Source organism: Paucibacter sp. Y2R2-4 (assembly GCF_025717535.1).
In the GTDB taxonomy this organism is placed as follows: domain Bacteria; phylum Pseudomonadota; class Gammaproteobacteria; order Burkholderiales; family Burkholderiaceae_C; genus Paucibacter_A.
In genome coordinates this window covers 223178-278425 of record NZ_JAJIRO010000003.1, presented here as the reverse complement: position 1 = coordinate 278425, position 55248 = coordinate 223178, and the positions used below count along the sequence as shown (strand labels likewise).

Here is a 55248-nt window from a genome sequence, read left to right as displayed (position 1 = left end):
AACCTATTCCAACCAGACCCGCGAGGCCTGCGAATCCGCTCGCTTGGGCTTGGCCTTATCGCCTCTGGACCCCTGGCAGTATTTCTTGGAAGCGGCCTTGGCCCATGCGCTGCTGGCTCACAGGCAATACGACGCAGCCCTTTTGCATGCTCAGCAGTCCTTTCGGCTGTGCGCCAGCCACGCCCCCACCCTGCTTTACCTGGCGGTGGCTCAGGTTCGTTTAGGTCAGCAAGCCCAAGCCGAGGCCTCGATGCAAAGCCTGCGCCAGTTGTGGCCCGAAACGACTGTTGGATCGTTCCGATCGCGCTACTGGGGCCGAGAAGCCCCGCACGCAGAAGACTTTGCCCAAGCCTTGGCCCAAGCGGGTATGCCGCTGCTTTGAAACCTTGTCCATTCAGGGGAAACAAAACATGAACACCTTGAGCATCTTCGATCTTTTGGGCGGCGTCGGTCCAAAGGGCGGGGTCGGCCCGTATGGCGGAGTTGGCCCCCGTGGCGGGGTCGGTCCCTTTGGGGGTGTCGGCCCCAGAAGCTATTCCACTGCCGGCGACAACGATCTGGGCAGCGCCTGCCTGGTTCGCACCCAGGGCTATCTGACCCAAGGCCTGGTCGATCCAGACCCGCCTGCGCCCTGCCCCGGTTTTGATGCCGCACCATGGCTGCACTACGGCGCCGCGCCTCGGGCACAGTCGCTGCTGATGGAGGCGCTGAGTGGCTTGCGGGTGCGGCCAGACATCAGCGGCAGTGGCGACAAAGAAACGGTGCTTCTTGAACAACTGGGCGAAGGCACGCAAGGCCTGGCTTGGCGGCCCCTGGTCAGCATCAGCCGGCCGCCGCTGCCCTACTTCATTGCACAAGCGCGCTTGGTCGATGATCTCTTGCCCTTGCGCGAGGTGCGCATTCAAGAAATCCATGCCCAGGCCAACGACGCCTTGAGCTTTCTGCTCAGTGCAGCCCAACTGCCCTGGCATCGCATGCCGCGCACCTTGGAGTTGATCGAATCGGCTTTGGCCCTGCAAATGGCGGTGCAAATGCGCTTCAAGCAGATCTTGGCCTGTCCGCGCCCGCATCAGATCCGGCCCAGCTTGCTGCCAATGATTGAAGTGCCCACCCATGGCAGCTTGCCCAGCGGCCACGCCGGTGAGTCGCATTTGGTGGCGGCCCTGTTAATCCACCTGATGCAGCGCGCCCAAATGCCCAAGCTGAATGCCCAAATGCTGGTTCGGATGGCGCTGCGCATTGCCGAGAACCGTGTGGTGGCCGGCGTTCACTATCCGGTCGACAGCTTGGCCGGCCGCTTGCTGGGCGAAGGCGTCGCGCGCTTTTTGCTGGCCAGCGTCGGCGAGGTCGCGGGGCCGCCAAAGCTGCTGCAGTTTGGCGGCGGTGCGTTTGAAGTCCCCGCCTCGGCCCAGCCCGACGAGGCCTTGGCCCCCTGGCTCAGCCCCGAATGCCAAGAAACCGCGGCGGCGAACGGTGCGCCCCCGCTGCCCGTGCTGAGCGATCACGCCAGGCTCTGGGACCTGGTGTGCAAAGAATGGTCCATCAGTAGCAGCCTCAACAGCAGCACCGGTGCCTGATGAGCTTCACCGCATTGCCACCGAGCGCCGCGGGGCCTGGCAAGCCCGAAACCAGCGCCAGCAACCCCGCCGCCCAGGCAAGACCTGACCCCAAACTCGCACCCTTGGCTTGGAAGAAGCGCGGCGCTTGCACGCCCGGCGACCCCTATCTCGACTGGGCGCTGGCCACCGAATGGCAGGGCTTTCCCAAGCTTTTGGCGGCCGACACACCCGACGCATCCACGCCCGAGGACGCCTCCTGGGTGCCCCTGATCGCGCCAACAGGCAAGGCCCTGGATGCTCTGCTGAGGCGCGAGCAGGGCAATCTACGACTCAATCCCGCAGCGCCCCCCGATACCGAGTGGCTCACACTCTGGGCGCGCCGCAGCAGCGTGGAACGGGTGCGTCAGGCGCTGCCTCACTGCGAGCTCTCTCAACCATTGCCGGTCAACTTTGCTCAAGCTCGCCCGCCGAGCCCGAGTCATGCAAGCAGCGGCACGCCAGGCCAGCCCATCCCCCTGATCTTGGGCACCATCGATCGGGGCGGCGCCTTTTTGAATCAGGTGTTTCGCGCGCCCGGCCGCAAGGGGGCATGTCGCATCTTGTCCTACTGGGATCAAGAGTCGCTGCCGCCCCGCACGAGCGGCACCCCCTGGTGCGTGGCACCTGCTGGTTATGGCCGAGAGCTCAGCCAGGCGGCATTGCAAGCCCTGCAAAAGCGCTGCAAACGAGACCCTGGCCTGGAAGCCAAGCTCTATCAGCAGCTGGACATGCCTGCGCTGCTGCGCGCGGCGGCCAGCAATCAGCCCGACCACGCCACCCATGTGCTCGACACCTTGGCCGGCCTGCCCGCCACGCGCCGCAACCCTGCCAACGCCAAGCCGGACGAGCTCGATGCCGCCGCCCGCGCCCCGCTGGTCGTGGTTTCGGTGCCCGAAAGCCTGGTGGGTCAGACCACTGGCGCCGCCTGCGTCGCGCAGATTCTGGATGCGCTGCACCACATCCTCAGCGAGGCCGAGGCCTTGGCACCGCAAGCCGCGGTCGTGGTCAACATCAGCCTGGGCGCCCTGGCCGGCCCGCACGATGGCAGCTCGGCCCTTGAGCAAGCGATTGACGACTTGATGCGCAGGCGGCCGCGCCTCTTGGTCGTATTCGCTGCCGGCAACAATGGTGGCGACCTCTTGAACGACCCCACCAGCGGCACCAATGCCGCCGGTGCGCTGGCGCCAAGCCGCAGCGCTCGCCTCACCTGGCGCTTGCAACCGGGCGACCCGACCGACAGCTTCTTGGAACTTTGGTGCTCAAGCCAGCCAAGCGCCGGCAAAAAGCAGGCCCAAACGCAGGCCGACTTGCAGCTGCGCGTCTTGGAGCCGATTCGCTCGCCCTGGCTCCAGATGGGCCAGCAGCTGGAGCTGCGCCAGGGCAAGCGCCTGCTCGGGCGCTTTCATCTGCAAGTCTTGGACGGCCGGCATGGTCGCGCCCAGCTGTCTTTCGCGCCGGTTCGCGGCGAGCGTGGCGGTGTGCCCGCGGGCCGCTGGCTGATCGAGATGCGCAATGCCGGCACCCAGCCCTTGAACATCGAGGCCCGCATCCAAGGGGACTTGCCGCGCTGGACCGACCCCGCGCCGGTGCAGTCGGTGTTGGTGGAGGCGCAAGGCCTGCACCTGGGAATGGCCGGCAGCCTCAATGGCCTGGCCACCGGCAAGCTGCCCTTGATGGTGGGCGCAGCCCACACCGAAGACGACCGCGACTCGCTCTACACCGCCAGGCTCAAAGCGTCAGACGACCCCCATCGACTGGTACGTGCCGTGGCCGACGAAGGGCCCATGGCCTATGGCCTGATTGCGGCCGGCGTTCTCTCAGGCACCGAGTCCCGCATGGGCGGCACCAGTGTGGCCGCACCCGTCGCCGCACGGCACTGGGCCAATCGTCTGGCTTGCGGCGGTCTACCTCCAGCCCCGGAGGATTGGTTGGACTATTTGAATGCTGGCGAGGACGGCCACAGCAGCGCTGCGAAGAGCCAGCAGAAGCGCAGCGTTGTTGCCACGGCGCTACGCCCCAGCCCTTTTCGCGGAAGCACACAAGCCTAGGCCTCGCGTTTCTTCACTTTGAGCGCCGGCGCGCGGCCCGCCGCTCTGGGATGTCCGTGAGGCGGCTTAGGTCCTTTCTGATGACCCGTTCAAGCAGCGTCTTTCTTGGTGACTGTCAACGGGTCGGAGAGTCGGCCAAAGTCTTCGCTGTGGGAGACATTGAGATTGAGTGTGCAGTGAATGGCCGCCCACATCAAAAATTGGCCCAAACGAGCGTCAAGCGTTGATACTGGCGGCACGCCCGGCGTCTCAGCCATGCACAGCGAATCTTGCCAAAGGGAAATCTGGATCAGTCAACCGTTCTTGGTGCGACATACTTGCTTTGAGGCGGTTGAGTCTCCTATCCGTTGAGAGTTTGGGCGTGGAACCATGGCCATGGATCTCTTGAAAGGTCTGGGATATGAAGCGTTTGAAGATGCTCGCTGCTGTCACTGCTGTTGGGGTGACGATCTCGATTTTGGCGGCTTGTGGTGGGGCCGGTGATGCGGTCCAGGATGAAGAGCAAATCGTTGGGAGCTTCGGACCCAATTTGCCATTCGGCATTCGGAATGAGCTTGACGCGCTGGTTCTGGTGAAGGTTGCGGATGTGGATTCGCGTGAGTGGTTGACCGGTGATCAGATCGGCAGACCGGACTCAAGTCCCCCCAAAGGCTTTCAAGACATTCTGCTGTTCTCCAATGGAGATCACAGGCACGCGTATTTTTGGCCAAAGGCGAAAAGCCATGCGCCATTCCGACTTGATTTCATCACCGATAGAACGCGTGGCGCTGCACCGTCTACCTCCATCTCGTTTGATACCGTTTTCAACTGCTTTTCTGTTCTCACCCTTTCGCGCGCACCCTGCAGTTTGCTTGTGAAGCAGGATTGGCAAGGTTGGGCCTGGGGTTCTGCGGATCGCAGCAGTATTTCCGCCCAGATTCCGGAAGTGTGCAACACGACCTCACCCGTATTTACCTACACCGCGAGCAATGGCCAGCTGCGTCAGGCGCGTGGGCGATTGGAGTGTTATTCGGTGTCAGGCGGGACCCTCGGTCACGCGATTGTTTTGGAGGATGTGAAGTGATGCTTGCACTCGGAAATTGTGGCCGCTTCAATGCGCTCCAACACTCAAAGCTTGCACGCACCAAACCAAAACACATCGCACAGGGTGCCATCGCTGTCGCATTCTTGGCATCGGGCTTGGCCCATGCGAATGGGTCGGTCGTCAACACGGAAACAGGTGCAGTCCGTGGCGCCGAGCGCCATGGCGCTTTTGAATACCGAGGCATCCCGTATGCAGCCCCACCGGTCGGAACGCTGCGCTGGGCCTTGCCCCAGGCTCCGGCGGCGTGGACCGGCGTGCGCGATGGCGCCGCTTTCGGCCCGGCCTGTCCGCAACAAGCGCGCTTCAATCTGACAGAAGGCAGCACGCAGGAGGATTGCCTGAGCCTCAACGTCAGCGTGCCGCGACAAATCAAACCGGGCCAGAAGTTACCGGTTCTCTTCTGGATTCACGGCGGTGCATTTGTGGGCGGCTCTTCCAATCTGTACCGCCTGGACAAGTTGGCTGCGCAGGGCAATGTGGTGGTCGTGTCGGTGAACTACCGTCTCGGTGCCTTTAGCTTCATGCCCCACGCGGCGCTGGAAGACGGGGCGCACCACAACGGCAATTACGGTCTGGAAGACCAGCGCATGGCCATGGCCTGGGTGCAGCGCAATATCGCGGCCTTTGGCGGCGACCCCCGCAAAGTCACGATAGCCGGCGAGTCGGCCGGTGCAGGCTCGGTATGCATGCACCTGGCCAGCGGCGACAAGGTCAAGGGCCTGTTCCAGCAGGCCATCGTGCAAAGTGCCGGCTGCCTTCAGCCGATGAAAACCGTGACAGAAGCCCAGGTCGTGGGACAGAGCTTGGCGGCAGCACTGGGCTGCAAAGGCTCGGACAGCGAAATCGCCCAATGCCTTCGCGCGCAGCCTGTGGAAGCTATTCTGGAAAAGCAAGGCGAATACGCCCAGCAGCACCCGGAAGACTTCATCCCTTTTGCGCCCGTGACCGGAACGCCCGAACAACCTAACGCCACCCTGCCCCGGAGCGTGCGACAAGCCATCGAGCAACAGCAGTTTCTGCAAATTCCTTTGATGCTGGGCGGCACTCGGCACGAGGTAGGTTTGTATGTGGGCTATTTCTGGCAGGCGGCAAAGGCTGGCAAGGGCATGGCACTCGACGCGGCCCACTTTCCCGCCTGGTTGAAGCACTTTTACGGTGCTGAAAAGGTGGAAACCATCCAGAAGCAGTACACCCCCAGCCGAGGTTGGACCCAGGAGGGTGAGCTAGCGCAAACCCTGGCGCGACTGCTCTCCGACTACACCCCGGGCATCGGCATCAACAACTGCCTGTACCTGCACACGGCCGATGCACTGCGGCGCTATTTCGCAGCAAGTGGCAAGAAGCTTCCCCTCTACCAGTTTGAATTCGCCGACGAAAGCGCACCGGTGCTGGGCGTGGGCATCTCACAGCCCTACCCTGACTTTGTGATGGGCTCGGTGCATTCGACCGAACTCAACTACTTGTTCCCCAAGCTGTCGAATACACAAAAAATCGATGCGCCTGAGCTGTCGCCGCAGTCCGCGAAACTGGCCGACCAAATGGTGGCGCAATGGGCGCAGTTCGTGCGTACAGGCAACCCTAACCGGGCCGGCCTGCCGGCATGGCCTGCCTACGCTGGCCCCTCCAGCGTGATGCTGCTGGTCCCTGGCGCCTCTGGCGCTTATGACGCGGACAAACAGCACCAATGCAGCGCCTTCTGGCAGCGACACTTTCAGCTGCCCTGAGGCAAAAGACCATGGCTGTACACCGCCGAAACACCGACAAGCTCTGGCCCGACTTTCTGGACTACTTCAGGCAGGACTTCCGCCGCGAGTTGCAGGGCTGGTGGCGCATCGTCCAATACTTTGGCATCTACATCCCCGTGGGCTTGGCGCTGCTGGTGGCTATCGTGATCCATGTGGACCCGCTACCGCCCGCCAAAGCCTATTTGGCAACCGGACAGCCTGGATCGTCCTACCACCTGCTGGCGGAGAAGTTTGCGGCCTATTTCAAGCTGCATGGTGTCGAGTTAGAGCTTATCGAGACAGCCGGCTTGAGCCAGGGACTGAAGGACCTGAACGATGACGATTCGCGGGTCAATGCCAGTTTCCTGACCGCAGGGGCTGCGGAGCTGGGTCAATACCCCAAGATGGTTTCCCTGGGGAGCTTGAAGTACTCCCCCGTGTGGCTGGTCTACCGGGGCAAGGCACCTGATGCCGCGAACCCCCTGGGAGATCTGCTCAAGCGCCGCATGGCGGTGGGCATGGATGGCACCAACACCCGTATGTTCCTGAACCGCATGCTGGCGCTGCACGGGCAAACACTCACACCCGGGCCCCAGACCTATGAGATCAGCCATGAGGAGGCTGCAACACGCTTTGAGAAAGGCGAACTTGATGCGGTCCTCATCGTGGACGGCATTGACTCTCCCAATGTGCAGCGCCTGCTCCGGGTGCAGGACCGCCAAATTGTCGAATTCGCACTCGCACCCGCCTACCTGAAGAAAATGCCTGCACTCGAGATGGTCACCATCCCCCGAGGCGCCATTGACCTGAAGGATGTCTTCCCACCCAAGGACTTGAGCTTGCTTGCATCCACGGTCACGCTGGTTGTGGAGGCCGATACCCATCCGGCCTTGCAATGGCTGTTCCTGCGGGCCGCTGAGAGCATTAGCCAGGATCGCACCGAGTTCTTCTCCAAGCCGAACCATTTCCCGGAATACGTTGACCGCAACGTCGCGCTCAGCCCGGTTGGCGCGCGCTACTTTGACGGCGGGCTGCCCACCGTATTCAAGTACCTGCCGAATACCTGGGCCACCCTTTTTGACAGCACCTGGGGCATCGTGCTGGCCGTTCTGGTGGTGGGTTGGCCCTTGTTCCTGCAAATACTGTCGCTGCGGCAGTACCCGTCCAACAAGCTGCTGTATGACTACTGGCAGGACCTGCGCGACCTGGAGCATGAGTTGGACAAGATCGAAACGCCGGCAGATGCCCAAGTCATCATTGAGCAACTCGACGAGATGCTCGCGCAGGTGCTCGAAACCTGGGTGGAGGACGACCTCATTCACCGCTACTTTGGCCTGCGTCGCATGATCCAGGAGATCCGCAACCTCGCCCTCCAGCGCCAAGCGGCCGTCCTGCCCAAGCTGGAACCTGCCACGTGAGCTCCGCACTCGCAGGGAATAGCGACCAACGGCCGATCTACATTCGCAGCGACATCCACAAGGACCGCCGCTTATGCAAGGACAGGCTCTACATCATCAGCGGCCAGGTCCATGTCAAAGCAGGCGTCACCCTGGACGTGGAGGACGGCGCGCGTTTGGGTATCCTCAATGGAAGGGTTCCCGGGCGCAGGCTGGAACGCGCCGCCCTGGTATTTGATGCCGGCTCGCAGCTGATGTCCCGTCGATGGACCTTGTTCGGCTGCGGAAGGGACGGACGTGCTGAAACCCACCCAGACAATGGTGGCGTTTGGTTCTTCGGTACGCACCTCGGCGCCAGCAAAGACGGCATGCGACTGCTGACGAAGCCAGGCTCAGTGCCTTCATCTTTCCACGCCCGAGCGCTCAGTGCACGCTATCTGGGCCGCATGGACGCTCGCCCCAGCACCCGGCAGTTCCATCACGACACGCGCAAGAGGCTCGATGACCTGGATGCCGTGTCACTGATGGGCGTGGGCCTGACGGAATGGCACATCGAGGCGCTACATATCCTCGGGGCTGGAGACGACGCCCTGGATCTGCATAACTCCGAAATTCAACTGCGCAAACTCGTGATTCGCAACCCGGCCGAAGACGCCTTGAACATCAGCAGCAGCCGTATCGACATCACCGAAGCCTTGCGTGTTCGCATGACGCGCCGGGGAGAAAGAGACGGCGTGGATGCGGACCGCGACGTGTTCGACCTGGAGGTAGACGAGGGCCCCTCGCGGGTGGTCTTGCACCGGGGCGCGCGGGTGGACATCTGCGGCGTCTTCGGCGACGAGTTGCAACTGGACTCGGCCGACTTGCCTGCCCAAAGCGACGCAGGCCGAGACCTTTACCTGTTCAAAGGCCGCAATCGCCGCAAAACCACGGTCATTGAATCACTGACCGAAGACTGAAAAGCGCCGCATCCATTCCTGCTCCATGGTTCGAGGCATGTCTTTGCTAGCGACCTTGGCCACCGGCGTGCGCGTGCAAGTTTTGGGGAGGCAGCAAGCGCCAACATGGGCAGTTGAACTTCAAAGCCAAACCGAGCCTCAATGCCAAGCACAATGCAGGGTCTAGAGGAGCCAAGCATGACCCTGACCGAGCTACGCTATATCGTCGCCGCGGCCCGCGAAAGACATTTCGGCCGCGCGGCGGAAGCCTGCCATGTCTCGCAGCCCACCTTGAGCGTGGCGATCAAGAAGCTGGAAGAAGAACTGGACCTGAAGATCTTCGAGCGCGGCGCCAATGAAATCAGCGTCACCGCCCTGGGCGAAGACATCGTGCGCCAGGCGCAGTCGGTGATCGAGCAGGCCAGCGCCATCAAAGAAATCGCCAAACGCGGCAAAGATCCGCTGGCCGGCCCGCTGCGGCTGGGCATCATCTACACCATCGGCCCCTATTTGCTGCCGGCCCTGGTCAAGGGCGTGATCGAGCAGTACGCGCAAATGCCTTTGCTGCTGCAGGAGAACTTCACCGTCAAGCTGCTGGAGATGCTGCGCACCGGCGAGCTGGACTGCGCCATCATGGCCGAGCCCTTCCCTGACAGCGGCCTCGCCGTGGCGCCGCTGTACGACGAAGACTTCATGATCGCCGTGCCTGCCAATCACCCCTTTGCCAGCCGCAGCGAGGTCAGCGCCGAGGAGCTGAAGCAAGAGACGATGTTGCTGCTCGGTGCAGGGCATTGCTTCCGCGACCAGGTGCTGGAGGTCTGCCCCGAGTTCGCCCGCTTCAGCAGCAATGCCGAGGGCATCAGCAAGAGCTTTGAGGGCTCTTCGCTGGAGACCATCAAGCACATGGTCGCCTCCGGCATTGGCGTCACCGTGGTGCCGAGCTTGAGCGTTCCCAAGGAGGAGCAAGCCCATCTGCGCTTCATTCCCTTCAAGGGGACGGCGCCCAGCCGCCGGGTGGTCTTGGCCTGGCGCAAGACCTTCACCCGCTACGAGGCCATTGCAGCGCTGCGCAATGCGGTCTATGACTGCCCACTGGCCGGGGTGAAGCGGCTGTCATGAAGCAGGACTCGCCGGCCCTGTACGAGTTGAACGCCGAGGTCGAGGCCCTGGCGAAGGAAGCGACAAGTCTGGCGGGGCCCGAGGGTCTGATTGCCCAGGTTCATTGGGCTTGGCATCTGCGCGAACGTGACTCCAGCCGCGCCTTGCTGGTGGCCGAGCACGCCGAGCGAGAACTGGAGCAAATCTCGGCGCAGCAGCTCAGCGCCGAACACAGGCAATCGCTGCGCTGGCGTTTGCAGCTGTCGGCGATCGATGTGCGCCGGCTGCGCAATGAGTCAGCCCAAGACGGAGCCTTGGCGGAACAGATTTATCAGGCGGCTCGCGAGGCCGGAGATTGCGGCAATGCCATCGATGCCTGCTGGGTGCTGGCCCAAGTGGCCACCAGCTTGGGAGACACGCAAAAATGCAGCGACTGGCTGACCATCGGCGCGCAGCAGGCCCATAGCTGTGGAGACAGCGAGCGCCAAAGCTTGCTGGAGTGCAGCCAAGCCCGCTATGCCGGTGTGATCGATCGTTATGCCGCCGAGGCCCAGTGGGGCGATCATTTTGAAAGCAAGAGAACCCACTCGCCGCCGCGGGTGGCGCCCATGCTCGATCTGTACGGCGCTTACCGCGCCATGCGCGCCAGCCGCCTGAGTGAGGCCATCCAGCGCTTTTCGGCCGTCATCGATCCCTTGATAGAACTTGGCTGCATTCGCGAGGCGATCGCCGCTCAAGCCAATCTGGGCAGCGTCTTCAATGACCTGAATGACCCCGAAGCAGCGCTGGAATGGATGGAGAAAGCGTTGACCCTGGCGCGCAAACAGGCCTGGTCTTTCAGCATCGGCACCTGCCAGATGCAGCTGGGGGAGACGCTGCGCAAGCTGGGTCGATTGGACTTGGCACAAGAGCAATTGAATGAGTCCTTGCAGTGCTTTGCCCGCTGGCCCGCCACTCGCAACCATTGCGTCAGCCTGAACTACTTGGGCTGGCTGGCACTCGACCAAAACCAGCCTCAGCGCGCTGCCGACTACTTTGACAAGATTCAAGCCGCGGGCGGCTTTGCCGACCTTCAGCTGAGCGCTTTGCGTGGGCAAGGCCACGCACTCTTGCAACTCGGCGACTTGGACGCAGCCGAAAAGAGTGCCCAAGAAGCGCTGCTGCTGGCCCAGCAACGGGGCGCGGCTGACTTGGTCGTCCAGCTCGGCCTGCTGCTGGCGCACATTGCGCAGCGTCGGCCTGTCCCTGCAGCCGATTTGGCCTTGCAGTACCTGGAGCAAGCCCGCGAGCAAGCTGCCGCGATCACCGGCTACAAAGGCAGCAGCGAGCTGCTTCACGCGCTCGCTCAGGCCTACGCCGATTCGGGGCGCTATGCCCAAGCCTATGAGGCCAGCCAAGAAGCGGCTCAGTCACGGGCACAGTCGCTCAGCGCCGAGGCGGCCAATCGCCTGGCGTCCATCCAGCTGCGCAATCTGAACGACAGCGCCCGCGCACAAACCGAACATTTGCATGCACTGGCCGAGGCCGAGCGCCAAAAAGCGCTGCTGATGCAACGCAATAGCGACACCTTAGAGCTGCTGGGCCGCATCGGCCAGGAACTGACTCGACAGCTGGACTTGACGTCGATCTTCTCGGCCTTGGTTCGGCATATTCCTTCGCTGCTGGACGCGCGCGCTTTCGAGGTCTATTTGCTGGACGAAACCGGATCGGCACTGGATTCCATCTTCGGCCTGGAAGATGGGCAAGCCTTGCCGCACGACCGCATCGAGCTGAGCGACCCCGACTCCAACGCGGCACGCTGCGCGCTTGAACGCACTGAGCTGTCCATCCAACTGGCGCATGATGGCAGCGACCCCAGCCAAGTGCCCGGCACCATGCGCACGCTCAGCGCCTTGTTTGCACCGCTGTTGATCGGCGAGCGCTTGCTGGGCGTGGTGACGGTGCAGTCGCCGCTGGCCCATGCTTACGGCGAACATGAGCGGATGATCTTCCGCACGCTGAATGCCTATTTGGCGATTGCGCTGGACAACGCCAATGCCTACAAGCGCTTGCAGCAAGCGCAAGCCCAGCTGATCGCGCAGGAGAAACTGGCGGCGCTGGGCGCCTTGGTCGCCGGCATTGCGCATGAGTTGAATACACCGCTGGGCAACAGCCTCTTGATGGCCAGCACGCTGGAGCAACGCACCAGCGAGGTGGAGCAGGCGGCCGCCGCCAAGTCCTTGCGGCGCAGCGAGTTAGAAGGCTATCTGACCGAGGCCAAATCGATGGCTCGGCTCATCATGCAAGGCCTGGAGACCGCCGCGCGTCTGATCACCAGCTTCAAGCAAGTGGCGGTGGACCAAACCGCCGAACAAAGGCGTGGCTTCGAATTGGCCGGCATGTGCGAACAGTTGCTGGCCACGCTGCGCGCCGCCATCCGCAAGCACGGGCATCACATCGAGTTGGACGTCCCCGCCGGGATCGTGATGAACAGTTTTCCCGGGCCCCTGGGCCAGGTCATCAGCAATCTGGTCAACAACGCCATGCTGCACGGCTTTGGAGAACGCAAAGACGGGCATATGCGCTTGAGTGCAAGGCTCTTGAACGAAGGCCGCGTGGAGTTGCGCTTTCAAGACGACGGCGTGGGCATCAGCGCCAGCCATGCCTCGCGCATCTTCGAGCCCTTTTTCACCACCAAGTTTGGCCAGGGCGGCAGCGGCTTGGGTCTGTCCATCAGCCACAACATCGTCAACTCGCTGCTGGGTGGCAGCCTGAATCTGGACCCCAGGCCGGGCCCAGGCTGCTGTTTTGTCATGCTGCTGCCACTGCAGGCGCCGCCCGCCAAAAGCGCGGCGCCGGAGCAAGAATCGGGTGGGCAGACGCGGGCCGAGCCTTAACAATTTGCGCATCGTCATTCGAAGCGGCGGCTCCTCGGCCGCGCCACCATGCAAACCTTTCAAATCCACGCCTTGCCCGCCGCGACTTTTGCGCCCCTCTTCGAACTGGACGATGAGGCTTTGCAGCGCCAATGCATACGGCGCCGCATCATCGACGCCCCACATGAAGCCCCTTGCCGGGTGAGCCTGCAAGACGCCGAGGTCGGCGAAGAAGTCTTGCTGCTGCCCTTTGCCCATCACGAGCACGCCACGCCCTACCGCAGCAGCGGCCCCATCTTTGTGCGACGCGCCGCCCAGCAAGCCTGTCCAAGCCCGTCAGAAGTGCCGGATTCGCTGCGCCGCCGTTTGCTGGCCCTGCGCGCTTATGACGCTGCGGGCTGGATGCTGGCTTGCGATGTCACGCCCGGCGATGCGCTGGAAGCGCTGTTGATACCGATGCTGCAGCAGCCCGGCTGCGCTTTCGTCAACCTCCACTACGCCCGCGCCGGCTGCTACGCCGCTCGCGCCGAACTACGGCCGGCTCCCCTTCCCTTGCAAGCTTGACGGCCATGAACAGCAAAAACGCGCGCTACCAATTGATTCGGCAGGCGATTGAACGCTTGAGCGCCGCCGAGGCGCCGGTGGGCCTGCAAGAGTTGGCCGACGCGGCAGGGCAAAGCCCGTTTCACTTTCAGCGCAGCTTTGTCAGCCTGGCCGGCGTCACGCCCAAGGAGTTCAGCCAGGCCCTGGCCTTGCAGCGCGCCAAGCAAAGCCTGGCGCAGGCCGATTCGGTGATGGAGGCGGCCCTGTCGGCCGGCTTGTCGGGCCCTTCGCGTCTGCATGACTTGTTTGTCGGGCAAGAAGGTTTGAGCCCTGGCGAGTTCAAGAATGGCGCGGCCGGCCAGACGCTGCGCTGGAGCAGTGCCGACACTTTGCTAGGCCCGATTTGGTTGGCCGCCAGCGAACGCGGCGTGGTCTCGCTGCTGTTCAGCCAAGGCGCCAGCGACCAAGAAATGCTGGCCAAGGCGACCGCCGAATGGCCGCTCGCACAGTGGCAAGAGGCGAGGCAAGACCTGGCCCCCATCTTGGACGAGGTACAGCGCCGCATCAGCGGCCTAGGGCCGAGTCGGCCGATCGGCCTGGCCTTGTCCGGCACCTCTTTGCGGCTGAAGGTCTGGCAGGCGCTGATGCGCATCCCCGAGGGTCAGGTCTTGAGTTACGGCCAATTGGCACGGCAGGTGGATGCACCTCGGGCGGTGCGGGCGGTGGCGAGTTGCGTGGCGGCCAACCCGATTGCCTACCTGATCCCCTGCCACCGGGTGATTCGCGCCAATGCCGATTTCGGCGAATACCGCTGGGGGCCGCGCACCAAGCGCGCTCTGCTGGGCCTGGAGTTGGCGCGCGGCGACAAACCTGAAGTTAGCGCCGGCTTCTCCGCAGCTTAAATTGCAGCCTTGTTCCGGCGCCGCCAAGCGCGACGCAAAGCGAAGGCGCTGAGCGCCAGTCCGCTGGAGACCAAGAGCAGAGCCGCCGCCGAGGCGGCGCGCAGCAGGCTGTTGTTGAAGTCTTCGCCGCCGCGGTAGTCCATCAGGTGCAGACGCCAGAAAAAGTCATACAGCACCCAGGCTTCGTTGCGCACGGTCAGAAACTCGCCGCTGCGACCGTCGAAGTAAAGCCGAGTCTTGAAACGGTCGTCGAACTGCGCTTGCCAGACGTCCGTCTTGTCGCCCAGTTCGCGCACCAGGCCCAAACGCGTGGGCACTTGCTCGATGCGGCTGACTCCGCTCAATGCCCCCTCGCCCTTGTAAAGCGTGCGGGCAAAGGCCTCGATGGCGCCAGCCTCGACCGGCGGCAGGGCCTTGCCATCGGCGCCCAGCAGCCACTCGCCTTGGGCAAAGCGCAGTTTCAAGGCCGGGCCATGAGCGGTGGCCACGCTTTGCATGCCCAGCAAATCGCCTTGGTCGCTGGGCATGGGTGGCAAGGCCTGCGCCCAATGCGCCGACCAGACCTGACGCGGCTTGTTCAAAACATCGCCGCCCTTGACCCAGGCTTGAAATGGCATCCAGGCGAACAAGAGGCCGCCGACGATCCAGGCCAGCACCTGCAGCGCCACCACATAGCCCAGCCAGCGATGCCAGCGAAACAAAAAAGGGCTCCAACGCATCGCTTTTGACATAGGGATCAGTTCACCGAGCGGCTTGCAAAAGCGAAGATTGTGCTTCTTGCTCGAGTGGTGCAAGTTTTTGCCTATCTCGGCAGTAAAACTATTCAATTGGAATCGTTAATAGAAAAAACCTAAAGTCCTTCCATCCCATCCAGCCCACCTCAATAGGAGAGCGCGAATCATGTCCAACGAAGCCAAGTGCCCCTTCCATCAAGCCGCCAACAACAGCGGCAGCACCAGCAACCGCGACTGGTGGCCGAACCAGCTCAACCTCAAGGTCTTGCATCAGCATTCCCAACTGTCTGACCCGATGGACCCGGATTTCGACTACGCCAAGGCTTTCAAGAGCCTGGACTACGCGGCGCTCAAGGCCGATCTGCGCGCCCTGATGACCGACTCGCAAGACTGGTGGCCGGCCGACTTCGGCCACTACGGCCCGCTCTTTGTGCGCATGGCCTGGCACAGCGCCGGCACCTACCGCACCGGCGATGGCCGTGGCGGCGCCGGCACCGGCCAGCAGCGTTTTGCGCCGCTGAACAGCTGGCCCGATAACGGCAATCTGGACAAAGCCCGTCGTCTGCTCTGGCCCATCAAGCAGAAGTACGGCCGCGCCATCTCCTGGGCCGATTTGATGATCCTGGCCGGCAATGTCGCGCTGGAAGACATGGGCTTCAAGACCTTTGGCTTTGCCGGCGGCCGCGCCGACGTCTGGGAGCCCGAGGAAGACGTGGACTGGGGCGCCGAGAAGAAATGGCTGGACGACCAACGCTACAGCAAGGAACCCGGCACCCGCGAGTTGGAGAACCCGCTGGCCGCCGTGCAAATGGGCCTGATCTATGTGAACCCGGAAGGCCCGAACGGCAACCCCGACCCGATCGCCGCCGCCCGCGACATCCGCGAGACCTTTGCCCGCATGGCCATGGACGACGAAGAAACCGTCGCCCTGATTGCCGGCGGCCACAGCTTTGGCAAGACCCACGGTGCGGGCGACGCCAAGCATGTGGGCGTAGAACCCGAAGGCGCCAGCATTGAAGAGCAAGGCCTGGGCTGGACCAGCAGCTTCCGCAGCGGCAAGGGCGCCGACGCCATCACCAGCGGCCTGGAAGTCACCTGGACCAGCACGCCCACGCAATGGAGCAATAACTTCTTCGAGAACCTGTTTGGCTACGAGTGGGAGTTGAGCAAGAGCCCGGCCGGTGCCCACCAGTGGGTGGCCAAGAACGCGCAGGCCACCATCCCCGACGCTTTTGACGCCACCAAGCGCCAGCTGCCAACCATGTTGACCACCGACTTGTCGCTGCGCATGGACCCGGCCTATGAGGCAATTTCACGCCGCTTCTTGGCCCACCCGGAGCAGTTCGCCGACGCTTTTGCACGCGCCTGGTTCAAGCTGACGCATCGCGATATGGGCCCGCGCGCCCGCTATCTTGGCCCCGAGGTGCCGGCCGAAGACTTGCTGTGGCAAGACCCCTTGCCGGCCGCCAGCGGCGCGCCCCTTGATGCGCAAGACATCGCGGCCTTGAAGGCACAAATCCAAGCCAGTGGCTTGACGGTGTCTCAGCTGGTGTCCACCGCCTGGGCCTCGGCCTCGACCTTCCGCGGCTCGGACAAGCGCGGCGGCGCCAACGGTGCACGCATCCGGCTGGCCCCACAAAAAGACTGGGCAGTGAATCGCCCGGCCCAGCTGGCCGAGGTCTTGCAAAAGCTGGAGCAGATCCAAGCCAGCTTCAAGGCGCAGCAGCCGGCCAAGGCGCTGTCGCTGGCGGACTTGATCGTCTTGGCGGGTGGCGTGGGCGTGGAGATGGCGGCGCACAAGGCCGGCCACCGCATCGACGTGCCCTTCAGCCCGGGCCGCACCGATGCCTCGCAAGCGCAGACCGATGTGGACTCTTTCGCCGTGCTGGAGCCGATTGCCGATGGCTTCCGCAACTATCTGAACCAATCTAAGGGCCGCTACACCGTGGCCACCGAGGCCTTGCTGGTCGACAAAGCCCAGCTGCTGACGCTGAGCGCGCCGGAGATGACGGTGTTGGTGGGCGGCCTGCGGGTCTTGGACATCAATGCCGATGGCTCCCAGCACGGTGTCTGGACCGAGCGGCCGCAGACCCTGAGCGCGGACTTCTTCGTCAAGCTGCTGGACATGGGCACAGCCTGGAAGGCCGTGGACCGCGAACAAGAGCTGTTCGAAGGCCGCGACCGCAAGACCGGCGCCCTGCGCGGCACGGCCACGCGGGCCGACCTGGTGTTCGGCTCCAACTCGCAGCTGCGCGCCATTGCCGAGGTCTACGGCAGCGCCGACAGTGAGGCCAAGTTCGTGGCCGACTTCGTCGCCGCCTGGACCAAGGTGATGAATCTGGACCGCTTCGATCTCGCCTGAGTTGGAAGCTGGCCTGGGCCGGTGGCTGGACCACCGCGCTCAGGCCTAGGGCCTGCTAACACTACGTTTGCCCGTGCGAACGGGGCCGGCAGGGCTCAGGTCTAGGCGGACGACGCAGCCCAGGCTGGGCTGCCTGGGCAAGGAGATCAACGACGAGATGGGCCCTGCCAGCCCCGTTCCCTCGGGGTTGCCACCAGAAAAGCCGTGCACGTCGTTGCAAAGCCTCGCCGGGAGAGGAACCCCGGCTTCGGTTTGCGCCTAGTTCACGGCTTTTCTGGTGGCAACGCATCGGGCAAACGTAGCGTTAACAGGCCCTAATTGATCAGCCTGAAGAAAGACCTCGCACCATGCAAACAACGCAAACCCACAGCCTCCACAAGCCCCGCTGGCAGCTGGCCCTTGGCCTCTTGATCACCGGGTCCGGCAGCGCCTTGCTGGCCCAAGACCTGAGCCAATGGATGCACCACAACGTGTTCTGAGGGCTTCTTCAGCCTCGCTCACTGGCGGCTTCCAAACGACAGCGGGCCATCAACAGCTCCAACTCGGCCAAGACCTGCTCGCTGGCCGGCCAGGGCAGCTCGCCGTCCTTGGCCAGATCGTCCCAGACGCGCAAGCGCTGGGCCTCGCGCGCGGCCGACAGCGCCGCAAACTGCGCGCATTCCGCCTCCGTCATCGGGCCGCCTTGCAAAGCCAGGCTGCGCACCGAATCTGCTGACAAGCTCTCGGCATAGCCGGGCTTCTGGCGGACCAGATAACGCTTGGCCTGCACATGCAGGCGCACCGGCTCGGCCACCGCCGGGCCAAACAAGGGCAGCAAAACACGGGCGGCCAGATCCTCGTGGGCATCGTCGATGCCACGCTCGGTCGGCGAGCCTTCCAAGTCGGTCATCAAATGGCCGACATCATGCAGCCAAGCCGCCAACTGCAGGGCCTCGGAAGCCCCGGCCTGACGCGCCAAACGCGCGCATTGCCAGGCATGTTGAAGCTGCGTCACCGGCTCGCCGTCGTAGGCCAGCGCGCCGCGGCGCTCGAAAAGTTGCAAAAGAAATTGGAGGGTCATCATGGCGGCATCGTTCCAGCTCGCCATTGTGCAAGCGGCTGGTGTCGGGCGCATGTCGGTCGGTCTATAGTGTTCGCACTCTCTCTGCCCGCAGCTCTGCGTCCACTTTTTCAGGAGTCCTCATGGCCAAGAAGACCAGCAAATCCACTGCCGCCCACAGCAGCATCAATATCGGCATCAGCGACAAAGACCGCGCCGCCACGGCCGAGGGCCTGTCCAAGCTGCTGGCCGACACCTACACGCTCTATCTGACCACCCACAACTTCCACTGGAACGTGACCGGGCCGATGTTCAACACCTTGCACCAGATGTTCATGGTGCAGTACACCGAGCTGTGGAATGCGGTGGACCCGATCGCCGAGCGCATCCGCTCACTGGGCCATGTGGCCCCGGGCTCCTATGCCCAGTTCGCCAAACTCAGCTCCCTGAAAGACGCGCCCGCCACACCGCCCAAGGCGCTGGAGATGGTGCGCATCTTGGTGGAAGGCCACGAAGGCGTGGCCCGCACCGCCCGCGCCCTGTTCCCGATTGCCGACCAGGCCTCGGACGAACCCACCGCCGACCTGCTGACCCAACGCCTGACGGTTCACGAGCAGACCGCTTGGATGCTCAGGAGTCTGCTGGAGGAGTGAGCGGACCCTTGTCGCCACCTTGGGGGAGCGTCAAAGGTCTGTCTTTCAAATCGGCTACCCTAGAGCCCTTTTGTTTTCATTCGAACTCAGCGCCGCGCATGAACGTCTTTCCCAAGCTATTGCTGAGCCTGCCCTTGCTGTGGGTGGGCAGCGTTAGCGCAGATCCGGCCAACAGCCTGAGTTGGCACGACGCCGTCCATCGCCTGCAGCAAGGGTCTGATCAACTGGCCGGCGCACGCGCCCAAGTGGCGCAGCGCCAGGCCCAGGCCGAGGGCATCGCCCAGGCGGGCGGGCCCATCGTCAGCGTCTACGGCGCGGCCTACAGCTACAAAGCCAGCCTTGATCTTGACCTGGACCCGCTCAAGCAAGGCATCGGCAACGCCATCAATCTGCTACCTCCCGGCATTGCCGGCATGCTGCCGCCCTTGCCGCCGCTGCCTTCTAACTACACGATTGAGCGGCGCAATAGCAGCCACACGGCCTTGGTGAATGCGGTCTGGCCGATTTACCTGGGTGGCGCCACCGATGCCTTGCGCAGCATGGCCGCAGCCCAAGGCGCCGAAGCGCAAGCCGATTTGCAGCACAGCGAAGAAGAAGCGCTCGCCGTGCTGGCTCAGCGTTACTTCCAAACCCAGATGGCGCGCCGCGCCGCCGCCTTGCGCGAGGCCGCTGCCGCTGGCGTGGCCGAGCATGATGCTGCGGTGGACAAGATGCTGAAGGCCGGTGTGGCCTCGCAGCTGGAGCGCCTGCAAGCCCGCGCCGCGCTGCAAGACGCGCAGTACCAAGCCCGCAAGGCACGCAGCGACGCCGAATTGATTGCCGTCGCGCTGGGACGAACCCTCAAGCTCGACGGCACCCCGGCGCCCAGCACGCCCCTGGCCGTCAGCTCACAGCCGCTGCCGCCGCTGCAAGACTTCATCGGCAGCGCGCTGACCCTGCACCCTGGCCTGGCCAAGGTGGCCGCCAAGAAGGCCCAGGCCGAGCAACTCAAGGCCGGCTCCAAGGCGCTCAACAAACCGCAGGTCTTCGCCTTCGGCCAACGCTCCCTCACCCACAACGGCGACTGGCTCGCCGGTATTGGGGTCAGAGTCAATTTATGGGACTCGCTGGACCATGCCGCGCTGGAGCGCTCGCACCATAGCCTGATCACCCAGGCCGAAGCTGCAGACGCCCAGGCCCGCAATGACATCGCCCTCTTGGTGGAGCGCCAATGGCGCAGCGCCGAGCAAGCGCGCAGCCAATACCTGAGCCTGGCGGCGCAAGACGAGTTGGGCCAGGAACTGCTGCGCCTGCGCCAAGTGGGGCTCAAGCAAGGCACCAGCACCGCGCTGGACCTGATCGACGCCGAGCTGAACCTGGCCAAGCTGCGCACCGAGCGCGCCCAGGTCGCCTATGAACATGTGATGGCCTTGGTCGGCCTGCTGCAGGCCTGCGGCCAGATCGAAAGCCTGGGCGACTATCTGGCGCGCGCCGATTTGCGCCTGGAATGAACCGCGCCTCTGCACAAAAACAAAGAAGAAGCTCTTGTCATGAAACTCCCAAAACTGCTCGTTCCCGCGCTGGCCCTGACGGTGCTTGGCGCTGCGGTTTACGTCATGTGGAAGCACCAGCCGCCGGCGCCCGAACAGCTGCAAGGCATGATGGAAGCTCGCGAAACCGATATCGCGCCCAAGCTGACCGGCCGCATTGCCGAGCTGCTGGTGCAAGAAGGCCAGCGCATTGAAAAAGGCGCCCTGATCCTGCGCATCGACAGCCCTGAGGTGGCCGCCAAGTTGGCGCAGGCCAGCAATGCCGAAGCCGCCGCCTCGGCCGTGGCCTTGAAGGCGCGCAATGGCGCCCGGCCTGAAGAGATCCGCATGGCGCAAGCCAATTACGAGCGCGCCAAGGTCGGCGCCGATTTGGCACGCAAGAGTTTTGAGCGCGTCGATGGCCTCTTCAAAGAAGGCCTGGTCGCCGCGCAAAAGCGCGATGAGGCCGAAGCCAATTGGCGCGCCTCGCAAGGCTTGGCCGATGCCGCCAGGGCCCAGGCCGATATGGCCCGCGCCGGTGCGCGCAGCGAAGACCAGGCCGCCGCCGCCGCCCAAGCCCGCCAAGTCGCCGGTGCAGTGCAAGAAGTGGAAGCCGCCCGCGCCGAAACCGAGCTGAAGAGCCCTGTGGCCGGCGAGGTCGCCAAGCTGCTGGCCAAGGCGGGCGAGTTGTCGCCGGCCGGCGTGCCGGTGGTCACCGTGGTGGACCTGAACGACCAATGGGTGCTGCTGAATGTGCGCGAAGACCAGCTCAAGCGCTTTGCCATCGGCCAAGAGTTTGATGCGACGCTGCCCGCGCTGGCGGACAAGAGCGGCGCTAACGTTCGCTTCAAAGTGACCGCCTCGCAAGTGCTGCCCGACTTCGCCACCTGGCGCAGCACCCGCAGCAACCAGGGCTATGACTTGCGCACCTTTGAGGTGAAAGCGCAGCCGCTCAAGCCGATTGCAGGCGCACGGCCGGGCATGAGCGTACTGGTCAAGTAAGCCATGAGCGCTTCGGGGACCTGGCAGCGGGAATGGGCCCGGCTGCGGGCCAGCCCTTTCGATCTGGCCCTGCTGTCTTGGCTGCCGCTCTTGATGGGCCTGCTGCTGGTCTGGACCTTTGCGGCCGGCCTGCCGACGCGGCTGCCGCTGGGCGTGCTGGACGCCGACCACAGCGGCTTGTCGCGCCAATTGCTGCGCATGCTGGACGCCGCGCCGGGCTTGCGCGTGACGGCCCAGTACAGCGACGAGGCCGAGATGCAGCGCGATCTGCGCGCCGGCCATGTCTATGCCGCGCTGGTGATTCCAGCCGGCATGGCCGCCAACATCAAGCGCGGCCACCCGGCCCACCCTGCGCAACTGGCCCTGCTGCATAACGCCCAATTCGCCACCCACTCCGGCTTGCTGCAAAAAGACGTACGCACCGTGGTGGGCACGCTCTCCGTCGGCATCGAGATCGCCAGCCGCGAGAAGCGCGGCCAAAGCCCGCAGGCCGCCAAAGCCGGCTTTGAGCCCATGCGCGCCAGCATGCAAGCGGTCTACAACCCCTCTCTGAACTACCAGCAGTTCTTGGCCGCGGTCTTGCTGCCGGCCTTGCTGCATATGCTGGCCATGGTGGGCGGCGCCTGGAGCGCGGGCACCGAGCTACGCGGCGCCACGGTGCCGGCTTGGCTGGCCAGCAGCGCAGGGAGACCCCTGCCCGCCCTGCTGATCAAACTGGCGCCGGCCTGGCTGCTGCTGAATGCGGTCAACGTGCTCTTGTGGCTGCTGATGCAGCAGCTGGGCCTGGTGCACGGCCACAGCCTGCCGGTGCTGCTGGGCTTGCATGGTTTGCTGCTGGCGGTGTACCTGGCGCTGGGGGCTTTTGCGGCCTTGGCGGCCAGTTCGCTGCGCATGGCGCTGTCGGCGGCGGGCTTCATCACCGCGCCGGCCTTTGCCTACTCGGGCCTGGCTTTTCCGCTGATGGCCATGCCGCCGGGCGCGCGCATGTGGGCCGAATCACTGCCGCTGACCTGGGTCTTGGAAGCCCAAGTCGGCCTGCTGCAACAAGGCCGCGCCGCTGCTGAACTGCTGCCGCTGACGGGCTGGCTGAGCCTGGCCAGCGCCGGGCTGATCTTGGCCAGCTGCGCCTTGCTGAAGCGCGCCGCCGTCACGCCGGCTTGCTGGGGGAAGCGCTGATGCGGCTCTGGTTCAGCACCTTGGCGCAAACCTGGCGCGCCGCTTTGACGGACAAGGGCACGCTCTTGATGTTCATCATCGCGCCCATCCTCTACGCCTTTTTCTACCCCTGGCCTTATACGACGCAGGAGCTGCGCCGCGTGCCGGTGGCCATCGTGGACCAGGACCACAGCAATCTGGCACGCCAGATCGGCCGCTTTGCCCAGGCCAGCCCGCGCCTGGATCTGCGCTTTGTCACCAGCAGCGAAGCCGAAGCCCGGCGCGCGATGGCGCGGCGTGAGATTGAGGGCTATGTGCTGCTGCCGCAAGACTTGAAGCGCGATGTGCTGCGCGGCCAGGGCGTGGTGGTGCCGGTGCTGGCCGATGGCGCTTACTTCCTGATCAACAAAGTGGTGCTGAGCGGTTTTGGCGAGGTCATCGGCACCGTCTCGGCCGGGGCCGAGCTGCGCCAGCTGCAAGCCAAGGGCGCCTCCAAGCATCAGGCGGCCTTGAGTCGCAGCCCCTTGAACCTGCGCCTGGTGCCGCTCTACAACAAGACCGAGGGTTACGGCAGTTATGTGGTGCCTGCGGTGGCGGTGCTGATCATTCAGCAGCTGCTGCTGATTGGCACGGCCATGTGGGTCGGCACCTGGTTTGAAACCCGGCGCGCGAAGGAGTCGCTGCTGAGTGTGTGGAGCGCGCGCACGGTCGCCTTTGCTTCCTTAGGCCTGCTGTCCGCCGCCTGGTTCTTTGGGCCGGTGTTTCGCTTCTTCGACTATGGCTATGCCGGCAATGTCGGCGCGGCCGCTTTATTGCTGCTGCCTTATTGCTGGGCGATTGCGGCCTTGGGCGTGGCCCTAGGCGCCTTGCTCGCCGACCGGGAGCGCGCCATGCAAGCCCTGCTCTGCACCTCGCTGCCCATGGCTTTCTTGAGTGGTTTTTCCTGGCCGCGCGAGGCCTTGCCGCCGGCGCTGTTTGCGCTGGGCGACTTCATCCCGGCGGTCGTCGGCATTCAAGCCTTTGTGCGCCTGAACCAGATGGGCGCCACGCTGGCTGAGGTGCAGCCCTTCACCCAGCTCCTGCTGCTGCAAGCGCTGGGCTTCAGCCTGCTGGCGGCCTGGGCGCTGTGGCGCCGGGCTCGGGTCTCAGCAACTTCTGCATGAGCACTCCGGTCGCATTGGCCTGATAGCTGCCAAAAGAAGCGCAGCGCTGGTAGCCCAGGCCGGCATACAGCGCCAGCGCCTCGGGCTGGTGGATGCCGGTTTCAAGCCGGGCCCACTCGATGCCCTCATCCCGCAAGTGCTGCTCCAGGCGCTGCATCAAACGCTGGGCCAGGCCCATTCGCCGCGCTTGCGGCAGCACAAACACACGCTTGATCTCGCCATAGCGCGGGCCATCGGCCTGCTGCAACACCTTGACGGCACCACAGGCCAGGCACTCAGCTCCACGCCATGCGCCCAGGAAGATGCCGGGCGAAGCGGCAAGCGAGGCCGGCCCTTCAAGATGCTCATCAATGCCCGCGTAAAGCGAGCGCATCAAAGCATCGGAAGCCGCCAGCAGGCTCGCGGCCTCGGCCGAGAACGGGTCCAAGACGGTGATAGTGATGCTTGAGGAGTCGGTCATGAACGTGGTTTGCAGAGAGGGGCTTGAGGTTCACAATTCAGGCATGAACAGGATTGGCCCCACCCGTGTTGCCATTGTCAGCTTTGACGGCTTCAACGAATTGGACAGCTTCATCACCCTGGGCTTGTTGAACCGCTTGCGGGCGAAGGGTTTGTCGGCCGAGCTCTGCGGCCCTGGCCATGCGATCAGCTCGATGCATGGCGTCACCGTGTCGCTGCAGCGGCCCTTGGAATGGGCCAATGAGGCCGAGGTAGTGCTGTTCGGCTCTGGCCTTTACACCCGCGCGATTGCGGAGAACTCGGCCCTGCTCGATCGCTTGCAGCTGGACCCGGTGCGGCAGTTGATCGGCGCGCAAAACTCCGGCGTACTGCTGCTGGCGCGGCTGGGCTTGTTGGGCGAACGACCGGCCTGCACCGACTTGGTCAGCAAACCTTTTGTGCAAGAGGCCGGCGTGCGGGTGCTCGATGAAGAATCCTTTCATGCCCAAGGGCCGATCGCTACGGCCGGCGGTTGCCTGGCCGCGCAATACCTGGCCACTTGGGTGATGCTCAAGCGCGCCGGTGAAGCGGCCACCACCGAGGCGCTGCATGAAGTCGCCCCAGTGGGAGAAAAGACTCGCTACGCCGAAGGCCTGCTGGCGCGCGTGAGGCCATTTCTCGGCTGAGACCGCGCCACCCTCACTGCACTTCAGGGCTGCGCCTTCAGGTGCTGGCCCAGAAACTTCTCCACCCGCTTCGCAAAATCGACCTGGGTGCTTTGCATGCGCCAGCCATGCGCCTCATTGTCATAGCTGACCCATTCGGGCGGGCGACCCGCCTCGCGCAAGGCCGCGCGCAGGCGCTCACCGTGAGCAATGGGCACGCGCAGATCGCTCTCGCCAAAAGCCAATAGCAAGGGCGCCTTGATCTGCTTGGCTTGGGCCAGCGGCGAATTGGCCGTCAGCATGGCCGCGTCCTTCTCCACATCGCCCACCATCTCGGGCAGCATGTGTTGGCGAGCCGTGCTGTTCATATCGTCTTCCACCCACCAGGAACCCCTCAGCAGCAAGAAGGGGTCGGTCACCGCCACCCAGGCTACGCCGCAGCGGTACAGCTCGGGTTGTTTGATCAAGCCCATCAGGGTGCTGTAGCCGCCATAGCTGGCACCGGCAATGCAGGCCTGGCTGCTGGCCAATCCTTGTTTTTGCGCCCACAGCAGGGCATCGGCCACATCGTCTTGCATGGCCTGCCCCCACTGTTTCCAACCAGCCCGGTAATGCGCTTCGCCATAGCCGGTGCTGCCGCGGAACTCCGGTGAGATCACCAGGTAGCCGCGCGAAGCCAAGAACTGCTCCATCGGCTGCCACTGCCAATGGCCGATGCGAACCCAAGGGCCGCCATGCACCAGCACCACGGCGGGCACCGGCTGGCCGGGCTTGTGGCCCACGGGCTGCGTCAACCACACCGGCAAATCGCGGCCATCGCGGGCCTTGATGCGGTGCAAATCGACCCGCGCCATCTGCTTCGGGTCGATGCCGTCCATCACCGGGCTGATCAGCTGCAGGCGCTTGCTGCTGGCTTCGAACAAATAGAGGCGCCCCGGGTCGGTGTCGGCGAAGGAACGCACCAGCACCACCATGTCTTCAGCGCCACAGCGGCGGCAGCTGAGCCGATTGATGCGTCCGGGCAAGGCATCGTCGATCAAGGCCTGGGTGCGCTTCATGCCGGGGTCAAACCAAACCGTCTGCTCGCCATCGGTGTCGAGCCGCACGCCCAGGGCGCGGCTGCCCGCACGGTCCAGCAGCAAATTGCCATTGAAATCAAAACCCGGCGCGCTGACCAAGGCCGGCGTCTGCGGCTGATTCTTCTCGAAGTCGTAGCGGGCCAACACGCCATAACCCTCGCTGCCCTCGCTGAACTTCACAAACAGATTGCCTGCATCGTCCACGGTCGTTGGCGTGAAGGGCATGTTCAGTACATCCCCCTCGGCCAACTGGCGCCAGGCTTTGTCCCCTGGGCCACGCCAGTGCACCGCGACTCGGCCGTTTTTCTGGGTCATGGCGACGCGCGGCTCGCCCTTGCTGTCAAACAGCCAATCGACGACGCGCGGCGGTGTCCCACGGATGTCCGCATCACGCGTTCGGCCGGTGCGCACGTTCAACCAAAGCGGCGTCAAGGACTCGAGACTGTTGTCGCCAAACTCCATACGGCCAACCAAGACCTCGTCAGGCAAGACCCCTTCTTGGGGCAAGGGCACTTTCAGCAGGCGATGGTTCCACTCCAAAGCGCGATCAAAGGAGTTGCCACTGGTGATGAACGCCTTGCCGTGGCGCTTGACCAGAAAGCGCAGCTCGCTGCCATCCGGCTTGGCCGAAAACAAGCCCGGCGCCACGCGACGGTCTTCACCGCCGCCCGCAGCCAGGTCGACCACGCTAAAGACCAAACGGTCATCCCCCACCCAGTCGAATTCAACGATATCCGCGTCGGTGAAAGTGCCGGTGCGCATCGCCTTGTAGTCTTGACTCAGATCCAGCACCACCAAGCCAATGCGTGTGCCGCCCTTGGAGGTGGTCAAGGCCAGCTTCTTGCCCGAGGGGGAGAGCTTGGCTTCCAGGATGGCGGGGTATTGAAAGAAACGCTCGGCGGGGATCTCGGCCGGCACACTGGCGGCCGCACCAGTTGCCACGACTGTCGCCGCGGCTGTGGCGGAAGCAGCTGAAGGCGCCTGCGCCCCACAGGCCCAGGGCAACAAACCGATCCAAGCCAAGCCTATGGCGCGGCGGCGCCACGCCGGTTTCGCAAAGTGCTGCAGCATTCGTTCTCCCTGTGCCTGCATTTTTAGGCGGCCAGCATAGCAAGCAGCCCTGCGGGGCGCTGCTGCGATAATCCCGCACTTCCCCTTTTCACCACTACTGACCGCGCGAAGGCTTTTTGAGCCTGGCGCGCCACGCGCCATGTCCGCCGATCTCCCGACCCGAATTCAGACCGAAGTCAAGCGCCGCCGCACCTTCGCCATCATTTCCCACCCGGACGCGGGCAAGACCACGCTGACCGAAAAGCTGCTGCTGTTCTCGGGCGCGATCCAGATCGCCGGCTCGGTGAAGGCACGCAAGGCTTCGCGCCATGCCACGTCTGACTGGATGGAAATTGAAAAGCAGCGCGGCATCTCGGTGGCCTCTTCGGTCATGCAGATGGAATACCGCGACTGCGTCATCAATCTGCTCGACACCCCGGGCCACCAGGACTTCTCCGAAGACACCTACCGTGTGCTGACCGCGGTGGACGCGGCCCTGATGGTGATCGACGCGGCCAACGGTGTGGAGCCGCAGACCCGACGCCTGCTGCAGGTCTGCCGCGCGCGCAACACCCCCATCCTGACCTTCGTCAACAAGATGGACCGCGAGGTGAAAGACCCGCTGGCCCTGATGGACGAGATCGAGGCCGAGCTGGGCATGACCGTCGTGCCCTTCACATGGCCGGTCGGCATGGGCAAGCATTTCCACGGCGTGATGGACCTGCGCGAAGAGCGCATGCGCGTGTTCTCGCCCGGTGAAGACCGCGTCGCCGGCGACGAAGAAGTGCTGGAAGGCTTGAACAACCCGGCCTATGCCGAGCGCTTCGGCATGCAGTACGAGCAAGCCGAGGGCGAGATCGAGCTGGTGCGAGACGCCGCCGCCGAGTTCGACCTGGATCAATTCCTGGTCGGCAAGCAAACGCCGATGTTCTTCGGCTCGGCCGTCAACAACTTCGGCGTGCAAGAAATTCTGGACGCCTTGGTGCAACTGGCGCCGGCGCCTTCTGACCGCGGCGCGATGCAGCGCGTGGTCAAGCCCGAAGAGCCCAAGTTCACCGGCGTGGTCTTCAAGATCCAGGCCAATATGGACCCCTCACACCGCGACCGCATTGCCTTTTTGCGCGTGGCCAGCGGCCACTTCGAGCGCGGCATGCGCCTGAAGGTGGTGCGTTCGGGCAAAGAGTTACGGCCCAATACGGTGGTGAGCTTCCTGAGCCAACGCCGCGAGCTGCTGGACGAGGCTTTTGCCGGCGACATCATCGGTATCCCCAACCACGGCGTGCTGCAGCTGGGCGACACCATCACCGAAGGCGAAGCCCTGCAGTTCACCGGCCTGCCCTTCTTCGCGCCGGAAATGTTCCGCTCGGTGGAAGTGGCCGACCCGCTCAAGACCAAGCAATTGAAGGCCGGCCTGCAGCAGCTGGGCGAGGAAGGCGCGATTCAAGTCTTCCGCCCCATCGCCGGCAGCGTGCTCTTGCTGGGCGCCGTCGGTCAGCTGCAGTTCGAAGTGGTGGCGCACCGCCTGGAGCATGAATATGGCTGCAAGGCCCGCATCAGCGGCAGCCGCTTCCAGGTGGCACGCTGGGTCACCTGCGCGCCCGAGGACGGCGGCGAGAAGGAGCTGAAACGCTTTATCGACGCCAATGACCACCGCATGGCCTATGACGCGGTGGACGCGCCGACCGTGCTGGTCGAATACGCGCCCGAGCTGCGCGCCATCGAGGCCAACTGGCCGAAGATCAAGTTCCATGCGCTGCGTGAGCACGCGGGTCTGGTGTTCCAGCAGCGTTTAGAAGGCTGAGTCAGGAAGGTTGAGTCAAGCCGGCCTGAAAAATACCCGTCCAATTTTCGGTTGCCGCAAAACGCCGCCGTTTGAACAATGCGGTCTTCTTCAATGCACAGGAAGACGGCAGGACGAGCATGGAAATCACCGACGGCGCAATAGCCGACCGTTACTACCAAGCTTTGCTGGACCGCGCCGAAGACCATGTCGGCGTGTTCTTCGCGGCGGTGACCAGCACCGGTGTGTTCTGCATCGCCAGTTGCCGCGCCCGCAAGCCCAAGCGCCAGAATGTGCGCTTTTTCTCCGAGGCCCAGGGCGCGCTGCAAAACGGCTTTCGCCCCTGCAAGGTCTGCCGACCCACCGAGCATGCCTACAGCCCGCCAGCACCGGTGCTGCAGGCCCTACAGTGGCTGCGCGCGCATCCACAAGAAAAGCTCGGCGACGGCTTGCTGCGAGAGCAAGGCCTCAGCCCTGAAGCTCTGCGGCGCTGGTTCCTGCGCCACCACGGCATGACTTTTCAGGCCTACCAGCGCCAGCTACGCATCAACACGGCGGTTGAGCAGCTCAAGGCCGGCGGCAGTGCCACTCAATCCGCCATGGATGCCGGTTATGACTCGCTCAGCGGCTTTGGCTACACCTTCAAACGCATCATGGGCACCGCACCTTCTTCCTTGCAAGAGCACAGCCTCAATACCATCCTGCTGCACCGCTTCACCACGCCGCTGGGGCCGATGTTTGTTTGCTCCACCGACGCCGGCGTGTGCCTGATTGAGTTCGTCAGCCGACGCATGCTGGAGACCGAGTTCCGTGACTTGCAGCGTTTGCTGCGAGCGCGAATCACACCAGGTGAAAATTCCCATACTCGCCAAGCAGTGCGCGAATTGCACGAATATTTCCATGGCCAACGCCGGGTCTTTGAACTCGCGCTGGACACGCCAGGCACAAGCTTCCAGCAGTCGGTTTGGCATGCACTCCAGCGCATCCCTTACGGCCACACCGGCAGCTACGGCGAGCAGGCCCGCGCACTCCAACGCCCCGAAGCGATTCGTGCCGTCGCAGCCGCCAACGGCCAGAACCGCGTCTCCATCGTCGTGCCCTGCCACCGGGTGATCGGGCAAGACGGCAGCTTGGTCGGCTACGGCGGCGGCCTGGCTCGGAAGCAATGGCTGCTGGACCATGAAGCGCGCTGGCTGCGTGGTGATGGCAGGGCTGATATGAAACCCCAGCAAAGTTTGCAGTGGTGAGCCATGCTCATCGTGACCAGACTGCTGAAAGTCAACACGATGACACCACGCCCCCCGAAGTCGGCGATAGGGTGAGCCCGAATTGATCAGGCTTGAATCCTGTCACTAAAGTCGCGCCCTTACATTGAGGGAGAACGGACTGATGAACACGAAGATTCAAGTATCGAAATGGTTGTCTATCGTCGCCATGGGTTTGATGGTGATGTTGACGGGTTGCGCAGTCAAACCTCAGTTGCCCGTCGCCTTGGGGCAAGAGTCCTTGATCAAGCCTGATGTCCGAATTGGCGTGGCCATGACTGCCATTCCCAAAGCCGACACTTCTTTCCCTGGTGCAGGCTGCCTGCTTTGCCTGGCGACCGCATCAGTGGCAAACAGCGGCCTAACAGCCCATGTGGTGACCTTGCCAGTCGATGACATGGCCAAGGTCAAGACTCAGTTGCTCAGCTTGCTGCAGAAAAAGGGCGCCAAAGTGGTCGCTGTGAATGAGGCGCTCAATATCGAAGCCTTGCCCGACTTCAAAGCCGGGGGCCCCAATGTCGCCTTGAAAGACTTCAAGTCATTGGCTTCCAAGTATCAGATCGACAAATTGATCGTGGTTGATGTGCAAGCCATCGGCGTGCATCGCAACTACTCGGCCTATATTCCAACCAGCGATCCGAAGGCAGTCGTCATCGGTCGCGGCTATGTGGTGAATCTCAGCAACAACGCTTATGAATGGTTCCTGCCCTTCAACGTTCAAAAGGCGGCTGAAGGTAAATGGGACGAGGCCCCGAAATTCCCTGGCTTGACCAATGCCTATTTCCAGAGCATTGAAGAAGCCAAAGACATCCTGACTGCACCACTGCGCTGATGTTCCGGCAGACCTTCAGCAGTCCAAGGCTCCTTAAAGCCGGACTGCTGGCCACCACCTTAAGCCTGGGGCTGCTGAACCTCGGTGCAGTTGCAAATGAGCAGCCGGGCAAGCCCTTGGCCGCCACGCTTACTGCACCTACAGCCGCAGACAAAGTCGCGCTAAAGCTGCCCAGCACCGAGGCGGTGATGTTTCGCGGGGTCTACAGCTTGGACCAGGTTGGCCTGCCAATGGCCAATATGCTGTATCCGGGCGGAAATTTGGTCGGCTTTCTTGCAAGCGTTGTCACCCATGGCCTGATTGTGGAAGGCGAGAAGCTTCGTCAGCGCAACAAGGCCGAGCAAGAGGCTGATCGTGTCCTCGAGGCGCTGATGCCCGCCATTCGTGCCATCAACATGACGAGTTTGTTTGACGGCGCTGTCGGGGAGTCGACGCTGAAAGACCGAGCACACTTGCTCAGGCCAGACCAGGAAAACCCAAGCCGCTCCATGATCGAACCGGCACCGGTCATCTGGATCAGTCAGGATCGATTGAGCCTGATTGCCGATGTCGCCATGTCGGTTCAGGTGGATGCGCAGCAAGCCATGTGGCAAGGGCGAGTCCGGGTGGTGTCGCCTCGACTGGAAGTAGCCGACGCTGTCGAGCACTGGAATGCCGATGAGGGTCAGCAACTCAAACAGGTTTGCGCCCAATTGGTCGGTAAGGCTATTGATGTTGGCTTTGCCTACGCTCAGGCCGACAGCAACAAGATCGCAGCTTTGCCCTTCCAGTCGGTCGCCTATACCGTGGGCGGCAAGAAAAAAGTCGAACGCGCCCAAGTGCTGCACCAAGATTGCAATTACCGACTGCTCAAAACGCTGCGGGGTGACCTCTTCGCTGTTCCCAACAGCCGACTCCACTTGGACGACGAGGACGAGAACCCCGCCTGCCCGACAGCCAGCTCAACTGCGCCATCCTGAATGCGAGACCGCGAGCAGCCAAAGCCAAGCGCCAGCAGATCGCCGACCTGAATCAGCGATCTGCGATGGCCTAAATCCCCCGCAGCTCCAGGCGCACCAGTTGGAAGTGCACCTGCTCGCCCACCTGCTTCATGCTGACCAGGCGGAAGTTCTTGTCGTTGCCGGCCTTGTAGACCCGCTCGCTGACCGAGGCGCTGACTTCGTTGCAGCTGAGCCGCGTTGATTCATCACTGCCGGTCTTGGCTTCCTTTTTCGCCGGCTGCTTGACGCCTGCGCTGCAATTCAAGACTTGGCCATAGGGGCTCAGGGCGGCTTGATAAAAGCGATCAATTGCATCCAGGCTGTCGGTGCTGGCGAATTTTGAAACCAGCACCTTGAACTTGAAGGGGCCGAAGGACAAGCCGACAGTGGCCCCCGGCTTGTCGTCCTTGCTGTCGCGTTGCGCCATGGCGCCGGGGTAAAGAGGCAAGCCCATCTCTTGCAGATTGGCCTGTTCTTGCACACTGAGGCCGGCAGCAAAGCGCTGCTTGACGGGCTTGTCGCCATCCCTTGTGCTCAGCTCCAAGCTGCCTTCGGCGCGCAGCTCCTCGCTGTGAGCCCCCGGCGCGAAGGACAGACTGGCCAGCAGGCCCAGAGTCCAGACCGCCCCTATCAGCCGGCCACTGCGCGAACGCAATTTCGATGTTTGAGCCTTTGAGTTCATGAGCTGGCAACCCCTATCTAAAGCACAGTGTTGCCAATGTAAGTAGACCCGCCCAGCTCAGCAGCCCGCTTGCGACCGCCTGCAAAAAGCTCGGCATAGACGGTACAAACCCAGCCTAGGGCGTTGATGGGCCTTCAGCGCTGCTGATGGCCGGGGTTGCGCAAATACATATCGCGCAACATTTGCAACTCGCCGGAGTTGCGGATGTCCTCAAAGCCCTTGCGGAACTGGGCCAGCAACTGCGGGTCCACCTTGGGGTTGAAGGCAAAGTAACAGCCATAGCCGGGCTTCAAGACATGAACGACTTGCAAATCAGCGGGGTCATAGCCATTACGCTGAGCCTGGTAGGCGCTGGGCAACATCAGGCCCGCCAACAGGTCCAGCCGATCGGCGTAAAGCATGCGAACACCAATTTCGCTGCGTGAGGTCTGGTAGATCTCCGACTCAGGCCCCCCCGCATCACGCAGCAGCTGAACCGAGGGCGCGCCTCGGCCGGCCCCAATTTGCAATGGCCCAGCCGGATGTTGAGGGTCGAACTTCAGCTCGCCCCGGCGGCGCAGCTTCATCAACACAATGTCACAGGGGTCGATCGGCCCCACCCAGATGTATTGCGACTCGCGCTCCGGGCTTCGTACCGTCATATAGAGCACGCTATTGGGCTCCAGCGCCGCGTCACGAATCGAGCGCGCCCAAGGCATATTCAGGCGCTTCAGCTGCAGACCCTGGCGCTGTGCAATCCGGTCCAGCAGTTCATTGGCCATGCCACGATGCTCGGCGTTCTCGATATAGGCAAAGGGCGGCAGGTCTTCGCTGAAGCCGAGCAATTCATGAGCAAAAGCAGCCCAAGGCCATGCCAGCAGGACATAGAAGGCCCACGGGATCAAGCATTGCCTCAGGCATCGGGTGCGTTGCGTCACCACAGTTCTCCTGGTCGAGCCGAACACCGCCACTTTTGCGCTCCAGTGTCCCCCAAAAGAACAGGCCGTGCCACTTTGGCGCTAGCCCTGAGCGGCAGCGCCGCAGACTGTTGAAGCGAAAGCCGGCCGGCTCGAACGCGCAGCTCACCTCGCCCGCTACCATGGCGAGCGCTCGAAGGAGACCTCATCTCATGCCAGAAACCATTTTTGAAATCCCCAGCCTGCAAAGCCAAGACGACGCCGATACCGTCATGTTCGAGCTGCAAGATTTGCCTTGCGTCAATCAAGCCGATGTGGACCTGGCCAAGCGCCTGGCCTGGGTCAGTCACACCGCGATGATTTCGGCAGACGATATTGCAGCGGCACTGGCCGAGGCGGGCTATGAAAGCCGCATCGTTTAGCGTGTGAATGGAATTCCTGGCTTATGCGAAGTCAACAGCAGTACAAGAAGATCGGCGTCGTCGGCGGTGTGGCTTGGGCCTCGACGGTGGAGTACTACCGCCAGATCTGCCAATGGAGCCAGCTGCGCCATCGCGAGCTAGTGCGCAGCGGCACGCCGGAGATGCCGGAGTTCGCCATCGAGTCGGTCAATATTGCTGAGTCCCATGGGCGGCGCGGGGTGGCGGGTGATGAGGCGTCCTGGGCGCGCTTTGACGCCTACTTCCACGCCGCCTTGCTGCGCTTGCAAGCCAGCGGCGCGGACTTTGCCCTGATCGCCAGCAACACGCCGCACAAGCGGCTGGAGGCGATTCGGCGCGGCGTGGATATCCCAGTACTGAGCATTTTTGAGGTGGTGGCCCAGGCCTGCGCGGCGGCGGGGGTGTCGCAGTTGCTGATCCTCGGCACCGAGCCGACCATGCAGGGTCAGGCCTTGCCCGGGGTCTTGAGTCGGCATGGCATTGGCAGCTGTGTGCCCCTGGATGCGGGCGACCGCGTCTTACTCGCGGAGCTGATCGCCGAGCTGCAAGCCGGCGGATCGGGCTCGGCGGACTCAGCGGCACGCCAAATCGGCGCCTTGGCCGAGCGCGCTTTTGCTGCAGCAGCACAGCCCCAACAAGGACGGCGCGCGGTGGGCTTGGCCTGCACCGAGCTGCCCTTGGCCTTCCCGGCGCAGCTCGAACTGGCCAGCTTCGAGCATGCAGGGCATTTCTACATCAACACCAGCTTGATCCATGCCCGCGCGGCCTTTGAGATGGCGCTGCAAGACGGGCAAACGCTGGCGCGCCGGGCGGCGACCGAAGCCGACATCCCCGAGCTCTTGATCCTGCGCCGCCAGACCTTTCACCGATATATGGCCGAGGCCGGCATGGCCATCGACGCCGACACCGACCTGATCCGTGTGCGTTTTCAGTTAGAGAATGCCAGCGTCTTGCTGCTGGGCGGGCAGATCGTGGGCTTGATCAAGATGAGCCGAGGCGATGCCCAGGACCCGAGCGAATGGCGCATTCACCAACTGCAAATCAGCCCCCGCCTGCAAGGCCGGGGTTTCGGCAGTACCTTGATGCGAGAGCTGATGGCCGAGGCCGCAGCTGCCGGCGCCAGCTTGGGTCTGGGTGTCTTGAAGAACAACCCGGCCCAAGCGCTCTATCGCCGACTCGGCTTTGTCGATGAGGGCGAGAACGAGCGCGAGTTTCTGCTGCGCTGGCCTGCCCGCTGATTCAGCGCGAGTACAAACGCGGCACCCCGCTGATGAACAAGCCCGACTGAATCAGACCCTCGCTCACTTCGTAGATGGCCATCATGTCGACCTCGCCCGGGCCATCAGCAAAAATCCGGGTGATGGTTTCATGGTCGATCACCGTGTGCCCCTGGGCCGTAGCCATGACCGATCGGCTGAGCAATCGGGCATGCAAATTGGGCTCGGCAAAGCGGGCCTGAATGCGTTCGCCGATCTCGGCATGGCCTTGCGCCATGAGCGTGCCCGGGTAGGCGTATTGACGCGCATCGGGCGCATAAGTGGCCAACCAAGCGGCCACATCTCGGGCGTTGTAAGCGTCCAGCTGGGCTTGGATCAAGGCGATGGGGTCTTTGGGTTTTTGCGACATGGCGAGCATTGATAGTAATCAAGGGATCAGCGCTCTAAGAACTGGCTGACTGTCTGTAACCAAGCTTGCGGCTCTTCAGTGAAGGGCCGGTGCGCCGAATGTTCGAAAACCTGGGCTTGCGACAGCAGCGCTGGGTTGAGGGCCCGCTGCATTTCGTTCATCACGCTGGGCGGCGCCACCGGATCAAAGCGGCCGGTCAGCAAGAGCGTTGGCGCGGCCACCGCCTTCAGACGCGGCAGCAACTCCACATCACGCAGCGTGCCGCCCACGCGCCATTCGGGGTCGGGCCCCAGCATGGCCAGGTAGACCTGCAGGTTCAGTTGATCATTTGGGTTAGCGCTGGGCGCGCTCTTGAGCGGTGGGCTGGCGCGGTTGGCCCAATACAGCGGCTTGATCGCCTCGCCAAACAGTTCTTGCGCCTCAGGGCTGCCGCTGAGCTTCCCCTGCTCGCGCAGCTCCATCAAGGTCTGCCAACGCTCGGGGTCTTGGCGACGCAGCCAGTCGTTGAAAAAGTTGATCTGCTCCTGCCAGCTGCGCGCGCCATGCAAGGTGTTGCCCAGAATCAGATGGTCCAAAGCTTGTGGATGCTGCACCGCATAGGCTTGCGCCACCAAGCCACCGTAGGAGTGCCCGTAAAGCGCCATGGTCTTGAGCCCCAGATGCAAGCGCAGGCGTTCGAGGTCTTGCACATCACGCGCCAGGGTGTAGCGCTCCGGCTCACTGAGGCGCGACGATCGGCCGCGACCAATATTGTCCAGAATGACCACGGTGTGGTGCTGGGCCAAGGGCCGAAAGGCTTGGCGCAGGCTGTGCCCGCTGCCGCCCGGCCCGCCGGGCACCACCACCAAGACCGGCCCCTGGCCCAGGCTGGTGTAGGCCAGCATGCCATCGTCAGTTCTGAAACGAACCTCCGCCCAGGGCGCCTCGGCTTGTGGCGCCTGCGCCGTGCTGGGTAGGGCTTGCGGGCTCAAGTCGGTGGCCAAGACTTGCGGGAACTGGGTCGCCAGAACCAGGGTCAGACCCAACAAGGCGGCTATCAAAACAGGGCGTTTGGCGTTCATGAGGCGGGTCTTTCAGGTCGGCGGGTCAGGGGTCGGCAAGTCGGCAGCGCTCTCAAGCGGATCGGGCCTCTCGCCTTGCTGGGCATTTTGGGTTTGCATTCGCCGGCTGAATAGCGGCGATTTCTGCCCTGTTTGGGCAGTTAAACTGCCCAGATGGTTCAAGCCTCCCGACTTCCGCTGCAGTACATGGCGGCGTTTCGCGCGGTGGCGCGTGGCGAAAACGTGCGCGCCGCGGCCGAGCAACTGCATCTGACGCACAGCGCCGTCAGCCAACAAATCCGGGCGTTGGAGGCGCAGATCGGCTTCCCCTTGTTCCAGCGCGCCGGGCGCGGCATCCAACTCAATGCCGCCGGCCGCGCCTTGCAAAGCGCGCTGGAAAAGGCCTGGACCGAGTTGGAGCTGGGCCTGCGCGCCGCCAGCGCGGCCGATGGCAGCCGCATGCAAAGCCTGAACATCACCTGCACACCTTCGTTCGCCCAGCGCTGGCTGATCCCGCGCCTGGGCCGCTGGCAAGCCGCGCACCCCGACATCACGCTCAAGCTCTTCACCTTGCAGCGCGTCATCGATCTGGAGCAAGAAGGCTTTCAGCTGGCCTTGCGCCAGGGTGCCGGACCTTGGCCGGGCTTGGTCAATGAGGTGATGATGGAGTCGCGCCAGATCGTGGTGGCCGCGCCGGACCTGGCGCAGCGTTTGATGAACGCACCGCTGCAAACGCTGGCGGGAGAATCGCTGTTGGGAGACGCCGAACAATGGACGCAGTGGTTTGCCCAAGCCGGCCTGGCCTGCCGCGTGGTGCCGAGCGCCAGCTTCAATGACGGCGGCCTCTTGGTGCAAGCCGCCGAGCAAGGCATGGGCGTGGCGCTGGCCCGCGAACTGCTGTGCGCCGATGCTTTACTGGACGGGCGCCTGCAGCGCCTGCCCGGCCCCACGCTGGACGGCATGAGCCAGCGCCGCTATCACATCGTCTATCCGCCAGCGCTGCGCGAGGAGCCCGCGCTGCGCACGCTGTGCGAGTGGCTGCATGCGGAAATGGCCGAGTCGGCACGGCGGCTGCAGGCTTTGACTCCGCCCTGATCGGATCCGGGCCTCAATGCCCCTCAGCCCGCTGGCCGGTACTGCATGCCCGGCGCATCATCGGGGCGGCTGATAAAGCCATGCTGCACGTAGAAGGGCGACTTGCCCTTGGCGCAAAACAGCTGAATATCGGTCACCCCGGCGGCCAAGCAGTCCTGCAGCAAGGCCCGCAACAAGGCCGAGCCTATGCCCTGCCCTTGATGCTCGGGGTGCACGATCATCTCGGTGATGAAGGCATGCAAATGGCCGTCTGAGATGACTCGAGCAAGGCCCACCAAGTGGCCCTCAAGGTAGGCGCTGCGGCTGCGCCAGGAGCCCGCAAGCGCCGCTTGATAGAAGCCCGCTTCGCGAGCCACCGGGCCCCAGCCCGTGGTGTCGTAAAGGGCTTTGAAGGCCGCGGCCGAGGGCAATTCGGCCTGCAGAACAAAAGGCTGGGCAGCGGAGGGCGTGGTGGATGGCATGCGCAAACTGTAGCGAGGTGAGCGCCGCGCAAAAATTTTTGCGCCAGTTCTGAATCCTTTGGAGACGTTCGAGCCTCTAGGCCTGAGTCACACACTTCAACCTAGGATTCAGACACCTTGTTCTTCCTCAAACGCAATCTACCCACATGGGAACGCGCGTTGCGCATTGCCGCCGGCGTGATCATCGGCGCCGCACTGTTCCAGGGCGTTTTCAGCGCCGGCCTGATCAGCTATTTGGCGCTGGCCACCGCCGCCACCCTGGTGCTGACCGCCTTTGTCGGCTTCTGCCCAGCCTGCGCCATGGTGGGCCGGCGCTACTTGGAGAAGTAAAAATGATCCGTGCCGAAGCGCAATTGATCGAGGCTGCCTCGCGCGGCGAGGTCGGTGCGGTACAGCGCTTGCTCAGCGTTTGCCAGCCCGACCTGAAGCGCTTCGCGCGGCGCACCTGCTCAAACACTGAAGATGCCGAAGACGCGGTGCAAATCGCGCTATGGCAGCTGTACCGCAAGATCGGGGCGTTGCGCACCGTGGCGACGTTTGCGACTTGGATGTTTCGCATCGTCGAGCGCGAGTGCTACCGCCTGCTGCGCCTGCGCAGCAAGGCCGAAGACTTGGACGAGTTGGCGCCGCAAGACATGCCTCTTGCGCCCCAGTTGCCCACCGATCTGCGCATGGACCTGGTGCGCGCCATGGAACGCCTGACGCCGCCCTACCGCGAGGTCTTGATCTTGCGCGATGTGCATGAACTGACGGCGCCCGAAGTGGCCGCCCAACTCGGGCTCAGCCTGGAGGCGGTGAAAAGCCGGCTGCACCGTGCGCGTGCTCAGGTGCGAGAACAACTGCTGGCCAGCGGCTATTGGATGAAAGACGACGGGGGGCTGGAGGCACCTCGCAGTGCAGGTGAAGCTTAACCAAGGACCAGGAGTCATCCATGTTTTGCAGCAGCTCTGTCTTCGTTCATTTATTGCGCGGCGCCGTCGGCCTAGCGCTGTTTGCCAGCGCCACTTGCTTCAATCAAACCCTGGGCAGCGCGGGTTCGGTGCTCGCGCTTGTTGGCGCCGTGCTCTTGATGCGCGGATGCCCCATGTGCTGGCTGATAGGCTTGCTTGAAACTGTCAACAAGCGTTCCCAAAGCAAGCGATAGGTAGGCCAGGCTGTGGCAGGGAATCAGCGACGCCTCAGGCCTCGCCGTTGACGCTGAGCGGGAGCTTGGGCCTGGCATAGCTGAGCGTCAGAATCTCCCAGGCATGACCGTCAGGCTCGCTCCAGTAAACCAGCTTGCCGCCAAACGCATGATTGACCTGGTGATCGTTGGCGCCTATCGGAGAACTTCGATAGGGCAAACCCGCTGCCTTGATACGGGCCAAGATGGCATCGAACTCATCGTCCGTCACGCGGAAGCAGTAATGCTGCTGAGGGACGGGCTCGGGCCATTCATCGAAGTCCAGGGTCAGAGCCTCGTTCACATACACCGGTGAGAACGGCCCGATTGCCGCCTGTTCTGCCCAAGGGACGGCAAGCAGGTGCGCCAGCAGGCGGGCCGCAGCGACTCGGTTCTTGGCCGGAACGATCAGGTGATCAAGTTGGGCTGGCATAGGAACTCCCAGTGAGGGCTAAAGGCCGCACGAAGGCCTGGGCTGCCAAGCGCAAGCCATGGCAAAGTGAGCAAGCCCAGAGGCGTAGCGCCCTGCCCTCGCGGACAGCACATGGCGCTCTTGCCCTGCGCCTGCATGCAAGCGGTTCACAATTTTGCGCCAGAATTTGCGCATGCAATCAAGACAGCCCTTGTGGCTCAGTTGCGGGTCCAATCGGCTGGACGCAGTGGGTTGCTGACGGCGGATGGCGGATGGCGGATGGCCGATGGCGCAAATCAGGCCATACTCCGATCCGGCAGCGCGGCCGCTAAGCCGGCGAGAAGCAAGCTATTTTTCAGGAATTGCCGATGCAGATGAAAAACGGAGGGCTCGCGCTGGCCTGGGTGGCTGCGGTCGCCTGGCAAATGCCCGCTGTGGCCGATACCAGCACTTTTGACCTGGCGCTCAAAACCCATTTGCTGGCCATAGAGAAAAGGGACTGGGCCGGGTTCGATGCGACCCTGACGGACTCCGATACCTTGAGCTTCGTCTTGGCCAGTGGCAAGTTTTCCAAGACAAAGGCCGACTTTAGGAAAGCCACCCAGGCTTGGCTGACGGACCCCGACTGGTCTTGGAGCTATCAAGTCTTGAGCAAGAGCTCGAATGCCAACACCGGCGTCGCCGTGCTGGATGTCCAGTACAGCGACAAGAATGCCGCAGGCCTCGAGTACAGGCTGCACTATTTGCTCAGCTTGGTTTTCAGCAAAGAACAAGGGGGCTGGCGCTTGGTCCATGACCAGAACACGCTGGTGTCACACCCTAGCGCCGACCGACACTGAAGAAAGAATGCTTGCCACGCTGTTCAAGGCCGGCCCTCAAGCCATGCTCAAGCGCATCCATCATGCCGCCATCATCTGCTCCGACTACGCCGTCTCGAAGCGCTTCTACACCGAGTGCCTGGGCTTGCGGGTGATTGCGGAGCACTACCGCGCCGAGCGCAAGTCTTACAAGCTCGATCTGGCGCTGCCGGACGGCTCGCAGATCGAGTTGTTTTCTTTTCCGGGTGCGCCGGCTCGCCCTTCCTACCCGGAGGCGCAAGGGCTGCGGCATCTGGCCTTTGAGGTGGAAGACATCGAAGCCTGCTGCCATACTTTGGCCTCACAGGGCGTTGCCGTCGAAGCGATTCGTTTGGACGAGTTCACCCAGCGACGCTTCACCTTCTTCGCCGACCCGGATGGATTGCCTTTGGAGTTGTACGAGAGCGCGGCTCCGGCGATAGACGCCGAACGGGCTTAAAACTCAAGCCCATCAGATTTTCAGAAAGTCAATAGCAGCCATGAGTCGCTATCTCGGAACTTGTCTTTGTGGGGCCGTGGCCCTGGAGGTGGAAGGCGGCATCACGTCCATCATCCATTGCCATTGCTCCAAATGCCGAAAGGCCAGCGGCACGGCCTATGCCACCAATGGCTTTATCCAGCGCAGCGGCTTTCGAATCACTCGCGGCGAAGAATTGATTCAGCGCTTTGAGAGCACACCCGGGCGCTATCGCTATTTCTGCGGCCAATGCGGCTCGCCGCTGTACAGCGAGAACAGCGCCGACCCCAGCCGCCTGCGGCTACGCCTGGGCATACTCGATTCTGAAATCACCGAGCGCCCGATGTCGCACAACTTTGTGACTTCCAAGGCTTGCTGGGAAGACTTGGACGCTCAGCTGCCGCGTTATGAGGCTTATGAGCCCGGTCGCTGAAACCTGAGTTTTCCTTTAGGGCTCGCCCGTCTTGGGCTCCAAACGCGCCAGCAAGATCGCCAAGCTGCGGTCCAAGGTCGCCAACTCAGCCGAACTCAAATCGGCCAGGATCTGCCGCTCATTGAGCACGTGCGCCTCCACGGCCTGGTCGATCAAGGCCAAGCCCGCCGCGGTCAATTGCACCAGCACGCTGCGCGCATCGTCCGGGTTCGGCAATCGCTGCACCAAGGCGCGGGTCTCGAGACCGCGCATGCGGTGCGTCATGGTGCCGGACGTGACCATCAGCGTCGAGAACAGCGCCGTGGGCGCCAGGCAATAGGGCGCACCCGAGCGGCGCAAGGTGGCCAAGACATCGAACTCCCAGGCGCTCAGCTCAAACTGGCTGAAGGTCTCTTCCAAGCGGCGCTGCAAGAGTGCCGAACAACGGCGCAGGCGCCCGATCGGCCCCATGGGGCTGGCGTCCAGGTCGGGCCGCTCGCGCGCCCACTGGCCCAGGATCTTGTCCACCGCATCGCCACTGCCTGCCTTGGGCCTCGTCATGATCAGGGTCTCGCATTTATCTTGACTTCAAGATTATCTCACCGGACAATTTATCTTTAATTCAAGATAGTTTTCCGACATGAGCCGCGCGCCCGCCCACCAACGCATCACCGACACCGCCCTGACCGCCCTCGCCCCGCTGATCTGGGGCTCAACCTATATCGTCACCACCGAGTTGCTGCCGCCCGGCCTGCCGATGACGGCGGCCTGCATACGCACCTTGCCCGCCGGCCTTCTGCTGGTGTTGCTGTGCCGGCAACTGCCGGCGCGTGGCGATTGGCTGCGGCTGCTGATCCTGGCCTTGCTGAACATCGGCGCCTTCCAGGCCCTGCTCTTTGTGGCGGCCTATCGCCTGCCCGGCGGCTTGGGGGCGGTGATAGGCGCGACGCAGCCACTGCTGGTCATGGGCTTGGCCTGGGGCGTGGGCAAGCAGGTGCCGGCGCTCTCCGGCGTAGCGGCCAGCCTGATCGGCGTGGCCGGCATGGCGGCGCTGTTGCTGGCGCCGGGCCTGCGCTTTGATGGCACCGGCATTGCGGCCGCTGCCGCCGGCGCGCTGTGCATGGGCTGCGGCACCTTTTTGACACGGCGCTGGCGCTTGTCGCTGTCGGTCTTGAGTCTGACCGGTTGGCAGCTGCTGCTGGGCGGCCTGATGCTGATGCCCTTGGTGTTCTTGCTGGACCCACCGCTGCCGCATCTGAGCGCCACGCAGTGGGCCGCCTATGCCTATCTGAGCCTGTTCGGCAGCCTCTTGGCCTACGGACTTTGGTTTCGCGGCGTCAAGCGGCTGAGCCCGGTGGCCGTGTCTTCGCTGGGGCTCTTGAGCCCCCTGGCGGCGGTCTTGCTGGGCTGGGCCCTGCTCAATCAGGCACTGCGCGGCCAGGCCTTGGCCGGCTTGGCCGTGGTGCTCTTGAGCGTGTTGGCGGTGCAACTCAGCGCTGCACGCTAGGCAAGCCCCGCTTGACAGGCCTGAGCCGGCTGGCCAAGCTCTGCTCTCAAGAGGAGCGCTTGGAGACCGCAGGGGATGGAATATTCGTTCGACTTTCAAATGGGCCAGATCCACGCCCTGCTGGCCTGGTTCAGCGTCACCATTTTTCTAGTGCGCGGCCTGGCCTACCAGTTCGGCGCCCAGTGGGAACTGGACAGCCGCCTGAGCGTGCTGGTCTTCGGCATCGACTTTGTGCTGACCATCACCGGCCTGAGCCTATGGGCGCTGCAGCGCCTCAACCCCATGTATGACGGCTGGCTGATGGGCAAGCTGATTGGCCTGGCCTGCTACACCTTTTTCGCGCATTGGGCCATGAGCCGTAACGCCTTCCATCTGCAGAGCTATCTGCTGGCCCTGCTCTCGCTGGCCTACATGATGGGCGTCTCGATGACCCGCAGCCCCTGGTTGGGGTTGTAGGGGTCATTCGAGGTTTCAGAGCTGCTTGGGCTCAGTAAGCCGTCCAGCCGCCGTCGGTCGCATAGGTCGCGCCGGTCAGGTTGGAAGCTTCGTTCGACAGCAAGAACAGCATCATCGCGACCTGCTCACCCACCGTGGCCGGGCGGCGCTTGGAGTCGGCATAAGCCATGATGCTTTGCGTCTTGATGCTGCCCATCTTGGGGCCCTTGGCGGCCTTGCTGGCGGCCATCACCAGCTCGGTGGCGCGCGCAACCATGGGCGTGTCGGTGGCGGCCATATTGACCGAGTTGACGCGAATACCGTAAGGCGCGTAGTCGATCGCGGCATTGCGGGTCAAACCGGTCACCGCATGTTTGCTGGCCACATAAGCCGGGTTGCCCGACAAACCGGTCAGGCCGGCGATCGAGCCCACATTGACGATGGCGCCGCCGCGGCCTTGGGCCACCATTTGCTTGAGTTCCGCGCGCATGCTGCGGAATACACCGGCCGAGTTGCTCAGGAACACCCGATCCCAATATTCGTCCGAAGCTTCATGGATGGGCGCGAAGATCAGCGACTTTTGCTTTTCATAGTCGATGGCGTCGCCCGAGTACACGCCGTCCATCACGCCCGCGTTGTTGATGGCGAGGTCCAAGCCGCCAAAAGCATCGACGGCGGTCTTGACCATCAGATCGCAGGTCTTGGTTTCACCCACATGGCCCGGCACGAAGACAGCGCGGCCGCCGGCAGCGCGGATGCGCTCAATGACTTTGGCGCCCAGCTCGGGGATCCAGTCGACGCCCACCACATTGGCGCCCTCACGCGCGGCGCGGATGGCGGCGGCTTCACCCATGCCACGGGCACAGCCGGTGATCAGGATGGTCTTGCCCTTGAAGCGGTCCGGCGTGAACTGGTCCTTGGGCACCGGCTCGATGTCTTTGATGCCGACGCCGGCCTGGGGCCCGCCCTGAAACTGGGCCGAAGCCCCAGTGGCAGCTGCGCTCGCGGCGGCCATCACGGCCACGCTCTTCATCAAATCACGACGTTCCATCTCAAACTCCCTTTGCGTGTGGAAAAAACTGATCAATAGCCGATGCGGACAAAGAACATGGTGCTGATCCAGGGGCTGGAATGGCTGCCCAGCCCTTGATCAATCGCCTTGCCGGCATAGGTGGCGGCCACATGGCCTTGGAACATGATGTTGCGGTTCAAGAAGTACTTGGCCGTCAGGTTCAGCTCAGTGCCGAGTTGCTTGGACTGCAGCATCGACAAGGCCGGGTTGCCGCCCAGATTGGTCAAGGAATCGGCCTGGAAGATCCAGTACTGCGGCACCAGCTCGATATTGGCTTGCGGCTTCAGGCGCGCTTGCAGGCGGTGAGCGATCAGGTTGGAGTCCTGAAAGATCTTGAAGTGGTTGATGCCCTGCACCCAGGTCTCGCCATTGCCGCCGGAGAGCAAGGGGTCCCAGCGCTCGAAGCGCGTGGTGTCGGCCTTGTCGCCGGTGAAGCGGGCATAGCGGTAGCTGAGGGTGGGCGACCAAGCCGCCTTGGCAAATACATAGCCCAGCTCGGTGGAGTAGCCTAAGGCCTGCATATCAAACTTGCTGTGAGTCTGACGCGCAAACTCAGCGGCAATGAAAGGCCCCGCACCGCCGGTCGGCGCCGGCTGCCAACGCACGCGGAAGTCCAGCGCTCGCAGGCCTTCACGCTTGAGCTGGCTGGTGGTGGTGTAGTAAGAGCCCTGCGACTTGGGCACATGCAAGGCGGTGAAGCCCAGGCTGAAGTCATTCAGCGCCGTGGTTTCGACATTGATGCCCTGGATCTGCGTCTTGGAGTCCACCTCGGGGATCTCGTCGGGGTCGACGTGGAAGGCTTCGAGCTTCCAGTCGTTGTAGGCGAAGCGCGCCAACCATACCTGATCGCCGGCCCAGCGTGGGTTGGACTGCAGCGCCGCACGGTTCAAGCCATTGCTGGCGGTGTTGACCAGCAGCATGCCCTCGCCGATGCTGAAACGCTGGCGCCCGGCGGACAGGTTGTAAACAAAACGGTCACCCTGAGCGGACACATTGCCGCCGACCAGGCCGACAAAAGCGTCTTCCATCGCCACATGGCTGCGGGTCTTGTCGGTGAACAGCTCCTGCCCCACCGAGCCGCTGGCGATGACGCTGGCGCCGCCATAGGCGTAGACGGTGTCGCTCAGCGGCGTGATGCCGTAAAGCCCGGCCTGCACAAAGCCTTCCAGCCATTGGCTATAGCCCTTGCCGGCCGGCTTGCCCACCGCAAAGGGGTTGCCATTGAGCATCAGGTCGTCGCGGCCGAACCAGGCATTGTGATTGCCGTAGTACATGCCCAAGGTTTCCAGCTTGGCGCGCAGCAAGCTGCCATTGGCTTGGTACAGATTGGGGAACTGCGGAGCCGCCGCCACCGAGGCCGCGGCAGAACCCGCTTGCTTGAGCGTGACGTCGACCTGCAAGACCACGCCGCCGGTGGCGCCATTGCGCACCTCGTGCGCGACCGACTGGATCTCGGGCACACGGGACAAGCGCGCCAAGGCAGCGACCAAGCGGTCTTCAGAAAAGCTGCTGCTCGGGTAGGCCGCCAACGTGCGGCGAACCTGGTCTTCGATGCGCGAGTTCAGTGCGCTATCCGCACTCGGGTTGCTGATCGCGACTTGAACCGACTCGATCCGCTGGTTGGCAAAGGGTTCGGTCTTGACCTGCGCCAGCGTCGCGAGGGGAGCCGCTAGGCCGCACAAAAGGGCCAGGCGTGAAAGTGGGAAGGTGCTTCGCATAAGGGTCAAAGGCAGATGAATGCTCAGCGCCGCCGGAACTTCGGCGGCGCTCTTTGACCCCAAGCCTAGCAGAGCAATTTGTCGTCTGCGGGGCTTGACATGCTGTGAAGGCTGAAGCGCCTCAAGCCGAAGCGGAGGCTTGAGGCTCGGTGATCAAGCGGCGCAAGAAAGGGATCAAGAGCGCCAGCACCACGCCCACCGCCACACTGCCCACGCCCAGCTGAGTGAACAGCAGGCTGTAGGCCGGGTTGCTCACCAAGGCGGTGGTCTCGGGCGGCTGGGCCACCATGCCGGAGAAGTCGGCCGCGAACAGCGAGGCAAGACCTGTCACCAGCATCCAGCTGCCCATCATCACGCCCTGGTATTTGCGCGGCGCCAGCCGGCCGATCATGGCGTAGCCCACCGGCGAGATCAGCAGTTCGCCCACGCTTTGCAAGACATAGCTGGTGAACAGCCAGACAAATGCCACCTGACCATTGGCATCGGCCAGCGAGATGCCCAAGGGCAAGGCCAAAAAGCCCAGGCCCATCAGCACCAGCGAGGCCGAGAACTGCTGCGGCACATCCACCGGCCAACCGCGTGCGCGCAGGCGGGTGAACCAGGCGGCCAAGAGCGGCCCGCCGATCACGATCACCACCGTATTGATGTTCTGCACCCATTGCGGCGCCACCGTCACGCCCCAGAGTTCCAGCTTCACATTGCCTACGGCAAACAGCTGCAAGCCGCTGGGTGCCATCTGGTAAAGCGACCAGAACATCAGCGAGCCCAGGGTCAAAATCAAATAAGCCCACATGCGCTTTTTCTCGGCCGCATCGGGGTGCTTGAGGGTCAGATACAGCAAGGACGCGGCCACGGCAGCGCACACCCACTTGAGCAGGGCGCCGGTGTCCTTGGGGTTTTGCAAGAGCAACCACAGCAGCGGCACCAGGCCGATCAGAATCGCCACCCCGGCCGCAAAACGCAGGCGGAACTGTGCGGGGCTGGCCTGCATCAAAGGCGTGTCCAGATCGGCCAAGGTCTTCCAAAAGATCAGCGACAAGACGATGGACAAAGCGCCGCCAAGCGTGGCGAACAAGAACAGGCTGTTGTAGCTCTCGCTCAGCTGGTAGTGGCCCGCCATCGTGAAGCCGACGAAGAAGCCGATATTCATGCCGGCGTAGTTCCACAGGAAGGCGCTCTCGCGGCGGCTGTCTTCCGGCGCATAGCGCTGGGTCAGCATCATGTTCAGGCAGGTCACGTTCAGGCCGCTGCCCACCAGGAAGAGCGCCAAGCCCCAATAGAGCAAGTCAGAGGTACCACCGGCAATCGCCGCGCAGCCCAGCACTTGCAGCACCATACCGCCGACAAAGAGATTGCGGTTGCTCAAGAAACGCCCGCCGAGATAACCGCCGAACAGGTGCAGGCCGTAGTTGAAGGCGCCGAACACGCCCATCATCATCGAGGCCTTCTCGGAGGCGAAGCCCAGGTGCTTGGTTACATACAGCACCAAGCTGGAATACAGCACCGCATAAGCCAGCGTGGCGAAGATCTGAATAAAGAAGAGCACGCCCGCGCCTTGTGGGACGGCGGCCAAAGAGGGTTTTGCGGTGGACAAGATGGCTCCAGAAATGGGCAGGGCGCGTTGCGCTGAGTGAGCAGCGGGCAAGAGGCGGCGAAATCATAGCGGCGCGCCTGCCCGCGCTGCAGTCGAGGAAACCCGCCGATGGTCTTGTGGCCCGAGGCCTGGCCCTCGCCTCTTATCTCACCGCTCGGCCCCGCTCATCCCCACCTGGCGCCGCTCGGCACCTTTTTTACCGCGCCCACTCTGAGGCGCTGAGACTGCGGCCATACGCCCTCAAATACGGCCTTGAACCCAGGCCTTCAACGTCTGCGAAGGACCCTCATGACAACGCTGCTCCGCCCGCTGCCCGCTCTTTTCTTGGCACTACAACTCGTCGGTCTGGCCAGCCCGGCTCTGGCTGAAACACCGGCAAGGCCGGCAAGCGCCTCCGGCCTCGACCTGTCGGGCTTTGATCCCCAAGTGCGGCCGCAGGACGATCTCTACCGCGCCGTCAATGGCACCTGGCTGCGCAACACCGCCATCCCGGCCGACCGGGTGGAGGTGTATGGCGTGGACATGCCGGCCGTGGTGGATGGGCGTGTGCGCGCCATCCTGCAAGCGCTGGCTGCACGCCAGCACCAGCCCGGCAGCGTTGAGCAAAAGATTGGCGACTACTACCGCAGCTATTTGGACACCGCCGCCATCGAGCGCGCCGGTCTGGCGCCCCTCAAGCCGCTCTTGGCCGAGATCGACGCGATCCGCAGCCCGGCCGAGCTGGCCCGTTGGCAAGGCCGCGCCCAAGGGCAGCTGCAAACGCCGATCTGGTTCTGGGGCGGCTTTGCCGATTTCATGGACCCCGGCCTGAACCGGGTGATGGCCTGGCAAGGCGGCCTGGGCCTGCCGGACCGCGACTACTACTTGAAGCTGGGTGACCCCGCCTTCGCCAAGGCCCGCGGCGCCTATCTGACCTACCTGAGCCGCCTCGCCACCCTGGCTGGGGACCGCGACGCCGCCCGCACGGCCCAGCGCGTGCTGGCCCTGGAAACCCGGTTGGCCGCTGTGCACGTGCCCTTGAGCGAGGCCCGCGACCCCAGCAAGATGGTCAATCCGTTGACGCCTGCCGAGTTGCTCGCCCAGGCGCCAGGCTTCGACTGGCCAGCTTTCTTTGAAGCGGCCAAACTGGCCGCTGGCGACAAGGTCAACGTCACCCAACTCGGCACCGCCATCGCCACCGCCCAGCTCTTTGCCGAGCTGCCGCTGGCCGACTGGAAGGCCTACTTCCGCCTGCGCAGCCTGGACGCCAACGTACAAGTGCTGCCCAAGGCCTTTCGCCAAGCGCACTTTGCCTTCCACGGCACGGCCTTGGGCGGCGCCACGGCCGAGCGCCCGCGCGAGCAGCGCGCGCTGGAGCAGGTCAGCGAAGCCTTGAGCGAGGCGCTGGCCCAGCAATATGTGGCGCGCCACTTCCCGCCCGCGCACAAGCAGCGGGTGCAGCAGATCTATGCGCAGGTCTTGGCCGCTTACCGCGAGCTGATGGCCGCCAACAGCTGGATGGCGCCGGCCACGCGCGCCGCCGCGCTCGACAAACTGGACCGCTACAAGGCCAAGATCGGCCACCCGGATCAATGGCGCGACTACGCGGCCTTGCAGGTGCGCGCCGGCGACGCGTTTGGCAACCAGCGGCGCGCCCAGCGCTTCGACTGGGCCGTCAAGGCCGCCGCAGCCGGCAAGCCCATGGACCGGCAGGCTTGGGCCATGTCGCCCCTCTTGGTCAACGCCTTCTACGACCCCATGGGCAATGAGATCAATCTGACCGCGGCGATTCTGCAAGCGCCCCTGTTCGACATGGCCGCCGATGACGCGGCCAACTTCGGCGGCATCGGCGCGCAGATCGGCCACGAGATCAGCCACGGCTTCGACAGCATGGGCGCCCAGTTCGACGGCCAGGGTGCGATGCGCAACTGGTGGACGGACGAAGACCGCAAGACCTTTGCCGACAAGAGCGCACAGCTGATCGCGCAGTTCAATGCGTTTGAGGCCCTGCCCGGCAAAACGGTGAATGGCGAGTTGACCCTGCCCGAGAACATGGCCGATCTGGTCGGCCTGCAGATTGCCTACAAGGCCTACCAGCGCAGCCTGGGCGGCAAGCCGGCGCCTGTCATCGACGGCTTCAGCGGCGAGCAGCGCTTCTTCCTGAGCTTTGCGCAAAGCTGGCGCGTCAAGCGCAGCGAGCAGCGCACGCTGCAACTGCTCAGCTCGGACCCGCATGCGCCCAACGAGTTCCGCGCCAATGCGCCGGCCATGAACTTGGACGCCTTCCATGAGGCCTTCAAGACCGCGCCGGGCGACACCCTGTTCAAGCCGGCCGCCGCACGCGTCAAACTTTGGTAAGCCCAGCCACAATGCAGATCTGATGGCCGCAACGACTCCACCCTTCTTTCCCCGCCAGGCGCAGTTCTGGCGCTACCACTTGGCGGCCATGGCTTTTGTGGCGGGGGTGACGCTGGCCAGCATCCTGCTGTTCGGCAAGCTCGACGCCTTCAACGGCACGGCCACCTTGATCTGGATGCTGCCCTACACGCTGGCGGTGCTGGGCTTTCGCTGGCTCTACCTGCGGCAAGCCTGGGCCCGCTTCAGCATGCGGCATCTGATCTCGCTGGTGGTGATGTACAGCTTGGCCAGCGGCATGGCGGTGATGCTTGGCGTTAGCGCCTTGATGGCGCCCTTTTTCTGGCCGCAGCTGAGTGGCGGCCAAAGTGGTGCCGCGGCCTGGGCGTTTTTGTCTCGCCAGATTTTCAGCAATGGCTTGCAAGCCCAGCTCTTCATCAGCGCCTGGGCTTTTGTCTACCTCAGCGCCGCCGCCGCCGAACGGGCCCGCGAGGGGGAGTTGCAAAACCTGCGTCTGCAAATGAGCTTGAAGGCTGCGCAGCTGAGCCAGCTGGCCGAGCAGCTGAACCCGCACTTTCTGTTCAATGCGCTGAACAATATCCGCTTCATGATCCACGAGGACGGCACGCGGGCCGACGCGATGATCGTTTCGCTGTCCGAGATCCTGCGCTACTCGCTAGAAAGCAACCAGCGCGGCAGCAGCACGCTGCGCGAGGAGTTGGAGGTGATCGAGGCCTATATCTCGCTGATGCGCTCGCAGCTGGAAGACCGGCTGGACTTCCAGCTGCAGCTCGCGCCCGGCCTGCAGGCCTGCAAGATGCCGCCGATGGCGCTGCAACTGCTGGTGGAGAACGCCATCAAGCACGGCATTGAACCGCTGCCCCAAGGCGGCCGGTTGATCTTGGAGCTGCGCGATGAGGGCCGGGACTTGTTGCTACGCGTTGGCAATGACAAGCCCGCCCGCCGGCCCGGCCCGGCCCGTAAAGGACTGGGCCTGGGTCTGCCAAATATCGAGCGCCGCTTACAGCTTTTGTACGGGCCTCGCGCCAGTCTCAAGGTGGAAGACGGCGCCCAGTTCTTTCAGGTCGAGATGCGCTTGCCCAAGGAGTTATGAGCCCAATGAAGTTGAAAGCCTTGGTGATTGAAGACTCACGGCTGGCGCGCCAGGGCCTGGTGCGCATGCTTGAGCAGTTTGAAGACCGCATCGAGGTGCTGGGCCAGGCCGAGAACGCGGCGCAAGCGCTGGACTTGATCGCGCAGCTGCAGCCCGATCTGCTGTTCTTGGACATCCATATGCCCGGTGACAGCGGCATTGCCTTGCTGGAGCAGCTGCCTCCTGAGCGGCCGATGCCGCGCATCATCTTCACCACCGCCTACTCCGACTACGCCATTCGGTCCTTTGACTTCAACACCGTCGACTATCTGCTCAAGCCCATCAGCCCGCAGCGCCTGGCTCAGGCGATTGCCAAGCTGGCTCTCGCAAACCCGGTCCAAGAAGCTGTTGCAGAAGATGAAAGCGAAGCCATCGATGGGGCCGATGAGAGGCCCAAGCCAAAGCTAGAGCTGGGCAGCAAGATCTTCATCAAAGACGGCGAACGCTGCCACCTGATTGCGCTCGAAGACATCGTCTGCTTGGAAAGCTGCAAAAACTATGTGCGGGTGTTCTTTGGCGTCGGCCAAAGTGCTTACGTCAAACGCTCGCTGAACCAGATTGAGCAGCGCCTGCTTTGCCCGCCTTTTTTTCGCGCCAGCCGCCAGTACATCGTCAATCTGCAAGCCATACGCGGCATCGCGGAAACGATCAGAGAAGGCTACGAGATCACGATGAGCGATCATAGGAAACTGGAAATCTCGCGCCGCCAGGCTTTGGAGCTGAAAGAGCTGCTGAGCTTTTGAGGTTTCGAACTTCTAAGCCCATCAACAAAGAATCAAGAAACAATGGACGCCAAACCGCTGCTGCTGCAACTGATTGCCTTCAAAGCCTGGGCCAACCGGGATTTGTTTCCTCTGGTGATGACGCTGTCTGCTGAGACTCAAAGCCAGGAACGGCATAACGCCACCCGTGTGCTGAACCATATCTATGTGGTCGACAAGATCTTTCATGGCAATCTGCAAGGCTTGGCCCACGGCTACACCGGCCTGAACACGCCCGAGACACCGGCCCTGGACGATTTGTTCGCCGCCCAGCAGGCAGCAGACCTTTGGCTGGCCGGCTATGTCGAAGGACTGAGCGGGCCTGAACTGGCCGAGGCGCTGGACTTCAGCTTTGTGGACGGCAAGCCCGGTCGCATGACGCGCGCCGAGATGCTGCTGCATCTGCTCACCCACGGCAGCTATCACCGCGGCGCGGTCGGTCGCATCCTCTTCCAAGTCGGGGTGCAGCCACCGCCAGATGCGCTGACGGTGTTCACCCAAAGCTCAGCGAAGGCCTAGCCCGGGCCTAGATCGTCCAGCAAGCGCTGGGCGAGCGCTGCGGCACTCTCAAAAGCCAAGCGACTCAAGGCATCGTCCAATGCTTCGAGCGGGGCGGCCAGCACCGCGTCGAAGCGCGAATGCAAAGTCGGCAAGACTTGCACAGCCGCCATGTCCGAGTCCGCCAGAAGGCGCAACAAATCGTTCAAGGCGGCCCGCAAGGCCTGTCGATCTTCGGCCGCCAGCGTGCTCAAGCCTAGGGCTGCGCTCGAAGTGGCAAGTGGCGGCGGCGCCTGCATACGCTGCACCAGCATTTGCAAGCCCGGGCCGGCCTGGGCCATGGCCTGCAAGACCGCGCCCACACCGTTGCGCCAATCGGGCGCTCCGGCGGCCACCGCGCTTTCCCAGCGGCCGGCCTCGGCGGCCAAGGGCAGCACGCCCAGGGTGGCGGCGAGTCCTTTGAGGTTGTGCAGCAGCATCCGCGCAGCAACAGCATCGCCCTGCTCAGCCCATTGACGAAGCTGGCTTTGCATCAAGGGCAGGTCGCCCGTGAAATTGCGCAACATGCGCTGATACACCGCCGCCTTTCCGCCCATGCGGCCCAAGGCGGCTGGCAGATCGACCTGGGCCCCAGCGGCGGCGAGCCGCCAATCGTCCGAAATCTGCAGACCCGACTCCGGCTGATTCGCAGGCACCGGCGTCGCGGACGACGCGGCAGCGCCCGCGCCGACTTGCTGGCGCAGCACACGCACCAGTTCATCCAAGTCAAAGGGTTTGCCCACATGGTCGTTCATGCCCGCGTCCAGGCAGGCCTGACGATCGGCGCTCATGGCATTAGCGGTCATGGCCACAATCGGCAACTCGCGCAGGCCCAGGTTTACACGTACTTGTCGGGTGGCGGTCAAGCCGTCCATCACCGGCATTTGCAGGTCCATCAGCACCACATCAAAGGCCAGCGGCGCTTGTGCCAACAGCGTCAGGGCTTGCTGACCATCGCCGGCAATCTGAACCTGGGCGCCTTCATCTTGCAGCAGCTCACTGGCCACCTGCTGATTGTTGAGGTTATCTTCCACCAGCAGCAGGCGCAGACCGGCCAAGCGTTTTTCTTGTGCCCCGCCAGTCGTCGCACTGCCGCCAGAAGCGCGCGCAACGGTGTGCAAACCGGCATCCGCCACTGCATCGAACAACATCGAGGCGGTGATTGGTTTGACCAGGTAGCCGCTCAACAAGGCCTGCTCGCTGGGGTGGCGCTGCGCCAGTTGTTCACGGTCCTGGGCCGTCACCATGACAATCAGCGGCGCGGCGCCAGACAAGCCCAGCTCGCGGATGCGAGCCATGGTCTGCCAGCCATCCAGACCCGGCATCTGCCAATCGATGAACAAGGCTTGAAAAGGCGCAAGGCCGGCGCTGGCCTGCGACTGCAGCATGGCAATCGCCTCATCGCCACTGGCTGCCAGTTCAACCTGCCAGCCTTGGGCCGCACACAAGCGCCCCAGCACCTCGCGGCACAAGGCATTGTCATCCACCACCAGAGCGCGGCGCATACCCGGCTCTGACGCGAGGACACGCGGCCTGGGCTGGCGGCTTGGCGTGCTGAGCTTTTGCAATTGCAGCGTGAACTCAAAGCAGCTGCCTCGCCCCAGCTCGCTGCTCAGCGTCAATTCGCCCCCCATCAGCGCCACCAAACGCTGGCTGATGGCCACGCCCAAGCCGGTGCCGCCAAAACGTCGAGTGGTGGAGGCTTCTGCTTGGGTAAAGCCGGCAAAGATGCGCGCCTGGTTCTCGGGCGCAATGCCGATGCCGGTGTCTTGCACCGCAAATCTGACCCGCACCGACGCAGCATCCTGCGTCAACACTTGGATGGACAAGACCACCTCGCCGACCTCGGTGAACTTGATGGCATTGCCGGTCAGATTGATCAAGACCTGCCGCAGCCGCATCCCGTCCACCACCCATTCTTCGGGCAAGTTAGAGTCGATATCGAAAAGCAACTCGAGCTTTTTGCTGCCCACACTGGCCGACAGAATCACCGCCAAATCGCGCAGCAATTGGTCCAAGCGCATGGGCTGCGGGTCGAGACTCATCTTGCCGGCCTCGATCTTGGAGAAGTCCAAAATCTCATTGAGCAAGCCCAGCAGCGCTCGGGCTGCGCCTTCGGTCTTCACAACATAGTCGGCCTGACGATCGCTCAGCGGCGTCCTGCGCAAGAGCGTCAGCATGCCCAAGACGGCATTCATCGGCGTGCGGATCTCATGGCTCATATTGGCCAGGAACTGGCTCTTGGCCTGGCTGGCCGCCTCGGCCGCGGCTTTGGCCTCTTGCAGGTCAGCCTGCGCTCGGTGGTGTTCGGTGGTGTCCCAGTTGACCCCAACCATGCGCACCGCCCGGCCCTCTTGATCGCGTTGAATCAGCGCGGAGCCACGAATATGGTGCACGCTGCCGTCGGACCAGATGATGCGAAATTCGGTCGAGAAGGGCTTGTGGCCCTGCAAGGCCTCTTGCAAGGCAAGCTCCGTCGCTGCGCGGTCATCCGGGTGCAGATGGCGGGCCCACAAATCGTAGGGACCCAGCGTTTCGCTAGGGGCCAGGCCGTACAGCCGGTACATCCATGGGTCCCACTTCAAGCTGCCTTGCACCAAGTCATAGTCCCAGATGCCGATGCTGCCGCTGTCTGCGGCCAGGCGCACCAAACCATGGGCCTGCTCCAAAGCCTGGTGCTCTTGAACCCGCGCGGTAATGTCCTG

52 protein-coding genes (2 of these 52 only partly in view) are annotated in these 55248 nt (G+C 63.4%); 37 read left to right on the top strand and 15 right to left on the bottom strand.

Features of this window, described 5'->3' with window-relative positions; translation table 11 throughout:
• The 11 genes from LNV06_RS12465 to LNV06_RS12415 form a co-directional block, all read left to right on the top strand.
• Positions 1-382: the final stretch of a hypothetical protein gene (locus LNV06_RS12465; protein ID WP_263538614.1), read on the top strand. It extends 1370 nt beyond the left edge of the window; the window shows 382 of its 1752 coding nt (coding positions 1371-1752); its start codon lies off the left edge, out of view; the stop codon is at positions 380-382.
• Positions 383-410: 28 nt separating this feature from the next.
• Positions 411-1577: a phosphatase PAP2 family protein gene (locus LNV06_RS12460; RefSeq protein ID WP_263538613.1), complete on the top strand. Its 1167-nt coding sequence runs from the start codon at positions 411-413 to the stop codon at positions 1575-1577.
• The gene (locus LNV06_RS12455; protein ID WP_263538612.1) at positions 1577-3646 is read left to right on the top strand and encodes a S8 family serine peptidase; all 2070 of its coding nucleotides are present in this window, start codon (positions 1577-1579) and stop codon (positions 3644-3646) included. Before LNV06_RS12460 ends, LNV06_RS12455 begins: the two co-directional genes overlap by 1 nt.
• Before the next feature lie 400 nt (positions 3647-4046).
• Positions 4047-4709, top strand: coding sequence for a hypothetical protein (locus tag LNV06_RS12450; protein ID WP_263538611.1), 663 nt, complete (start codon positions 4047-4049; stop codon positions 4707-4709).
• 116 nt (positions 4710-4825) lie between these two features.
• The gene (locus tag LNV06_RS12445) at positions 4826-6454 is read left to right on the top strand and encodes a carboxylesterase/lipase family protein (protein WP_263538610.1); all 1629 of its coding nucleotides are present in this window, start codon (positions 4826-4828) and stop codon (positions 6452-6454) included.
• 11 nt (positions 6455-6465) lie between these two features.
• Entirely contained in the window at positions 6466-7872 is a 1407-nt protein-coding gene (locus LNV06_RS12440) for a TAXI family TRAP transporter solute-binding subunit (protein ID WP_263538609.1), read from the top strand.
• Positions 7869-8810, top strand: coding sequence for a hypothetical protein (locus LNV06_RS12435; protein ID WP_263538608.1), 942 nt, complete (start codon positions 7869-7871; stop codon positions 8808-8810). Before LNV06_RS12440 ends, LNV06_RS12435 begins: the two co-directional genes overlap by 4 nt.
• A 177-nt stretch (positions 8811-8987) precedes the next feature.
• The gene (locus tag LNV06_RS12430; RefSeq protein ID WP_263538607.1) at positions 8988-9908 is read left to right on the top strand and encodes a hydrogen peroxide-inducible genes activator; all 921 of its coding nucleotides are present in this window, start codon (positions 8988-8990) and stop codon (positions 9906-9908) included.
• Positions 9905-12763, top strand: coding sequence for a tetratricopeptide repeat-containing sensor histidine kinase (locus LNV06_RS12425; protein WP_263538606.1), 2859 nt, complete (start codon positions 9905-9907; stop codon positions 12761-12763). Before LNV06_RS12430 ends, LNV06_RS12425 begins: the two co-directional genes overlap by 4 nt.
• A gap of 48 nt (positions 12764-12811) precedes the next feature.
• On the top strand, positions 12812-13306 hold the full coding sequence (locus tag LNV06_RS12420) for a DUF1203 domain-containing protein (RefSeq protein WP_263538605.1): 495 nt from the start codon (positions 12812-12814) through the stop codon (positions 13304-13306).
• Positions 13307-13311: 5 nt separating this feature from the next.
• Positions 13312-14187, top strand: a complete 876-nt coding sequence (locus tag LNV06_RS12415) for a bifunctional transcriptional activator/DNA repair enzyme AdaA (RefSeq protein WP_263538604.1) — start codon at positions 13312-13314, stop codon at positions 14185-14187.
• Here the strand turns inward: LNV06_RS12415 and LNV06_RS12410 are convergent.
• Positions 14184-14918, bottom strand: a complete 735-nt coding sequence (locus tag LNV06_RS12410; RefSeq protein ID WP_263538603.1) for a PepSY domain-containing protein — start codon at positions 14916-14918, stop codon at positions 14184-14186. The two genes, LNV06_RS12415 and LNV06_RS12410, sit on opposite strands and share 4 nt — an antisense overlap.
• Before the next feature lie 169 nt (positions 14919-15087).
• Between LNV06_RS12410 and katG the strand changes: the two genes are divergently transcribed.
• Together katG and LNV06_RS12400 are read left to right on the top strand one after the other, a co-directional pair.
• Complete coding sequence (gene katG / locus LNV06_RS12405) at positions 15088-17283, top strand: catalase/peroxidase HPI (protein ID WP_263538602.1); 2196 nt, start codon at positions 15088-15090, stop codon at positions 17281-17283.
• 347 nt (positions 17284-17630) lie between these two features.
• On the top strand, positions 17631-17762 hold the full coding sequence (locus LNV06_RS12400) for a solute carrier organic anion transporter (protein ID WP_263538601.1): 132 nt from the start codon (positions 17631-17633) through the stop codon (positions 17760-17762).
• Between the two features lie 8 nt (positions 17763-17770).
• Here LNV06_RS12400 and LNV06_RS12395 read toward each other — a convergent pair whose 3' ends face one another.
• Complete coding sequence (locus LNV06_RS12395) at positions 17771-18346, bottom strand: phosphonate degradation HD-domain oxygenase (protein ID WP_263538600.1); 576 nt, start codon at positions 18344-18346, stop codon at positions 17771-17773.
• Between the two features lie 119 nt (positions 18347-18465).
• Between LNV06_RS12395 and LNV06_RS12390 the strand changes: the two genes are divergently transcribed.
• The 5 genes from LNV06_RS12390 (at position 18466) to LNV06_RS12370 (ending at position 23803) form a co-directional block, all read left to right on the top strand.
• The gene (locus tag LNV06_RS12390) at positions 18466-18975 is read left to right on the top strand and encodes a Dps family protein (RefSeq protein WP_263538599.1); all 510 of its coding nucleotides are present in this window, start codon (positions 18466-18468) and stop codon (positions 18973-18975) included.
• 98 nt (positions 18976-19073) lie between these two features.
• Positions 19074-20465 (top strand): TolC family protein, encoded by a 1392-nt coding sequence (locus tag LNV06_RS12385; RefSeq protein WP_263538598.1) that lies wholly within the window; start codon positions 19074-19076, stop codon positions 20463-20465.
• 39 nt (positions 20466-20504) lie between these two features.
• Complete coding sequence (locus tag LNV06_RS12380; RefSeq protein ID WP_263538597.1) at positions 20505-21485, top strand: HlyD family secretion protein; 981 nt, start codon at positions 20505-20507, stop codon at positions 21483-21485.
• A gap of 3 nt (positions 21486-21488) precedes the next feature.
• Positions 21489-22661, top strand: a complete 1173-nt coding sequence (locus tag LNV06_RS12375; protein WP_263538596.1) for an ABC transporter permease — start codon at positions 21489-21491, stop codon at positions 22659-22661.
• Positions 22661-23803, top strand: a complete 1143-nt coding sequence (locus LNV06_RS12370) for an ABC transporter permease (RefSeq protein WP_263538595.1) — start codon at positions 22661-22663, stop codon at positions 23801-23803. Before LNV06_RS12375 ends, LNV06_RS12370 begins: the two co-directional genes overlap by 1 nt.
• Here LNV06_RS12370 and LNV06_RS12365 read toward each other — a convergent pair.
• Positions 23742-24263 carry a GNAT family N-acetyltransferase gene (locus tag LNV06_RS12365; RefSeq protein ID WP_263538594.1) on the bottom strand — a complete coding sequence of 174 codons (522 nt, stop codon included), beginning with the start codon at positions 24261-24263 and terminating at the stop codon, positions 23742-23744. The genes LNV06_RS12370 and LNV06_RS12365 overlap by 62 nt on opposite strands.
• Positions 24264-24306: 43 nt before the next feature.
• Between LNV06_RS12365 and LNV06_RS12360 the strand changes: the two genes are divergently transcribed.
• Positions 24307-24927 carry an AraC family transcriptional regulator gene (locus tag LNV06_RS12360; RefSeq protein ID WP_263538593.1) on the top strand — a complete coding sequence of 207 codons (621 nt, stop codon included), beginning with the start codon at positions 24307-24309 and terminating at the stop codon, positions 24925-24927.
• A 23-nt stretch (positions 24928-24950) separates the two neighbouring features.
• On the opposite strand, the gene LNV06_RS12355 is transcribed toward LNV06_RS12360, so the two are convergent.
• Positions 24951-27056 carry a S9 family peptidase gene (locus LNV06_RS12355; protein ID WP_263538592.1) on the bottom strand — a complete coding sequence of 702 codons (2106 nt, stop codon included), beginning with the start codon at positions 27054-27056 and terminating at the stop codon, positions 24951-24953.
• Between the two features lie 139 nt (positions 27057-27195).
• Between LNV06_RS12355 and LNV06_RS12350 the strand changes: the two genes are divergently transcribed.
• The 4 genes from LNV06_RS12350 (at position 27196) to LNV06_RS12335 (ending at position 31871) form a co-directional block, all read left to right on the top strand.
• The gene (locus LNV06_RS12350) at positions 27196-28836 is read left to right on the top strand and encodes a peptide chain release factor 3 (protein WP_263538591.1); all 1641 of its coding nucleotides are present in this window, start codon (positions 27196-27198) and stop codon (positions 28834-28836) included.
• Positions 28837-28955: 119 nt separating this feature from the next.
• Positions 28956-30062, top strand: a complete 1107-nt coding sequence (locus tag LNV06_RS12345) for a bifunctional transcriptional activator/DNA repair enzyme AdaA (protein ID WP_263538590.1) — start codon at positions 28956-28958, stop codon at positions 30060-30062.
• Positions 30063-30204: 142 nt separating this feature from the next.
• Entirely contained in the window at positions 30205-30912 is a 708-nt protein-coding gene (locus LNV06_RS12340; RefSeq protein WP_263538589.1) for a hypothetical protein, read from the top strand.
• The gene (locus LNV06_RS12335) at positions 30912-31871 is read left to right on the top strand and encodes a hypothetical protein (protein WP_263538588.1); all 960 of its coding nucleotides are present in this window, start codon (positions 30912-30914) and stop codon (positions 31869-31871) included. The genes LNV06_RS12340 and LNV06_RS12335 overlap by 1 nt, the downstream gene beginning before the upstream one ends.
• A gap of 70 nt (positions 31872-31941) precedes the next feature.
• On the opposite strand, the gene LNV06_RS12330 is transcribed toward LNV06_RS12335, so the two are convergent.
• On the bottom strand, positions 31942-32574 hold the full coding sequence (locus LNV06_RS12330) for a hypothetical protein (RefSeq protein WP_263538587.1): 633 nt from the start codon (positions 32572-32574) through the stop codon (positions 31942-31944).
• Positions 32575-32708: 134 nt separating this feature from the next.
• Complete coding sequence (locus LNV06_RS12325) at positions 32709-33491, bottom strand: substrate-binding periplasmic protein (protein ID WP_263538586.1); 783 nt, start codon at positions 33489-33491, stop codon at positions 32709-32711.
• Between the two features lie 191 nt (positions 33492-33682).
• On the opposite strand from LNV06_RS12325, the gene LNV06_RS12320 reads away from it, so the two are divergent.
• Both LNV06_RS12320 and LNV06_RS12315 read left to right on the top strand, forming a co-directional pair.
• Positions 33683-33892: a heavy-metal-associated domain-containing protein gene (locus LNV06_RS12320; protein WP_263538585.1), complete on the top strand. Its 210-nt coding sequence runs from the start codon at positions 33683-33685 to the stop codon at positions 33890-33892.
• 23 nt (positions 33893-33915) lie between these two features.
• A complete protein-coding gene (locus tag LNV06_RS12315) occupies positions 33916-35148 on the top strand; it encodes a GNAT family N-acetyltransferase (protein WP_263538584.1) in 1233 nt (410 codons plus the stop codon).
• Between the two features lies 1 nt (position 35149).
• On the opposite strand, the gene LNV06_RS12310 is transcribed toward LNV06_RS12315, so the two are convergent.
• On the bottom strand, positions 35150-35536 hold the full coding sequence (locus LNV06_RS12310) for a nuclear transport factor 2 family protein (protein WP_263538583.1): 387 nt from the start codon (positions 35534-35536) through the stop codon (positions 35150-35152).
• 26 nt (positions 35537-35562) lie between these two features.
• Positions 35563-36597 carry an alpha/beta fold hydrolase gene (locus LNV06_RS12305; protein ID WP_263538582.1) on the bottom strand — a complete coding sequence of 345 codons (1035 nt, stop codon included), beginning with the start codon at positions 36595-36597 and terminating at the stop codon, positions 35563-35565.
• Positions 36598-36750: 153 nt separating this feature from the next.
• Here LNV06_RS12305 and LNV06_RS12300 point away from each other — a divergent pair, with 153 nt between their 5' ends.
• The gene (locus LNV06_RS12300) at positions 36751-37671 is read left to right on the top strand and encodes a LysR substrate-binding domain-containing protein (protein ID WP_263538581.1); all 921 of its coding nucleotides are present in this window, start codon (positions 36751-36753) and stop codon (positions 37669-37671) included.
• Positions 37672-37694: 23 nt separating this feature from the next.
• On the opposite strand, the gene LNV06_RS12295 is transcribed toward LNV06_RS12300, so the two are convergent.
• The gene (locus tag LNV06_RS12295) at positions 37695-38132 is read right to left on the bottom strand and encodes a GNAT family N-acetyltransferase (RefSeq protein ID WP_263538580.1); all 438 of its coding nucleotides are present in this window, start codon (positions 38130-38132) and stop codon (positions 37695-37697) included.
• A gap of 117 nt (positions 38133-38249) precedes the next feature.
• Between LNV06_RS12295 and LNV06_RS12290 the strand changes: the two genes are divergently transcribed.
• Positions 38250-38462: a YgaP family membrane protein gene (locus tag LNV06_RS12290; protein ID WP_263538579.1), complete on the top strand. Its 213-nt coding sequence runs from the start codon at positions 38250-38252 to the stop codon at positions 38460-38462.
• A 2-nt stretch (positions 38463-38464) separates the two neighbouring features.
• Positions 38465-39043 (top strand): RNA polymerase sigma factor, encoded by a 579-nt coding sequence (locus LNV06_RS12285; RefSeq protein WP_263538578.1) that lies wholly within the window; start codon positions 38465-38467, stop codon positions 39041-39043.
• A 267-nt stretch (positions 39044-39310) separates the two neighbouring features.
• Here LNV06_RS12285 and LNV06_RS12280 read toward each other — a convergent pair whose 3' ends face one another.
• Positions 39311-39727 carry a VOC family protein gene (locus LNV06_RS12280; protein WP_263538577.1) on the bottom strand — a complete coding sequence of 139 codons (417 nt, stop codon included), beginning with the start codon at positions 39725-39727 and terminating at the stop codon, positions 39311-39313.
• A 347-nt stretch (positions 39728-40074) separates the two neighbouring features.
• Here LNV06_RS12280 and LNV06_RS12275 point away from each other — a divergent pair, with 347 nt between their 5' ends.
• The 3 genes from LNV06_RS12275 to LNV06_RS12265 are packed head-to-tail and all read left to right on the top strand — an operon-like array spanning position 40075 to position 41453.
• Entirely contained in the window at positions 40075-40545 is a 471-nt protein-coding gene (locus tag LNV06_RS12275; RefSeq protein WP_263538576.1) for a YybH family protein, read from the top strand.
• Positions 40546-40588: 43 nt separating this feature from the next.
• A complete protein-coding gene (gene gloA2, locus LNV06_RS12270) occupies positions 40589-41002 on the top strand; it encodes an SMU1112c/YaeR family gloxylase I-like metalloprotein (RefSeq protein ID WP_263539130.1) in 414 nt (137 codons plus the stop codon).
• Between the two features lie 40 nt (positions 41003-41042).
• Positions 41043-41453, top strand: coding sequence for a GFA family protein (locus LNV06_RS12265; protein ID WP_263538575.1), 411 nt, complete (start codon positions 41043-41045; stop codon positions 41451-41453).
• Between the two features lie 15 nt (positions 41454-41468).
• On the opposite strand, the gene LNV06_RS12260 is transcribed toward LNV06_RS12265, so the two are convergent.
• Complete coding sequence (locus LNV06_RS12260; RefSeq protein WP_263538574.1) at positions 41469-41993, bottom strand: MarR family winged helix-turn-helix transcriptional regulator; 525 nt, start codon at positions 41991-41993, stop codon at positions 41469-41471.
• A gap of 79 nt (positions 41994-42072) precedes the next feature.
• On the opposite strand from LNV06_RS12260, the gene LNV06_RS12255 reads away from it, so the two are divergent.
• Both LNV06_RS12255 and LNV06_RS12250 read left to right on the top strand, forming a co-directional pair.
• Positions 42073-42939 (top strand): EamA family transporter, encoded by an 867-nt coding sequence (locus LNV06_RS12255; RefSeq protein WP_263538573.1) that lies wholly within the window; start codon positions 42073-42075, stop codon positions 42937-42939.
• 75 nt (positions 42940-43014) lie between these two features.
• The gene (locus tag LNV06_RS12250) at positions 43015-43395 is read left to right on the top strand and encodes a SirB2 family protein (protein WP_263538572.1); all 381 of its coding nucleotides are present in this window, start codon (positions 43015-43017) and stop codon (positions 43393-43395) included.
• Positions 43396-43426: 31 nt separating this feature from the next.
• Here the strand turns inward: LNV06_RS12250 and LNV06_RS12245 are convergent, their stop codons facing one another.
• The 3 genes from LNV06_RS12245 to LNV06_RS12235 form a co-directional block, all read right to left on the bottom strand.
• Positions 43427-44425: an SDR family NAD(P)-dependent oxidoreductase gene (locus tag LNV06_RS12245; protein ID WP_263538571.1), complete on the bottom strand. Its 999-nt coding sequence runs from the start codon at positions 44423-44425 to the stop codon at positions 43427-43429.
• A gap of 32 nt (positions 44426-44457) precedes the next feature.
• Positions 44458-46164 (bottom strand): alginate export family protein, encoded by a 1707-nt coding sequence (locus LNV06_RS12240; RefSeq protein WP_263538570.1) that lies wholly within the window; start codon positions 46162-46164, stop codon positions 44458-44460.
• A gap of 121 nt (positions 46165-46285) precedes the next feature.
• Positions 46286-47758: a peptide MFS transporter gene (locus LNV06_RS12235; protein ID WP_263538569.1), complete on the bottom strand. Its 1473-nt coding sequence runs from the start codon at positions 47756-47758 to the stop codon at positions 46286-46288.
• Positions 47759-48046: 288 nt separating this feature from the next.
• Here LNV06_RS12235 and LNV06_RS12230 point away from each other — a divergent pair, with 288 nt between their 5' ends.
• From LNV06_RS12230 to LNV06_RS12215, 4 genes are read left to right on the top strand one after another with little or no spacing between them, the layout of a single operon-like run.
• Entirely contained in the window at positions 48047-50095 is a 2049-nt protein-coding gene (locus tag LNV06_RS12230; RefSeq protein WP_263538568.1) for a M13 family metallopeptidase, read from the top strand.
• Positions 50096-50117: 22 nt separating this feature from the next.
• The gene (locus LNV06_RS12225; RefSeq protein WP_263538567.1) at positions 50118-51206 is read left to right on the top strand and encodes a sensor histidine kinase; all 1089 of its coding nucleotides are present in this window, start codon (positions 50118-50120) and stop codon (positions 51204-51206) included.
• A 5-nt stretch (positions 51207-51211) separates the two neighbouring features.
• On the top strand, positions 51212-51988 hold the full coding sequence (locus LNV06_RS12220) for a LytR/AlgR family response regulator transcription factor (protein WP_263538566.1): 777 nt from the start codon (positions 51212-51214) through the stop codon (positions 51986-51988).
• A 42-nt stretch (positions 51989-52030) separates the two neighbouring features.
• Positions 52031-52525, top strand: coding sequence for a DinB family protein (locus LNV06_RS12215; protein WP_263538565.1), 495 nt, complete (start codon positions 52031-52033; stop codon positions 52523-52525).
• On the opposite strand, the gene LNV06_RS12210 is transcribed toward LNV06_RS12215, so the two are convergent.
• Positions 52522-55248, bottom strand: partial view of a response regulator gene (locus tag LNV06_RS12210; protein WP_318013484.1) — the 3' portion only. 843 nt of this gene lie beyond the right edge of the window; 2727 of the gene's 3570 nt are visible here — the last part of the coding sequence; its start codon lies beyond the right edge, outside the window; the stop codon is at positions 52522-52524. The two genes, LNV06_RS12215 and LNV06_RS12210, sit on opposite strands and share 4 nt — an antisense overlap.

What these genes read in the sequence shown, in the direction of transcription:
- LNV06_RS12320 (WP_263538585.1), top strand. Translation starts at nt 33,683, where the DNA reads ATGCCAGAAACCATTTTTGAAATCCCCAGCCTGCAAAGCCAAGACGAC.
- LNV06_RS12390 (WP_263538599.1), top strand. Translation starts at nt 18,466, where the DNA reads ATGGCCAAGAAGACCAGCAAATCCACTGCCGCCCACAGCAGCATCAAT.
- LNV06_RS12330 (WP_263538587.1), bottom strand. Translation starts at nt 32,574, where the DNA reads ATGAACTCAAAGGCTCAAACATCGAAATTGCGTTCGCGCAGTGGCCGG.
- gloA2 (WP_263539130.1), top strand. Translation starts at nt 40,589, where the DNA reads ATGCTCAAGCGCATCCATCATGCCGCCATCATCTGCTCCGACTACGCC.
- LNV06_RS12250 (WP_263538572.1), top strand. Translation starts at nt 43,015, where the DNA reads ATGGAATATTCGTTCGACTTTCAAATGGGCCAGATCCACGCCCTGCTG.
- LNV06_RS12360 (WP_263538593.1), top strand. Translation starts at nt 24,307, where the DNA reads ATGAACAGGATTGGCCCCACCCGTGTTGCCATTGTCAGCTTTGACGGC.
- LNV06_RS12260 (WP_263538574.1), bottom strand. Translation starts at nt 41,993, where the DNA reads ATGACGAGGCCCAAGGCAGGCAGTGGCGATGCGGTGGACAAGATCCTG.
- LNV06_RS12245 (WP_263538571.1), bottom strand. Translation starts at nt 44,425, where the DNA reads ATGGAACGTCGTGATTTGATGAAGAGCGTGGCCGTGATGGCCGCCGCG.
- LNV06_RS12295 (WP_263538580.1), bottom strand. Translation starts at nt 38,132, where the DNA reads ATGCCATCCACCACGCCCTCCGCTGCCCAGCCTTTTGTTCTGCAGGCC.
- LNV06_RS12230 (WP_263538568.1), top strand. Translation starts at nt 48,047, where the DNA reads ATGACAACGCTGCTCCGCCCGCTGCCCGCTCTTTTCTTGGCACTACAA.
- LNV06_RS12300 (WP_263538581.1), top strand. Translation starts at nt 36,751, where the DNA reads ATGGTTCAAGCCTCCCGACTTCCGCTGCAGTACATGGCGGCGTTTCGC.
- LNV06_RS12370 (WP_263538595.1), top strand. Translation starts at nt 22,661, where the DNA reads ATGCGGCTCTGGTTCAGCACCTTGGCGCAAACCTGGCGCGCCGCTTTG.
- katG (WP_263538602.1), top strand. Translation starts at nt 15,088, where the DNA reads ATGTCCAACGAAGCCAAGTGCCCCTTCCATCAAGCCGCCAACAACAGC.
- LNV06_RS12285 (WP_263538578.1), top strand. Translation starts at nt 38,465, where the DNA reads ATGATCCGTGCCGAAGCGCAATTGATCGAGGCTGCCTCGCGCGGCGAG.
- LNV06_RS12420 (WP_263538605.1), top strand. Translation starts at nt 12,812, where the DNA reads ATGCAAACCTTTCAAATCCACGCCTTGCCCGCCGCGACTTTTGCGCCC.
- LNV06_RS12240 (WP_263538570.1), bottom strand. Translation starts at nt 46,164, where the DNA reads ATGCGAAGCACCTTCCCACTTTCACGCCTGGCCCTTTTGTGCGGCCTA.
- LNV06_RS12400 (WP_263538601.1), top strand. Translation starts at nt 17,631, where the DNA reads ATGCAAACAACGCAAACCCACAGCCTCCACAAGCCCCGCTGGCAGCTG.
- LNV06_RS12415 (WP_263538604.1), top strand. Translation starts at nt 13,312, where the DNA reads ATGAACAGCAAAAACGCGCGCTACCAATTGATTCGGCAGGCGATTGAA.
- LNV06_RS12355 (WP_263538592.1), bottom strand. Translation starts at nt 27,056, where the DNA reads ATGCTGCAGCACTTTGCGAAACCGGCGTGGCGCCGCCGCGCCATAGGC.
- LNV06_RS12225 (WP_263538567.1), top strand. Translation starts at nt 50,118, where the DNA reads ATGGCCGCAACGACTCCACCCTTCTTTCCCCGCCAGGCGCAGTTCTGG.
- LNV06_RS12335 (WP_263538588.1), top strand. Translation starts at nt 30,912, where the DNA reads ATGTTCCGGCAGACCTTCAGCAGTCCAAGGCTCCTTAAAGCCGGACTG.
- LNV06_RS12440 (WP_263538609.1), top strand. Translation starts at nt 6,466, where the DNA reads ATGGCTGTACACCGCCGAAACACCGACAAGCTCTGGCCCGACTTTCTG.
- LNV06_RS12315 (WP_263538584.1), top strand. Translation starts at nt 33,916, where the DNA reads ATGCGAAGTCAACAGCAGTACAAGAAGATCGGCGTCGTCGGCGGTGTG.
- LNV06_RS12425 (WP_263538606.1), top strand. Translation starts at nt 9,905, where the DNA reads ATGAAGCAGGACTCGCCGGCCCTGTACGAGTTGAACGCCGAGGTCGAG.
- LNV06_RS12305 (WP_263538582.1), bottom strand. Translation starts at nt 36,597, where the DNA reads ATGAACGCCAAACGCCCTGTTTTGATAGCCGCCTTGTTGGGTCTGACC.
- LNV06_RS12275 (WP_263538576.1), top strand. Translation starts at nt 40,075, where the DNA reads ATGCAGATGAAAAACGGAGGGCTCGCGCTGGCCTGGGTGGCTGCGGTC.
- LNV06_RS12340 (WP_263538589.1), top strand. Translation starts at nt 30,205, where the DNA reads ATGAACACGAAGATTCAAGTATCGAAATGGTTGTCTATCGTCGCCATG.
- LNV06_RS12395 (WP_263538600.1), bottom strand. Translation starts at nt 18,346, where the DNA reads ATGATGACCCTCCAATTTCTTTTGCAACTTTTCGAGCGCCGCGGCGCG.
- LNV06_RS12265 (WP_263538575.1), top strand. Translation starts at nt 41,043, where the DNA reads ATGAGTCGCTATCTCGGAACTTGTCTTTGTGGGGCCGTGGCCCTGGAG.
- LNV06_RS12380 (WP_263538597.1), top strand. Translation starts at nt 20,505, where the DNA reads ATGAAACTCCCAAAACTGCTCGTTCCCGCGCTGGCCCTGACGGTGCTT.
- LNV06_RS12215 (WP_263538565.1), top strand. Translation starts at nt 52,031, where the DNA reads ATGGACGCCAAACCGCTGCTGCTGCAACTGATTGCCTTCAAAGCCTGG.
- LNV06_RS12460 (WP_263538613.1), top strand. Translation starts at nt 411, where the DNA reads ATGAACACCTTGAGCATCTTCGATCTTTTGGGCGGCGTCGGTCCAAAG.
- LNV06_RS12255 (WP_263538573.1), top strand. Translation starts at nt 42,073, where the DNA reads ATGAGCCGCGCGCCCGCCCACCAACGCATCACCGACACCGCCCTGACC.
- LNV06_RS12350 (WP_263538591.1), top strand. Translation starts at nt 27,196, where the DNA reads ATGTCCGCCGATCTCCCGACCCGAATTCAGACCGAAGTCAAGCGCCGC.
- LNV06_RS12280 (WP_263538577.1), bottom strand. Translation starts at nt 39,727, where the DNA reads ATGCCAGCCCAACTTGATCACCTGATCGTTCCGGCCAAGAACCGAGTC.
- LNV06_RS12365 (WP_263538594.1), bottom strand. Translation starts at nt 24,263, where the DNA reads ATGACCGACTCCTCAAGCATCACTATCACCGTCTTGGACCCGTTCTCG.
- LNV06_RS12385 (WP_263538598.1), top strand. Translation starts at nt 19,074, where the DNA reads ATGAACGTCTTTCCCAAGCTATTGCTGAGCCTGCCCTTGCTGTGGGTG.
- LNV06_RS12375 (WP_263538596.1), top strand. Translation starts at nt 21,489, where the DNA reads ATGAGCGCTTCGGGGACCTGGCAGCGGGAATGGGCCCGGCTGCGGGCC.
- LNV06_RS12455 (WP_263538612.1), top strand. Translation starts at nt 1,577, where the DNA reads ATGAGCTTCACCGCATTGCCACCGAGCGCCGCGGGGCCTGGCAAGCCC.
- LNV06_RS12430 (WP_263538607.1), top strand. Translation starts at nt 8,988, where the DNA reads ATGACCCTGACCGAGCTACGCTATATCGTCGCCGCGGCCCGCGAAAGA.
- LNV06_RS12410 (WP_263538603.1), bottom strand. Translation starts at nt 14,918, where the DNA reads ATGTCAAAAGCGATGCGTTGGAGCCCTTTTTTGTTTCGCTGGCATCGC.
- LNV06_RS12345 (WP_263538590.1), top strand. Translation starts at nt 28,956, where the DNA reads ATGGAAATCACCGACGGCGCAATAGCCGACCGTTACTACCAAGCTTTG.
- LNV06_RS12310 (WP_263538583.1), bottom strand. Translation starts at nt 35,536, where the DNA reads ATGTCGCAAAAACCCAAAGACCCCATCGCCTTGATCCAAGCCCAGCTG.
- LNV06_RS12450 (WP_263538611.1), top strand. Translation starts at nt 4,047, where the DNA reads ATGAAGCGTTTGAAGATGCTCGCTGCTGTCACTGCTGTTGGGGTGACG.
- LNV06_RS12220 (WP_263538566.1), top strand. Translation starts at nt 51,212, where the DNA reads ATGAAGTTGAAAGCCTTGGTGATTGAAGACTCACGGCTGGCGCGCCAG.